We start from the raw sequence: 57,671 nt of genomic DNA, 5'->3' as shown, positions 1-57,671 counted from the left end.
CTTTGGATCTATAAGCGCTATAGCTAGAGGGTCAGTGTATTTTATCTTAGGATACAAGCTTTCAGAACATTATCTTGTTATCTCTTTAAAATCTCCCGGAAACCATATTCTCTCAACTATATATGCCTCTGCATCTAGTGTCCCTATGACGTTACTAGGGGTAGCCTCAAGTCAGAAATTTATGAAATATTTAATCTCACCGGCTCCTCAGAGTTTTCTTGAGATAAAAAAAGATGAATCAAGATTTGAGAAAACTTTAAGAATATCAAAGAATACTTTTCTTGTAGGAGCCTCAGCTTGTTCTGCCTCTATCTTAACTTATATTGCGTATGATAATTTTTATCCATTAATAGGATGGGGGTGGCTAATACCTGGCTTACCTACATTTTATTTAAGGACACTTATAGATTATTATGCAATGGAACAATTGAGGTCAGTAGCTTATGAAGATTTTATTTCGGGTCCTAAAAACAAAAAACTTTATGAATTAGAACCAGAAAGTCGGGGAGCGAATATCCATGAAGTTAGAAATTTACTTAATAAATCAAGAAAATTTGTACGCGCTTTAAATTTTAAACAAGCAAAAATTCTTGCAGATATTATTAATAATGCGGGGGAAGATGTTTCTAAAAAAATAAATGCTTTTACAAATCCTGAACTTTTTATAACAGATGAAGTTCGTATTAAAGAAACAAGCCGATTTAGAGATGTTGTAGGGTATATAGGAGGAGCAGTAGCCGTTTGTGGAATGTATCTTTATTATAATGGCACAAAAGCTGCTTTTAGTTTTACTCAACCTTTATTTAATTTAACGACAGAGCAAACTAATTATACGACAGCTGCTTTTGCTATTTTTTCTCTTGCAACAGCTTCTTCATTAAGTGCAATTGCTGCTCATAGTAGTTTTCAAAAATTTTATGATGTAGCTTCTATTGGTTTGACAAAAGCGTATAAGAAATTTTCCTTGTTTTTCTTTGGATCTGAGGATGAACCTTCATCTGTTTCTCCCCCACCTATGTCAAAGGAAGACAGAGATCTTATGATAAAGCGAACAGGAGTGGCAAGCTTAGCTTTTTTACTCGCTTGTTGTGATGCTGGTACACTTTACGAACTTGCAGTTCAACAATCATTAAGTATGAATGATTTTGGAAATGTACTTGCTTTAGTTTCTTCCTCTGTTTCTCTTTTTACAATGTCCTTTTGGGCCGTTGATGAAGCTTTAATGTATTATGTAAGAGGGGGTGATCCTAAAGCGACTATTTTAAGCTTAATAGATAAAGTGGATAACACGCTTTCTTCAATGAATGATTCTGCCTTAAAAGCATTAAAAGATCTTTTAAGAAAAAATCATGATCTTGCCTTGGAAGAAATTTAAATAAAAAAGAAGAAGGGGCTTAGGAGCTTCTTTAGGATTTTTTAGTCCAGGAAGGAACAATCCTCAATGAGCTAAGTGAAGGTGCTTATCATGAGTTACTGCATTTTGAGAGACAATCAAAATGCTTTAAGAAAGCGCAATATTATAATAAGAGGAGATGGTACATTCTTCTTTTCATATAAACACCGCCTTGAGACTACAATTTCAGTTAATACTTCACAAATAAACATTAATTTATTATAATAAATATCTGAGTAAATCTTATACTAAATTAATTGTGTCTTGAATCTCAGATGAAAGTGGTTTCTCTATTACTTTAATGTCAAATACTTTTGTGCTTCCTTGAGGAACTTGTTGATAAGGCATCTTTAGCTTAGTAATCGGATAATTGCCTAGAAGTTTGATATAAGTCTCAAGGTCTCTTAAATTTTGGGTCTTTGTGGGGATCATAATAGGCTTGGTGCGCATTGTTGATTTAAGGACACCTCATCTCTTCTTGTATAATGCAACCCATGGCATAAATAAATGCCCATTCAGATATTTTTGACAAATAAACATTGAATTTATTGTGCTAATTTTTGTATTATACATTTACACATCTACTGACTAGGACCTATCAAAATGCAACTAAATTTCTCCCTCAAGAAAGTTTCAACTTCTTTTATTATAGTAACTTTAATTACTATAATAAGTAGCTCATTTAATTCTTATGCTTCAGAAGAGAAGCCTACTAGCAAAAAACGCCTTATATCACAAGTAGAAGATACTGACGAGCCTGAAGCAAAGAGATTAAAATTAAATCAAGAACTTAAAAAGGAAGAAGGGTTAAAAGATGCCTTCTATATCTTTAATGTCGGACAAGGCAATTCTCAACTTGCCATTTATGCAGAAGGGTTAGAAGAACCTTTTGGGGTTCTTTACGATTGTGGAACTTCTGCTCAAACGGTCAGTGATAAGATTTTAAAATTTCAGTCAGCTAATAAAAAGAAGAAACCATTCTTAGTTAGAAAAAATTTAGGTAGCCAACCAGAAGAGCTTGTACTTTCTGGTAACACTGCTATTTCAACTGCAGAAGCTAAGGATAAAGAAACCCCGCCTATAGAAGAAAAACATAGCCCCCACTCAGGGGGAAGTTCGCCAAGCTCACAAGGAAGCTTAAGTAATGAGGCAAAAATAGAGAAACGGACAACTTCCATCACAACAGGCATAAGAGCTGAGTTACAAAAAATTAAAAACCTCTTTGTGATTCTATCTCATCCGGATAAAGACCACATTAATTTATTAGAAGAATCTTTGCCAAATACCTTAAACGTCTTATTCATTCTTTGCGGCAACTTCTTTATGGAAAGTGAAAGTGACGATCTTAAAACAGATGTCGGAAATTTATTCTCCTGTATAGAAAAAAGGAAAAGAACAAGTAGTAGAGAGACATACGTTACTCTTCCTTATTTTTGGACGTCAAAATTTATCAATCCTTATTCTAGTCTACGATACCACGCTGTTGAAAGCTATGTGAGTTCTTATTCATCATTACCTCTTCCACAGGATATTGATCGGCATATCCCAGAAGCTTATCAAGGAGATTTCTCAGCATTTTTAACAAGAATGATAGACGTGAAACGTCAAGAAGGTCTAGAGGATAAAACAAAGGAGAGCAATTCTCCCTTTTATACACAATATATAGAAAAACCTCATTTAAAAGATATTTATCTATGGTCGATGAATCATATTTCGGATGATATCAATAATCATTCGGCTGTTATTTCTTTTCGGATGCCAAATTTAGAAAAGACATTTATTTGCACAGGTGATGCCGGACCTGAAGTTTTTCAAAAGATTCAAAAGAAGGTCATCAAGAAAAGTTTACAGCAAGATGACACTTCTATGGAGCTTATAACGCCACAAGAAGGTATGAGGCACTTTATAGATGCCCAGTTGCAAGGGAAAATCAATTCAGCTCCTTATATTATTTTATTGATGTTGCCTCATCACGGGGCCAAAGGAAATTTTTCCCTTCCCATGCTTGATTTATTTATGCCACATATTCTGGGTATTTCTGCAGGGGCAGGATCAATGTATAATCATCCTAATACCATTTTAATTGAAGGGTACCAAAAAGAATATAAAAAAGCCCCCCACCTTTTAGAAAGACAAAAAAAATTCTGGGAACAATATAAGGCCAAAATAATGCATTATTATGTTACTTTTAGGGATAAAAATAAACCTCATCCGGAGGATCCTACAAAAACAATAAAAGTACAAACAGCAAGGTTACAGGAGCTAGAGAAAGAAGAACTTCCAATCCTTGCAACGGGGATCGCAGGCACAATTTACGTTGATAAAGACAGCTATTATGCCCAGTACATAAGTTACTTCCAATATGAAGAAAGATCTTATAAAATCAAATTTAAGAAATCTGCTTTTGAACATGACCGTAGTTTAGGGCAACTTATGGAAGGAGCAGAGATCCAAGGAAGCTCAAAAGTAAATTTGCCAGATAACATCCAAAAAATAAAATATAGCGGTGTAGAGTTTATAAGGAAGAAAAAACACATCTTTGATAAAGGAATATTTTTGTCTCCTGATGCTAAACAGTTATTACTACCTTTGGGAATAAAGTATAGTGACGGGAAAAAGGATAAAATTGTTTGGAAGTTTTATTTAGGCTATCAAATTATCGAAGAAGGAGAAAGTTCAAATGAAAAAATGTAAGTTATTATTTATCTTTCTTACACTGTTCTCTATTGAAGCATGGGGTGGACTGTTAGAAATTTCAGATGGCGAAATGCTTAATAAGAATTTTGGTCGAATACTAGATAATTTAGAGGACTTCTATAGCGTAAATGCTGCTCAAATTAGAATTCTTAATGAAGAGAAATTTTACCAAAATATTATGGCTCCTTCAAGTCGAGCTCAAAAAGCACTTATAGAGATAAGATCAAATGAGAAGGCAAGCATTACAGAGAATTATAGTAAGAAGCCTCGCAAATTAAAGGCTCACCTTCTCGAGCTTAAAACCTATTTTGAGACACTCGAGATTGAGGATAAACCTGAGCTAAAACAGCAAGTTACTCAAATCTTAACCTATACAAAAGGCCTACTCTTAATTCTTAAAGCGATATGGCGATAATAAGCTAGAAAGGACTTCCCAGGCAGCTCTTTAGAATCAATATAAGTCAAAACTTTAACAATAAGGTTATGTTCACAATTGTACTATTTTTAATAAGGCATAGCTTTATGATTTTTAAAGCTCTGGTTTTTGATCTCTCTTATTGGTTAGCCGTATCAAATGATTTTATCTTCTCTGAAGGGAAAGATTGGTAATTCATTTTAAGCTTAGTAATAGGGTAATTACCTGGAAGCCTGATGTAAGCCTCAAGGTCTTTAAGGTTCTGGATCTCTGTGGGAATGACAATGGACTTGGTGTGGGTTTGTTGATTTAAGGATACACCATCTCTGATAGTATTCGCGCCATAGGAGAGATTCTCAACAATTTCTGTTTCATCCTTCTCGCCCAACACTTTTGAAATCCAGCTTGTTGTCTGGGGATCTGTGCTTCTGAAGAAGATAAAGGTGTTAAAGAGATCCAAGATGGCTTGTGAGCCTGCTGTTCCATAAAGATCACTGATCTGAGGCATGCCTTGAATTCCTGCCATAATGCATCCCCCATACTTTCTGAGTTCTGCAAGCGCTAAAGGAAGCGATGGCAAGTGTTGAAGGGCAGGGAGCTCGTCAATCATGAACCAGAGCCTTGTTTGTTGGTCAGGGGGGAGGGACATGACCGCATTAAAGGCGACCTCAAGCCAACAAGAGATTAAGGGCTTTAAGGTCTCTCGTTGGTCTGGTCTTGCTGTAATAAAAAGCCAATTGTTCTGCTCTTCTTCTTGAACCCATTTCCTCAAGGAGAAATTCTTATTCTGGTCACTCAAATATTTTAAGCTTTTAATCTGCACAGCCAGGTTTGAGCGAACAGAAAGCGTCATTTTCTCGCCTTCTTTACTTGTATAAGAGGCCGCTTCTGTTTCTTTAAAGAAGCTCTCAAACTCATTAAGTTCTGCTGTGACTAAAATTCTATGCAATTCATGAATACTATGATCCTTAAGGCTATCCAATTTTTGCATAGCTGTTGAGAAGAGGGAACGAGAAGCATTATCCCAAAAGCGGTCTGAAACATACTTTTGTTGAGGAATCAACCCTGAGGCAAGCATATCGTAATGGCTTACAAGAGTACAATCTGCCCAAGGGTTCCAATTCACTGATCTCATGTCAAAAGGATTTAGAATTAAGTCCCCTTTTTGGTAAAAGCGAGAAATATATTGCCCTGTTAAATCAACAATAATGGCTCTGTTTTCTCTTCTCCTAACCTGCGGCACCAGAATATTAAAACAATTGGATTTTCCTGAGCCTGTTGTTCCTGTGATAAGAATGTGAGAAGTTTCCTTATCATTAATAAGAGGGAGCTTTCCTATTTTAAGATCTGAAGCTTGCCTTTTAAATTTAATCAACCATTTGAGCTTAAAAGGGCTGAGAGCTTTATTTCCTCGATTGTGTTTCTTCTGCCTTTGTCTTGTCCCCATCACAAGCCAAGAAAGCAGTATCAAACTGAAAGAGACCAAGAAAGCCTTAAGACCTTTGGATAGGTTTTTCTCTAAAATAGAGTTTACCTTTGCAACTCTTTTTAAGACTTGAGGCAGGCGATGAGGGGTTGTCTTATCCTCAATCACAAAGAGAAGAAAAGGATTCAGCTCATGAGTATAATACTTAACGTAGCTCTGCCAATAGGTTTTAGGGACTTCGTTATAAGTCTTGTTTGAGTAGAAGACAAAACTAACTAACAATGAGCATAAAAGGCTTACTTTCAGCACCTGTCGCAGCATACTGATAAAGTGAATATTTGTTTGCCCCCCACGGGTTATATTATGCACCAAGCCCATTTACTTCCATTCTCCTTTCTTGTTTACTAGTATAAGTTGAGATAGAGCTAGATCATGAAAACCAAAATTAAGATGGATGTCCTTGAGCAACGTTTCTTTATCTGCTTGTTTGCAGCTATTTTTGCATTTTTCTGGTATGTTGCGTGGGGGAGAGGAATCTATGACTTTTTGACCAGCTATATTGTAATTGCTCTTCTTCTTGATCAACTCTCGCGCTTTATTAAACCTACCCCTATGAGTAAAAAGGAGCTTTTGAAACAGCATAAAGTTACTCAAGCACAGCTTAATAAGTATGTTCAATCGAAGCGAAACTACAGGCTCTTTGCTGTAAGTGTTGCAAGTCTTGTAGGAGGCATCGCCTTTGCCTTTGGTGGTACCTTTAGTTCTATCTTTGCCATAACTTGTGCCTTGATATGGTGTTTGTATCCTCTTTATCGAATTCGTTTGCTCAAAATTCCTGCGCCACAAATAAAGCTGGAAATTCGCAGGCAAGCTCCTACAGCTAATTTTCTTGATAGTTTTTACGATGAACTCAATCCAGGCAACAGTTTGGCTTGGAATTCTGGACAAAGTGATAGGATGCATGAGCTTATGAATTCTGCAAGTTCTACGACTTCTCATTCAAGGAATCTCCATTGACTGATTTTCTGACTTCTTCAAGGGACTTAATTTGCTGGCCTTGTTCCTTGTAAATCTTTCGAGAAAGGTCATTACCAAAGCTTAAAATGTTATCTTCTCCTTGTTGAATGATCTGCTGTTTGTCAGCAAGAGTGCTGACCACTGAACCTAGGTGTGTAATCTCTTTTTCAATCTCGTTTTCTTTCTGCTTATAGTCCTTGAAGCCAGAGTCTTTGATGCCGCTGTGGATTTCGGAATAATGATTGCCAAGATGATCAGGCTTGGGTGTTGAGGCTGAATACTGTTGGTAAGCTTTTGTTACATCTTCAACTGAGTTAATGGCGATATGATCAAAATAGTTATCAAGGGCTGCTTGCCTTTCTTCCAGAAACTTTCTTTGGTAAGCTCTGTTCATGAGAGAATCGTTAAGGGCTATGTGCTTGGCTTGATGGGTTCCCATAGGCCCAGGCGTTCCCATATAACTTTGTTGAGGAAGCCATTCCATGTACTCCTGATTGACAGCATCAGTAATGGCCCACCCGTGTTGCGAAGCTGTTGAGGCTGATTCCGTAAAGGATTTTGAACGAGTCAAGGAAGCACTAGCTTCAACTCTATATTGCTCTGCCCTGTCTAAAGATGAGGAGATATTTTCTGCATACCTCTGCCCCACGTCATCACTGATGCTCCCTCTTAAGTCACGAGCAGCCTGCCGTACAGTATTGAAGTCTTCTCTAAGATTGTTCTGGTGTACAAAGTTCTCTGCTTTTAGATAAAGGGCTGATTTTCCAGTCTTACTTGAGACATCCCCTCTAACCCCTATTGAAGCATTAATATTTGCCTTCTTAAATCCAACAGAGCCAGAGATCCCTGCTGCTGCTTCAGCAAGAAATTGTGATGCTTTGTCATAACTTAGACCAGTTTGATTCACAAAGCTCTGTGTCTTATCATGGATATGAGAGAGACTTTTACCCAAACTTCCTTGCATGGTATTAGAATACCCCGTTGCTAGGTTCTTGTTTGTCGCTTGATGGCGCGCAAGATCAATCATGTCTCGATAGGCTTTCGCTTCTTGCTGGCTTGCAGCCACTATAGAATTATGAGCAGCAGTCTCTGAGCGGGCTGCTTGCCTCTGAAACATCGATTGCATGCTCTCAGAAATATTCATATTGCTCGCAAGGGAAGAAATCTTCTCATCCATAATTTGAGCACCATCTGCTGTTGTAATTTCTTGAATACGCCCATCATTTTGCGTGAAAGCGCCTGAATGCCAGCTTCCTGAAAGCATGTGCTGGTTCATATTTGTATTGTTTGCTTGCACTGTTCCTAAGGAGACGTTCCCTAAAGAATAATTTCCTGAGGTGAGTTCATCACCTGCTCTTGAGGCCACACTTTGAGACACACCTCCTAAGTGAGTGGCAAGGGTGTTAAAGGCGGAAACACCTCCCTTAACTAACGCCCCTGCTAAGAACGGAATGCTGATGGCAGCCCAGCCTGCCATGGCAGAGAGATCCGCATGAAAGTCAATCAATCCTACAGAATTGGCAATAGTGACCCCATGTCCTTCAGGCAGGGCTGATAAGGAGAGACTTTGAGATCTGCCATAAACCGTCATGATCATATTAAGTACCGCATAAAGCGGTGCCCAACATTGAATCCAGACAACAAGCTCAAGCCAGGCTTTAAAGACCTTCCAGCCCCAAGGCATTAAGACTAAGGGAAAGACCACAAGGAAAGCGACATAAATAATCGCCTCAAGCAAGATCTTCATGACAGGCAAAGTGTCTGCCGCAAGTTCTCCTAAGGACGTATTTGTATTTCTTTGTTGAAGATAAGCTTTCCGAAGGGCCACATTGGGCGCATTGCCTAAGGCCACAGATTTATTCTCAATGCCATCTAAGACAGAGTGGATCATAATTTGTTGTTTAATAATCTCTTGCGCATTTTTAGCTGAATTAATCAGGTAGCTAAAAGAAATGGGGAGATACTTATAGATCTCAGCTTTAAAATTGATGGGAGCATTATCTCCCGTTCTAAAGAGCTTTTTGCCAAAGAAAGCAGCTGTTTTATAAGTTTCAATTTCAAAGAGTTTGTCAAGCTTTTCAGCACCAACCTTGCAGGTGACAATCTCACTCTTCTTCCCCACTTCTTGCCAGAGAAAAGCCCTCACTGGAGAGGGTTCTTTGGTGACGAGCCCCCAAATATCCTCTGAATTCTTAAGATCTTGAAACGTATATTTACGCCCCAAGAGCGCGTCATAAACGACACATTGGGTGACAAACCCCCTCATATTCTCAGCAACGTTTTCATCCACGATATGGAAGATTTTTGCGTTTTTAAGGAGGTTGCTGGCAAACACAGCGCCTGTCTTATGGTACTTGAGGTCATCAGGAAGGGAGAAAACTTGCTCAATCTTTTCTGTAATTTCTTGTCCTATTTGGCTGAAGAGACCTGCCACAAACCCAAGGCCAAAGGGGACATTGGCAACCACATACTCTTTTCTGCCGACAAGGTTATCAATAATATGTACCTTGGTTGTAGGCGTTAAGACTACAAAGAGCATCACAATAAAAGGAATAAAGAAGGACCTAATGATCTCCATTTGATCACGCCAGAGGGTTTGCACGATCGCCACCAAAAGACCTGTCATGGCGCCAATCCTCACAAAGGGGTTGAACAAGATTCCTTTATGTCCCTCAGCGCCGCTGATGAGAGAGGCAATGCCATTAAAGATCAAAGAGAAGATCTCACCACCGCCTAGGGTGTAAATTGTTGTTTCCATGACGTGTTATCTCTTTCCTTGGGTGACCATTGAAGCTGTACTGAAGAGCTGAGCTTCAAGAACCGAGGTTTTTTCAATGAGCGAGAGGATTGATTGAAGCTGATGAACAACGCTTGATCTTCGCTGAACTACGCGCTCTCTCACTTTGTGGATGCCATCCAGAAGCCTTTTAATGTGAGAGTCATCGACTTGAACGGTTCTCAAGTCATCTAAATTGATAGTGACAATATCAAGCACTTCAAGGAGATATTGGGACAAAAGATCATAAGCAATGAGGCGAGAATAATCCCGAATATCAATTGGAGATTTCCCTCTTTGATAAGCGGTTGTGACATTCAATATTTTATAAATCGGAAGGGTGGTTGAATTAAGAAAAGCGAGCTCTTCTTTTGTAAGCGGTTCATCCATGTAGACTTTATTGACCATAGAGTCCAATATGCTATGAACCTTTGTCTCTAAAGGCGTTGAGACACTCACTTGCGCAGCATAGGGATTTAAGCATTTCTCCTTATCATCACATTTCCAGATCTTGGCTTGTCCCCCTTGAAGGAGAGCATTAATCAAGTCTCCATGATCAGCCAAAGAAGGAAGGACAGACACTGTAAGAGGAGATTTGTCACCACTTCCTGTTTTTCGAGCAATTAAGCTTCCAGAGAGCGTCATAAAGAACTCTACCATCTCTTGATCTTTGATCAGGAAAGAATTTTTCTGTATGGCTTTCCAGGCTAGGTTATACTCCCCCACAACCATGTTTTTATAGGCAACTAAATCTTCTTTATTACCCGTTGCAGGAGGGTTAGAAAGAAGTGAATCTCTTTGACCCCCAGCCCCACATCCCTGACGGGAAGCTGCCCAATCTGAAAACACCCCAAGGTTACTGCCCATGGAAGAGCACAAATGTTTGCTTGACGCATCCCCCCTTGGCCACAACGCTCCTAAGGTGGTGGCTGTGACCTCGCAGGTGTTGATGTTGGTTTGATTGATCTTCTGCGCCACGGCATTAAGTTCATTGATTGTGTTATAGATTTGAGACGAGACCGTCTGCATTAACAGCATAAAAGCATAACTTGGCATGCTGGCCCCAATCGCTCTTAAAGCACTTAAATATTCTTGAACCTTAATAAAGCTTAAGCCGCCTAAATGGAGATCAATCCCGCCACACCCTGCGCGGTAAGAGGGCAAGTGAAGGGAGAGAGGTTGGATGTTTTTAGAAGAGTTTCGGATAAAAACACCCCCACCTGTATAGTATCCTGCGGCTTGATCTTGATAGACAGAAGCATTTGTTGAATTGGTCGCAGATCCCATGCTCTTAAAGAAGTCTTCAAGATCCGAGTTAATCCCAGCATGCGCTGGAATAAAGCTTATTAGGAGGAAAGAAAGTAAAAAGAGTTTTTTCATGATTTACCTACTAAAGTCATAATGCGGGTTTCCATTTCATCTTCTGACGAGATGCCGTAACTGATGGGAAGGATTTGTTGGGTTTTAGGATTCACAGCAATCAAGGCAGGTACATGGGTGATCGAGAGTCTTTCTGCTATGCCATTATCAAGAAGGGGCTTGGGATACTCTTTGAGCTTACCCCCATCAAGACTCACAGCTTTCACGACCCAGTCATATTTAGCGGCAAAGCGCTTCACGATCGGCGCAAAGGTATGACAATAAGGGCAATCGCCCTTAAAGAAGAAAAAGAAGCCATAAGCATGAGAGAGAGCCTTCAGCTTTTGTCTTTTAATTTTATTTTCTTCATCAATGTACGTATGTCGTCCTATTTGGTTAATAGGATAAGTAGAGGTAAAATCAAGGTGGGAGTTGAGGTAAATGGATTGCATCCAGCGCTCTGCAAAGAGCTGACCTCTCTCCATCAAATCTTTCTGCAATTCCTGATACGCTTTCACATTCTCAAGAGTTGGAAAAAAGATGGCAAGATGAAGACGGCGTTCTAGCTCTTTTTGATAAAGCTTTAATAGTTGTGTGGGAGTTAAGGACTGATGAGACTGATGTTCAACCTTCTTCTTGTCTTCTTCGTTCTTTCTTTCTGAAAGCTTACGGTCTTGATACCAGTGCCAGCCTTCAGCGCGCCTTTTATAAAATGAGTCTTCTGCAAGAAGAGGGCTGATCCATAGTAAGGCGAGACAAATTAATACAGCACTCATAAAAGTTGCGTTAAACTTGTTAAACATGTTATACTTATTAAATAATGAGAGGAGATTTATCATGCTGGGCGTTCGACTCCCTGAAGATTTAGAGAAGCGTCTTGATCAGCTGGCCAAAGAGACACACAGGTCCAAGAGCTATTATATAAAACGAGCGCTTGAAGAATTTCTGCAAGATCAAGCAGATTATTTGCTCGCCCTTGCGCGCTATGAAAAAGTCCGACAAGGTGAGAGGACTTATTCCGTGGAAGAGATCGAAGCTCACCTTGAGAGAGAGAATGACAAGCACTAAATGGGAGCTGCGGTTTCAAAAGGAGGCTCAAAAAGAGTTCCTGAAGCTTGATCCCCCCATCCAACGGCGCATCTTGCAATATTTTAAAGAAAGAATCCTGGTATCTTCTAATCCGAGAACATATGGTAAAGCATTGACAGGGAACCTGCAGGAGTTCTGGCGCTATCGCGTTGGGGACTATCGTGTCATCTGTAAAATTGAAGATGAGGAGATCATTATTACTGTTGTGATGATAGGCCATCGGCGAGAGGTGTATGATGAATAGCATCTTTAAAGTTCCCGCTCTGGCTTTTTGTCTTTAGGAACCGAGAGTTCCTTCTGGATCAACTTAATTTGCGTGTCGATGTTTTGAAGGAGATTAGGTCTTTGGTTGACATAAGAAGAAAGGTCTTTTTCCTGATAGCGGCTCATGAGTTCTTGGTTGATTTCACTGAGATCAAGCTTAGAGAAATCAATTTGGGAAATTTCCTCTTTTGTGAGGCCACGACACGTTGGGTTTTTAGGTGATCCCCAACCGAGGCCAATCTGAGGGCGTCCTTGCTCATGGATAATTCGTGAAAGCTTGGAATGGAAACAACAGTAAGAGAATTGCTTCTTAAGACAAATCCCCGTTAATTTCTCTTTTTCTTTACAAAAAGAACCAATATATACACAAAGGTTCTTGCTTTTGCGCTCCGCTAGTCTTTCATCATTAGCATCACAATCTGCCAGCTTTAAAGAAACACCCCAGCCTTTGCCCCCCTTACAGCAATCCCTGAAGTTGGCAAGATTCTTTTTACAATGGTCATGATCACCCCCAAAGATTTCTGGCTTTTTGGCTCTTAAGTCTTCTTGGATTTTCCTAAATACTTCTAATTTTGAGATGGCATCGAGCATCTCGGTGTTAGGGGCATAACTAGGGGTGAAACAATTTCCCGTGATGCAATAAGGGGCTTTTCCCCCTTTGAGTCGAGTGACCTTAAGTTTCCTTGTTTGAGGACATTTAAAGGTTTGCTCGTACTTAATACAAATCTTGTTAATATATTCTAAACAGTGTGATCCGACCTGCATGCAGCCACGAGTTCTTAAAGCATCACAATTATTTTTGGCCTGTGGAAGGCAGGAATAAGTTTTTCGTCTTTGCCACCAGTCTCGCGTTACAGCCAGACCATTAAAGACCCTTGTCTCAGGCCCTTGGGTGATTTCCATCGTCTCATAAGAACACACTTCCTTATCAGAGTTAGCCTCTAGGAACTGGCACCCATCTTGAATCGTCTCAACAACATCCTTTTCAGTTGCAAGAGGCTGGTAGACAATATCAAAAGTGGCATAATAATAATTAATCCAAAACCAGCCCCCATTGCTGGTTGTAACATTTAGGATATTATTAGAAAAAGAGGTGTACCATTGAGGATTGGTATGCGTCACACTGATAATGGTGCCTAAAGAAGAGGGAAAAGGATTTTCAATCCGTGTCCATGCTGCGTATCCACCCCCATTATTCATTGTAGAGCTGTCATATTTTTGTCCTGTAATGACATTTCGCGAGAGCCCACCTGACCACCCATGAGAATAAACAGTCATCGTAAGAGGGTACGTTTGGGTAGGAGGTGTATTGACGATGACATTCCGATCTTCAAGGCAGCTTTGCTCAAAAGGATCTCTAGCCTCTTCACATTTAACTTCTTCATAAATCTCTTCCTCTGCGTCTTCCACCACTTGATGAGGCTCTTCTGCTAAGATTTTTATGGGATTTTTAAGGAGGGCTTCGGACTCAACAATTAAAGGATCATGGAGAGGATCAATCTTAATGCTGGTATCTTTATGGGTGTGAAGATTGTAAATGTGGCTTGCATGATCATCATGAATGGCATGAGATTCAGCTTGCTTAAGCGCGCTGTCATCAAGCTTTGAAGCCGCAACACCATCTTTATATTCTGGAATATCCTTTTTAAGGTTTATACTTGCAGGATTCAAAGACGTGCTCTGACTCTCAACTTTAAGTTTCTCTGCATGAGAAGTTCCTTCCTTGGCCTTTTCATCCATTTCAGACGCCCATAAGGAAGATACCACCATGATAAGACTCAAGAGGCATTTCATGCTTGGCCCCCTTTGAGCTTCTCAAGCAAAAGAGCAACACTTTTGATCTCGCCTTCTTGAGCGACCTTCTCAAGAACAAATCGTAAACTGACATTGCCCATAAGGCGGTCATAAGGTGGGTGTTCGTCCTTAAGATCGCCTTCAAAGATGATAAAGGTGGGGACAGAAGTAACATTATACTTCTCAAAGAGGGTTGGATCGAGAAGAACCCCTGTCTCCAATTTTTGAAGAGCCATGGCAGTCTCTTTAAAACTATTATTAATAAGGCCTCTGATCACTAAAGCACCACCAACCTTTTTAAGGTCAATTGCCAAATGTTTTATCGTTGCTTGAGGCATAGAAAAGGAAGCAAAGACCAAAACTGTCGGAAGTTTTTCTTCTTGGGGAGCACTTAGCTTTTGAACAGGGCAGGTTTTGGGATGCTCTTGGCTCGTGGGACAGAGAGCCATAAGTTTGTTGGTTAAGGATAAGCTCAGCACGAGATATAATGGTAATCTTAAAGCAAGCAGCAATTTCTCTTTCTCCATATTAAATAGCCAAAATCCTCACCGCGGGTGGGAAACTCTCGTCCTGAACTATAGGTGACTTCCGTGCGTCCTAAAGGGTAACAACCCTTATGGGTTGCTGGGATGGGATATGTCATTTGTGTTTTGTATTGGGACTTTTTAATGATGGGCATGGGGTACTTTCCACAAAGGCCAGAGCTGCCCATGTATCCCCATAAAAGGCCAAAGCGATGAAGGCGAGCTATAAACCGTTGAGTGGCGAGGAGGGAGGCTTGCACACCCCCTACATGATGAGTGATTGTGCCCCCAAAAGGATAAAGGCTTCCTTGACATCCCCCACACCAGAAGAACAAATCATTGGGAAATCCAGCGGATGCTGCAACACAATCGGCAGCGCATGCGGCTTGTGCCATAGGATTTCCAAAAAAGACAGCTTCAGGATTAGTGAGAAAGCCCAATTCATCATCATTCCAGGTGGGATCGACTTCTGTGATCCATAAAAGATCAAAAGAAGCTTTCTCTAAACAGACAAAATCAATCAAAAGCTCCAGCCACCAAATCACAGGGTACACATACCAGTGCACATTATAAAAACTATGCTTAAGACCGCCCAAAACACTTGATTTAGTGGCGTTGCCGCCTCGGTGCGTCATACCTGAACTTCCAATCTGGACTCCCCCCATATTGACCAGGCAATAAGGCGTTCTTGTGACATCCACGAGCCTCACAGGCTCCCAGAAAGAAATTGGAATTCCGACCCTTGGCACAGGGGTTGAGCAATAGCAGACAAAATCTCTGGGGTTAGGGGTGTCTTCCCCACTTCTCATCAGGTTAATGCCGCCCAACGTGATAGGAAAGATACACGACCAGCAAATATCGGTTATAGGATTCACAAACCGTCCATGACAGGCAGCACGCCCCTCAAAGGTAAAAGCAGCCCAGCAGCAAAGGAAGAAGGTGAGCTTACGCATAGGCTACTTGCCTTCCTCTTTTGTTGAGCCTTTACTCCCTTCTTGCTCTTTAAGCTTCTTATTGAGCGCCTCAATGTGTCTTAATTCAAAACTTGATTGCAGGTCTTTGATAAGAAGGTGGGTATGACATATGCCCACTATAAGGAGGAGCAATGCTGCGAAGAACTTGATCACCACCCAATCAAGCTTTGAGAGCTTTAGGAACCTTACGCCTGAAAAACGCGGATACTTAAAGAACTTACTCAAAAATTGATATCTATAGTGTTTCATATTCTATCTTGTCCTTCTGTGGAAGTATTAGATTTCTCAGTATTTTCAGGCGGTGATTTGTAAGGATGTTCAGCCTGCGGGCCAAAAAGCTGTTCTGTTGTTAAAGTTGTGTACACCTCTCCATAGCCATATTTCTGGCCAAGGTGATGGACTCTCTTCAAGGTTTTGGCATCAGTGATAGCTTCAGGTTTTTGCAGCACCTCATAATCATGCAAGATTTTTCGCTCAAGAGAGGCTCGCTTGAAGATTGGGAAGGTAAGCAAGGCAATACATGCAAGAAATATGATACCAATTTTAAGGAATAACTTATTCATGATTAGAACTCCGTGTTATGTGGATGTTTAATTCTTCTATTTTAAGGCGTGTGCCTTCTTGAAAGACGCGGGCAGGAACCTGCTTAATGCTTAAGCGCCCCGTGAGAAACCCTAACTGATCAAAATAAAAGGGGCGATGATGTCTCTCTTCCAGCTTGAGAGGTTGGCCTCTAATAAGGATAATTTTTGAAGGGAAGGTACGAGAAAGCGCCCAATTTAGATGCTCTTCATCTTCCCCATCGATAAAGAGCAATTCCTTGGTAAGAGGGATAATCTCTAAAGGATTAGCTTTATCGCCTTTCTTGGCAAAAACCTGCCCTTCGTGATCCTTCAAGTCTTCAGATAACGTGAGTGTTGGATCATAGTAAAAAGTACGCGAGATTTTCGTATGCTGAATCTTAACAGGCTCGGGGATGAGTGCTTTCTTCTTGGCATGCTCTGCAAGCTGCTTCTGGTAGGTCTCAAGGGCGCCACTTTCTTGCATGTTGAGAAGGCGCCTCTTGATAACTTCAAGGAGGCTTTCTTCCGCAATCGGAAAGAGTTCCCCATGACAACATAAGTCCTTGGCAGGGAGTGAGGAAATCATAAATAGAGAAACGCTAAAATATCTTATAAGCTTTGCCATAGATGTTCTCATTTGTTAAAAGCCCCACTTCTGCATACCGAGAATCAAAGCTCCGCGCATGCTCACCTGCCACAAAGTATGATCCTTGAGGGATAATGCCCTGGAATCCAGGGGTTAAAGTTCTTTGATCACGACTTAAGCTAAAAATAGGACCAATAAGCTCTTCATTTACAAAAGCTTTATGATTGATATGAAGGACAGTGTCTCCTGACACTCCCTTCACTTGCTTAATAACAATCCCTGGCACCCAAGGATGAGTGAAAGCGACATAATCGCCTTCTTTAAGAGTAAGAGGGGCTCCATAGCTCTTAATGACGAAGAAGTACTTGCCCTCTAACGATTTACTTCCGTTGATCGCAAGGGTTGTACGCTCATAAATGCAATTGCCAAGGCCAAGCACAAGGATGAAAACAAGAATACCGTTGGCGACATTCAGATATTTCAACGGGAGAAGGCGAACAAGCTTTGGGTTCATGATAAGCTCTCCAATTTCTTCCGCACAATCTCTGTCCAGTCTTCCCCTTTTGAGAGAAGAGCGTCTTTAGAGACAATGAGCGCCCCTGTTTCTTGAGAGAGTTGGGTTGTGATATTTTGGATTTGGTGATGGAGCTTCTTCATCCTCAACGCAAGCTCAGCATCTGTTTGGGTGGCATTTCCCTTAAGTTGGCTTAGAAGGAGAGATTGGAGATCCACAACCGCAATCTTTTGTTCTTTGGGCTGAGGCATCACCTTATAGAAGAGTCCTAGGGCAATAAGATGAGCCGCAAGGGTTGTCCCTGCCATAATGATGAACTTAAAAGTAGCTGTTCTCATGCTGCAACTCCTGCAACAACCTTTACGGCATTCAGCAAGCTCATGCCTTGCGCTTGATACTGTTTGACAGCTGCATATTCTTCAGCCTTGGTCGAATAAAGGATTCGCGTGAAAGGATCAGTAATAAGCCTTCCCACAGCTGCTCCTTGTGGTCCCACAATCATAATCTCGGCATATTTACCTTGTTGGGTGGTGACTGAATTCAAAAGCTCTTCTGCTCCTGGATCAAGTAAGAGACGCTCACTCTTTTTGAGTTGTGCAATGGACTCTTTCTTTTGAGAAAGTAAACACAGCCAATCAGAGTTTTCAAAGGCAGCTTGTGCTGCAGGAGAGGCGTAAAAGTCATGAACTGATTGGGTGCCAAAGACAAGAGCACAGAAGAATTTACGGGATTGCCGCACCCCTGCTTCAATGTAGTGTGCTTCTTCTTTTTGTTCTCCTTTAAGGACATCCCAAATCTCGTCCATTTTAATGAGCGTGGGGGTTTTACGATCGCCCCCCAGCATTTGATTAAGGATCTGCATAAAGACTGTTTTAAAGACAACACTTTGAAGCTCTTTCCGCTCTTTAAGCTCCCCTAATTCAATGACAACAAGATTATGCTTAAAGTTGACATTACATGTGCCATTAAAGAACCGTCCATAAGCCCCTTGGGATGTGTAAGGAAAGAGCATAGTGCTGAGGTCTTTGGCCCGCTCGTCCGTCTGAAGTTGAAGCCACTCGGCTATATCATCAATGGATGCATTTGCTCCATTCTTCTCCCAGGCTGCAAAGACAGCCTTGTCAATAAAGGCATTTTCAATATCGGTGGTACCGCGTTTAGGCGCTACCATTACCGCCACAATGGGCCTTAACATTGCTAAAGCATCGGAGGTCTCTTCTACACTTTGAGTGGGGATTGTTGAGAAGGGATTAATGCATAAAGGGGTATCTGTGGTAAATTCAATAAACTGGCCCCCTAATAAATGACAGGTCTTCTCAAAGGATCTGCCAACATCAAGAACAAAGACACGCCCCCCAAGCCCCAAAGTGGAGGTTAGCATTTCTTGCATGAAGAAGGATTTACCACTGCCTGACCGCCCCACCACACACACATTATAATTACCACTCGTGTTATCAAAAGGAGACCAATGAAAGATTTGTCCTCGTCTTCCAGAGAGCAAGACGTCAGGAGATCTTGTCCCACACCACTCGCCTTGCAAAGGCACAAGATTGGCAGACTCTGTTGAAAGAGTGGTTTTTGTCCTTCCATGATAGCTCAAGTCTTCATGAATGCCTTCGCCCCAGTTCATCGGCAAGCATCCTAAAAGGGATTGAAGATGAATAATTCTATTGGCTCGGAGCTTCCACTTCTTCGTTTTGTAAACTGTATGCAGCGCTTGATCGGCTCTTTCCATAAGTTGTTGTGGGCAAAAGAGCGTAATTGTAAGATTTGTTCTCACAAGTCTCTCACCTTCAGCAAGTCTTTCTCGCATATACGCAAACTCCATTGCTTCTTCTTGAAGACGGGGAATCAGCTTAATGAGGGAGGGGGTGGCTTGCCGTTCTGAGTACGCTGCTCTTGCTTTAAGACGCGTTGAGGTACTCTCCTGAGGCGGGACATAAACGCCATAGTGGATCATAAAGGGGCAAGGGAGTCGCAAGTATTCCCTAAATTGATCGCCAATCAACTCTCCCATAGCATGGAGTGACCATTCATCAGGCTCTGTTTCAACAGCATACGTGCGGGTATAAGAGTCTTCAAAGTTTACAACAATATGTTTTGGTTCAATCAAGAAGTGCTGGCCAGGAATGAGGATTTGCTTTGAAAGTGAGTCAAATTGATTCCACTTGCGGGTGTCTTGGGCTGTCTCTTGAGCTGAAGTAAACCACCCTGAGAGCGTTTGTATGAGATCATTCGCATCCCATAGTTTAAGGGGAAGACCTAAGTTTTGAAGAGCGGCTGAAAGTTGGTCTCTTAAAGAGAGGATTTCTTGTTTTAAAAGAGGATTTAATAAGCTCCCCCGTTTTGAGTAAGCCATGATGAATCTATAATGACGAAAGCAGGTCGAGCCTGTACCTTCAAAGATAAGATTCCTTAAGTGATTTATTCTTTGCTCGGCAAGGTATTCTGTGATCTCTCCCTTGCCCTTTCGGGATTGTTGCCAGTTCTCTAAAAAGCCATCAATGTGAGAGTCCGCATACAAGATACACTGAAGGCAGGACTCTTCAGGCAAGAGATCACGGAAGATACCACTCACCATCGTTTGCATTTGCTCAGAACATCCCACCAAAGGGGGTGTTTCGAGGACAAAACCAATAGATTGATGATTGCTAAAAAGACTCACACCTGGATCATAGCTTTCATACGGCATAAATTCTGAAAGACTGTAGGTCTTTAGGACCTCATTGAGCGCATCCAAGGAAGGAGAGGTGGGGTTTACCCCATAATTGGTGCGCTCTCCAAAGAAGGTGGCAATCTTATGACCTAGGAGTTGAGGCAGATTTTGTAACATCACATCTCCCCTTTCTCATTTGTTGTAAGGGGCACAAATAGACTCTGGGAGCCATGCCAAATCCCTTCATCATCTGAATAAGGGGCGATCCAGACATGTACACCTCTAGTCTTATTTAATGACTCTTGTTGCTTCCCGACCGTGACTTCTCCTGGTGTGGTTTTAGAATTAGAAAAAGGATCTTGCTCTTCTTCGGCTCCAATCTTGCTTTCATCAATCATACGATCAACTTGCGTGATAGATTTACACCCCACCCCAGGCACGGCTTCACAATCGAATCCTTCCTTGTAAGAAGTGCATGCCGTAAGTGTGAGTAAAGTTATTATGGGAATTATTTGTTTCATTGATTCTCTCCGATTTTAGGAAGCCAGCGGTGAATGCTTTCACTATTCTGGCTGTTGGTTTCTTTAAGGGCTTCAACTTGGATTTTGTCTCTTGATTGGGAAAGAGCTTGGTCTCTGGCTTCAGCAATCACTTGTTTGACGGTGGTGTCGCCAAACTTGGTGCCTTCCGTGAAGACCATATTGACCTTGCGGCCAGCTTGAACTGTGAGAACAGGTTGTAATTGCTCAGCACGCTTAATGTAGTAATCAGCATACTTCTCTAAAGCATTGCCAATGCCACTATAAGCTCCAGATTTAAGAAGCTGATCATCTGTTAAAGCATTCTTCTGGCCAAAGGGTGTGGTTGGGAAAACGCTACTTTGATTACTGGCTTGTAAGAAATTACTGATACCGCTTGCAAAGCCTCCTAAGAGGCTATTCCGCATGAGATCTGTTGTTTTATCAACCACAACTCCTCTCACGCCTGCTCTGCCATCTTCTCCTGAAATGTAGCCTGCAACTTGGGTTTCAGAGATCTCACCTGTGAGGGGTTCAGTGCAGGTGAGCTTTTCAAGGCGCATGTAAACACGTTCTGAGGAAAGATCCCCATGAGCAGAGGCCAACACATGGCAGTTCTTGAGATCACTTTTGAACTTCCGTGGTAAGGTTCCTGGATCAATGACCCTCAAGAGCACGGGCCGTGGATCATTAGCAGCACTGACAGACGTAGAAGCATCAACGCCCCCTAAAAGTATGGCTGAGGCATAAGCGCCTGCGGGGATGGTGTCCTCAACTTTCTTTCTGTTTTGGTGTGCCTCATAGCGAGCATTCTTTCGTAAGTTGAGGACAATCTTTCTGGATGTCTGGCCATCAAAGGTTGAGACTCTGGCAGAGGATGTGTCTTGCTCTGGCTCTTGATTCTTCTGCTCCAGTTGCGTGCGAAGCTCACTGATTTGCTCTTGCATCTGCTGAAGGGAATTTTCGTCTTGCGATGACGTGCGCTTTGCATTTTCTGCCATCGTTTGATTAAGAAGTCCTTCAAGTGATGAAAGCTTATCATTGAGCTTTTTGGACTCTTCTTCCATTCGCTGTGCCCAAATCTCACGAGGATCAAGATGGGAAGTAGAGCCTGCAATCTTAGACTCTTGTGTCTTTGACTGTACTGGAGGCTCTTTAGAGCCTGAGACTACATCGAAGAGAAAAAGCAGCGCTAAGACGAGAATAGATCCCACCCCTGCTAAAATGAAGAACTGCTTCTTTTTAAGGGCTTGAGGGGTTTGATTCTCACTCATGATCCACTCCTTGCTAAAATAAGAAGCACTTCAGTTTGTAATAAAGGTTTAAGCACTCTTGTTGAGAAAACGATGGCCAAAGGCTTAAATTTGGCAAAATGATGAGGGCTTAAAAGAAGCGTTGCGCCCCCTTCATTTTTGACCTGGCAAACCTTTCCAATGAACTGAGGAGAGTAGATCTCTTTTATAGGTTGAAGAGCCAGCTTAGGTTCAATCTTCTCTGAAAGATTGTTTTGAAGTGCAACAACCTTATAAGGCTCTTTTAAGACACCAGTTGCGTAAGACTTTATCAACTCAAGCATTAACCCTTGATAGCTGTGTAGCGGAGAAGTTTTCTCTTGTAACCCTTGCGTCTTTGGCCTCAATAAAATGGCTTCAGCTGATCTTCTTGAGGGTTTAACCCTGAGATCATGGGTTAAACCCTTTTCTGTCGTGAGAGTGATAAGGAGCGATTGACCTTCAGTACCTGGGGTGGGGGTGATAAACACTTGGCCGTTCATCTCGTCGAGCTCAAAAGAAAGCCGCCCATCTATACCAAAGAGCTGAGCAATGCGATCATTCTCAACCGATATTCGCGTGTGTTCAGTACTTGAGATCATGACTTCGCTGGAGCCATGATTTTTAATGGAAAGAATTTGAACAGCACTGGCGGCAGGAGCAAGTAAAGATACTGCTAGAAGTGGAAACTTACGCATGGTCTTGCTCCTTTCCTGTCAGAGGTTTAAAGGAGGTGATGAGCAATCGCCCATGAGCAAAAGAAAAGGTGAGGCGGTAGGTCTCTTCACGCTGGAAAATGCACTTTTGACTGACATAACCGACCATCTCGCCAGAGAGATCCACTTGTAAGTTCTTCTCCCGAACAACAACCTTTTTGGGATAAAATGAGGTGCTAAGCCCACTTTTTTGATATCTCTCTTCTTCTTCTCGAAGTTGGTGCTTGAGCATACCAATGCCACTTGTTTCTGCATAACGAAGCAAGAGTTCATGGAGATAGGAAGCACTTTGAGGAGTTTTGTTTAAGAGAATGCTTCCAAAGAACAAAGCCATCTCTTCCAGATACTGAGGCGAGACTTTACTTCGCTCAACCCACGTAGCCCCTGTGAGATGCGGTGGCACAAGCACAACCCGCTCACTCTGGGTACACAAAGCAAAGGTCATGAGCAGGTTTGAGCCAAGAAGACCTGACGCTATAAAGGTTAGGTAATTTCTGTGCCTTAAAAGATCTTGAAGCCTTAAATGCTGAAGCTTTTCTTTCATGACACCCACTCCCTGATATGTGAAGGCGGCGTTAAAGGAAGTTTGGCTTTGTTATGAGGCAGGTACCAGTACATCAAATGCTTGAGGGCGCCTTGGCCTGCCATCTTGCGGAGTTTGCGTAGTGCCCAGCAAAAGGTGAGACCCACCAAGAGTCCTGAGCCTTGATGGGATGTGCCAAGTCCCACAAGAAGAGGGATCAAAAGAGCGGCAGCTTCATCCTTGGTAAAAATCAACCACCTGGCAGGAGAATCCAGATGATGAAGGAGCAAGTGTTTTCCACGTTCACGCATAGCACGCTCCCTAAATCAAAAAAGTGTAACTGGCTTTAACCCAGTCCACGAAGGCATGAGCTGTGACAGCAAGACCTAAGAAAAGACCTGCAACAGGCCAGTTTCCTTTAACGCCTGAAATGACAATGCCGCCAAGGCCGCCTGCGATAGTTGCAAGCCTAAAACCACCCCCTGTGAGGGTTTTTTCAATCTTCGCAAAGACATCCTTCAAGACCATGTCATTTTCAGCAGCTTGAAGGCTGTGATGATAAAGAGCAGCACCAAGAAGGGTGAAATACCTCTTGAGTGGTCTTGTGATATTTAAAAGGCCCCCTTTTTCTTTAAAGTAGGGTATAAGTGGGTTGTACATTAATTCACTCCATTGTGTTGTTGGTGTACCGGAGACCCGCGCGTGAGAGGTCGAATTCTTTGCGCGGTCTCTGTCCTAATCTATGGTTCCTTCTTTCTCTAATCGCTTAAGCTGTGCTTTTATAAAGCGAATCATTTTCTTCAAGTTCCTCATTTGAAATTGTTTTTGTGCCTCAGTGAGTACGGTATCTCGCTCAAGGCTGGTAAAGGGTGCTTTTTTTACAAGTGTTAATTTCATTTTTATTCCTTTCACTAATTGTATTCATTGCTTAATTCTTGCGTATTGGGCGGCTTTAGGGGTGGATCAGAACTTCCAAAAAAGGGGTTTCTGAGAGGGGGAAATAAGCCCTTGTTGATATCCAAGGGTGGGGCAGTTAAATTTTGTATTTGAGGCTGAGTTAAAGGTGAAACAGCAGCGTTTTGCTCACTAAGAGCAGGTACTTGGCTTGAGTCTTCCGAGATAGAGATGGGTTGAGCTTCCCCTTGAGGTGCCTCAGGCTTGCTTTCCAGATTAGAGCCAGTATTCACAAGCACAAATCTAAGCTCATACCCTAACACTGATTCTAAAGCTTGTTGGATGGGGAGATTCATCAGATTTTTGCTCACATAATCTCGAATAAATTTAGAAGGTGCACAAAGGGTTACGTGATCATTTTGGGTCTCAAGAATGTCAAGGGCAGAAATCCAGCCCTTGAAGGTGCAAAATCCAACCTTCTTCGAGAGAATGAGACCTGTTTGAATCCAAAGAGGATGTTTGTTGGAAGTTGTAAACTCAAGAATAAAAGCTTCTTGAGCTTCTTCTGAAGAGGTTGGTGAGGTATTAGAGATTACCCGGTCGCCAATGCCGTAAGCATTGCCTTCAAAAATCTTGATGGCATGATCTTTTGTGATCACCCAATCCAGCGTTGCTTTAAAATCTGAGGATTGAGCTTCTCCCATCAAAAACTTGGATTTTGTAATGTTTTGGCAAACTCTCTCCCAGTTCTCAAAGTTCCCCTTGAGTTGAGTGTTTAAGACATGCTTAAGTTGGCTCATTCTCACAGGATGAAGGAGAAGTTCTTGGCCTTGAAGAACATACTTTGAGAACATCTCCATCATTTTTAATCCAATCTCTTCTCTCTCTTCCTCTTGTGTTTGATGAGGGATGCTGCTTGGGGAATTAAGGGGAGAGATGAGAGAGAGGGTTTTATGAGTAATCTCTGTATGTAGTCTCTGTTCCTTATAATGATCAGGTCGTTTTGTTATGTTGGATCGTGTCATTTTGCTACGATCGATTGTTACAAATTCTTGATGTTGGATCGTGTCATTTTGACCCAATCGATTGTTACATAGTTTAACCCCCTCTAATGCTTGGTAATTGATGGTGTACCATTTGCGATGATCAAGTCTTTGTTCACGCAGCTTACAACTTAAGATGAGCTTCTGTTTTTCAAGGGAATAAATAGTTCTCTTGATGGTCTCTTTTGACCAAAACGGGAACTGTTGGTGCCACCCTTCATAAGAATTATAGACCCAATGGCGATTGTTAATAAAATTCTTATTATGACTAGATGTAAGCCAATAATGCATTTGCTGCAGGACAATAGCTTCATTTAAGCCTACCTTTGTCGCCAAGGTTGGCAGCAACTGAAGAGGCATTTCATCCATAAGAAGTCGGCCTTTTGGTAAAGAAGATGGTTCTAAGGAAGGTTCTGGATTAAGATTCATAAAAGTATTCCTTATAGCCATCAGCTGTAGAGCATCTGTTATCTTCGATTGTGTCAAAATGTTCTGAGCATATTGTTATAATCGATCGTGTCATTTTGTTATGATCGGATGTGAGGAGTGTCTCTTCGATCGTATCAATTTGACCTGTTCGATTGTTACATGCTGTGATGCTCTCTAATGCCTGATAGTTGATTGTGTACCCCTGGCATTGCCTGGAATTTTTTTGGCTTAACTTGGCGTCGGTGATGAGATTCTGCCTCTTTAAAGAGATAATAGTATGCTTTATGGTATCTCTTGACCAAAATGGGAACTGCTTTTGCCACTGTTCAGAGGCATTGTAAACCCTATGCTGATTATCTCTATGAAAATGAAGCCAATAATGCATCTGTTGAAGTACAATGGCCTCATTTAAGCCAATTTTCCTTGCTAAAGTTGGGAATATTTGTAAAGGCGTCTCATTAATAAGAAGTTTTGTCATTCATGATGCCTGCATTATGTGTATAAAAAATTGCTAGTCTCATTAGATTCATCAACAAAAGTCTGAGACGTGTGCTGCCGAAGGCTGCGTTTTTCAAATTCTTCAACATCACACAAGCGATATAAGACTCTGCGACCAATCTTAAGATACTTAGGTCCTCGACCATTCCATCGCCATTGCCCAAGTGTATTAGGCTCCAGGTTCCATCTTTGGGCTAAAGCTGCGGGGGTTAAGAATCTATTGTCCATGGGTTTTTCTCCTCTTTTTTATGTGATTCCTAAGCAAGATAGACCCAGTAGGTAATTATGTCAATATATTAACAATGTTAATATAAAATATAACAATATATCATTTATAATAAATTATCAGTTGATTGATAGATAAAGATGTGTCTATATAGATGTTAAATAAACGACATAGAACAATAGAGTAGATGGAAAGATAGATTTATGAATGTGAGACAGCCAAATAAAGAGGCAGCAGCAAGACTAAAGCAGGCAAGAAGCCTTACAGAACTCCCGCGTACGATCTTTGCAAAAAAACATAAACTAAGTGCTAATTCCTTAGCAGCTTGGGAGAACGGAACATCCGCTTTTTCAGAAGAAGTCGCTGAGAATCTAGCAAGCATTTTGAGTAAAGAAGGTATTAAAGTAAGCGCTGAGTGGATCATGACAGGAAAAGGGGCTGCACCCATAGACTTAGGGGTATCATCCATTCAGAATTCTAATTTCCTACCTCTATCTATCAGCGATGAGGAAGAGTTCATATGGCGAGCAACAGCCGCATTTAAGGAGTTTTATAAAGATTCTTTGATGCTTGTGATTTATGATGATAGTGCGCTCCCTTTTTATAAGCCAGGGGATCACGTTGCAGGTAAAATTATTCCGCATGAGCAATTAGCCTTTATTACAGATGAGCCTCTGATCGTAGAATTAGAAAATGGTGGTCTGATGCTACGTTACATAGAGCTAACTTCAGAGCCAGATGTCTATAATTTAAAAGCAATCAACCCATCGAGTGTATTAGGTTCTACCATCTATGATGTCAAGATTAAGCGTGCAGCTAGAATTAATTGGATGTTTAGGCGCTAGAGTAAGGTTTCCTCAACTAATCTTAACGCTTAATAGCGATATTATCATTTGTACAAAGTAAAAATTTCACTTTTAAAACATCAGTAAGTCAAACATTCTTATCTTATTATTTACCTCTTGACCTTATACTTAGGTACAGGGTTTAGACTGAACTTATAGAGAAAGTTAAGAGAAATAATATGAAGGCACTCGATAAAGCACTTACTATTAAGAAAATAGCCCAAAAGGCTGGCGTTGGAATTGAAACTATCCGCTTTTACGAGCGTAAGTCTCTTTTAAATAAACCTCATCGTACAGTTTCAGGATATAGGATATTTTCTGAACAAGATATAAAACGTGTTCGATTTATTAAAAAAGCTCAAGAATTAGGTTTCTCCTTAGCTGAGATCAAAGAGCTTCTATCACTCAAAAATAATGCTTTTACTGCAAGAAATGATGTTTATCAGAAATCGCTTCATAAGATTCAGCAGATTAAAGAAAAAATAGAAAACCTACAAAAAATCAAAAATAGCCTTGAGCATCTTGTTGGATGCTGCAAAGGAGAAGGTAGGATAGAAGAGTGTCCTATTATAGAAGCTTTTGAGGGTGATAGTACGCCCAAGGGAGAAGAATCATGACCCAAAACCACTATTCTCCTCAGTGTTGCTCAAATTACCAAAAGAGAAGCGAAAAGACAATTAAGCCGACTTCAACAAAAGCTGTTGAATACACTTGTCCCATGCACCCAGAGGTCATAAGTCAAGGTCCTGGAATTTGCCTTAAGTGTGGGATGGCACTAGAGCCTAAAGCAATTTCACTCGACGAGGGGCATAATCCCGAACTTGAAGATATGCAAAAGCGCTTTTGGGGCGCTGCCATCCTTTCAGCCTTTGTTCTTTTGCTTTCAATGGGGACTATGGTGAAAGAGGATATCTTCAATAATCTATCTTCTTTCTTCTTAAGGTGGAGTGAGTTTGTTTTATCCACTCCAGTCGTTATCTGGGCTGGAGGGCCATTTTTTCAAAGAGCCGTTACATCGTTGCAGAATAAGAACCTCAATATGTTTACACTGCTCGCCTTAGGGATTGGAACTGCATATATCTATAGCTGCGTGGCACTTTTTTGGCCGCATTTATTCCCCTCAACGACAATAGTACATGGTCATGAAGTTGCCCTTTATTTTGAATCAGCATCTCTTATCACAGCACTTGCTCTTTTAGGGCAAGTGTTAGAGTTAAAGGCGAGACAACAGACCACTCAAGCTCTTAAATCTCTTTTAAAGCTTATGCCTGATACAGCAAGATTTGTGAAAGAGAATGGTCATGAACACGATACTCAAATTAGCAATATAAGGATTGGTGATATCTTAAGAGTTCGTCCTGGTGAGAAAATTCCTCTTGATGGCGTTGTACTGGAAGGAACAAGCCTGGTGGATGAATCCATGGTCACAGGGGAGCCTATCCCAGTTGATAAAAGCATTGGCTCAAAGGTTATAGCAGGAACTCTCAATGGAGCAGGGTCATTCCTCATGAGGGTTGAAAAAGAGCAAGGTGAGACTTTTCTTGCCAAAATAGTTCAGCTTGTGAGTGATGCGCAAAGAACGAAAGCGCCTATCCAAAGAATGGCAGACCTCACTTCTTCTTATTTTGTCCCTTTTGTGATTGTGGCGGCCATCATTACATTTGTTGCTTGGTTTAATTATGGGCCTGAGCCTCGTCTTAACTTTGCTCTCATTAATGCAGTTGCGGTTCTTATTATTGCGTGCCCCTGTGCGTTAGGCCTTGCAACACCGATGTCGATTATGATGGGGACGTCCTTAGGCGCGCAAAAGGGAATCCTTATTAAAAATGCAGAAGCAATAGAGACATTAGAGAAAGTGGATACGCTGATCGTTGATAAAACAGGGACCTTAACGCTTGGCAAGCCTCAGGTTGTTTCAATTTTTACAGATAACAGCATAAAGAATGAAGAGCTCTTGCGCTATGCTGCAAGCCTTGAGATTGCGAGCGAGCATCCTTTAGCACAAGCAATTGTCAGAAGAGCACAAAAACTGAACTTACCTCTTTTAAAGCTCGAAGGGTTTCAAACAATCATTGGTAAAGGCGCCAGAGGGCTTATAGAAGGCAAAGAGATTATGGTAGGGAATAAAAGCTTTCTTGAAGAAAATGATGTCAATACATCCTCGTTTATGAGCCAAGCTGATAATTTAAGAAGAGACGCTCAAACAATAATATTTGTTGCACTCAATAAAGAATTAAAAGGCATCATTGGTATTGCTGATCCTCTCAAGGACTCCTCAAAAGAAGCAATTAATCATCTAAGAGATTTAGGCATTAAGATGTATATGGTCACAGGAGATCATGAGGCAACAGCTAAAGCTGTTGCTGGTCAGCTCGGCATTAAGGATGTAAAAGCAGGTGCTACACCTGTCGATAAACTCGAAATTATTAAATCTCTTCAAGCATCAGGGGCAAAGGTTGCCATGGCAGGGGATGGCATTAATGATGCTCCAGCCCTTGCTCAAGCGGATGTTGGTATTGCAATGGGGACAGGCACAGATGCTGCTATTCATAGTGCAGGGATTACCCTTGTTAAGGGGGATCTAAGAGGTATTATACAAGCAAGACGCTTAAGCTCTGAAGTGATAAAGAATATTAAGCAAAATCTCTTTCTAGCCTTTATCTACAATATTCTAGGTGTGCCCATTGCAGCAGGTGTTTTATATCCCTTTCTTGGTCACTTACTCAGTCCAATTGTTGCAGCTGCAGCGATGAGCTTAAGCTCAGTGTCTGTAATCTGGAATGCTTTGAACTTGAAAAAGGTAAAACTTTAATAAAATTTAATTAAGAATATTTTAAGAGTTTTAGTCTAAAAATGGATATTCTAGGGGGAGCAGACGATGCACAGAACTTTAATCTTATCAATCATCTTAACAACTCTTTTTAACACGACTCCAACCTTTTCTCATGGGGGCGAAGACCATGGAGAAAGTAAGCCTTCTCCACAAGAAAGTATCTCGACTTTAGATTCTGTTCCCAGTGATTTAAGTTTGCTTCAAAGAGTCTTTTTGCCTCAAAAAAAGCAACGTGTGGCTAATCTTAAGGCTTTCCAAGCACAAAATATGGACCGTCCTCAATATGTGCTTCTCCCGGCTAAAGTCGTTGCAAGCCCTAATGGCTATGCCCAAGTGCATGTTCCTCAAGCTTCAAGAGTGGTTGCAGATCCAACTTATCCCATGCCCACGACAGGGGATAAGGTTGAGGCCAATCAAGTAATTGCTATTGTTGAGCCTCTTGTGAGTTCTGTTGATTTAACAGATAAGAAAACAGAGCTTTATAAAATTGAAGGTGAGATTGCACAACTTGAAAGAGATGTTGAGCGACTAACCACTTTAGGAAAATTCTCTGCCCGTAAAAAGCTTGAAGATACCAAAACAGATTTAGAAAGCGCTAAAAAGCGTAGGCAACAAATCTTAACAACTGGCCTTGGACGCGAGCTTATCCGTGCACCTATTGCAGGCATCCTTAATGATTCTCACCTCTTGCCTGGGCAAATTGTTCAACCTGGCCAGCCTATTGCAGAAATTGTCGATCCTGCTTCTTTTCAAATTGAGGCTTACACTTATGATTACGCTCTCACCAATCAAATTAAAGAAGCCTCTTTACGATCTTCTTTAGAGGCTGAAAAGGTTTATCCTTTAACGCTTAAAGGCTTAAGTCCAAAGGTTGGGGAGAACGATCAAGCCCGTCATATTTTATTTAGCATAAAAGAAACAGCTCCTGCCCTCATGATAGGAGAGTTTGTTGATGTGATGATCTCGCTTCCTTCAACCTTTAAAAAGGTTGTCATTCCGCAAACAGCCCTTTTTAAAAATGGTAAAAATTACAGCGTATTTATCCTTGCAGAACCTGCGCTTATTGTTACGCGCCCTGTCCAAGTTGGGCTCTTTTTTGACGATAAAGCTGAAATCCTTGAAGGGTTAAAACCTGGTGAACGTGTTATTGAAAATGTTGAAACTTTAGCAACAGCCCTTAGGAAATAAGCATATTATGTTTACCAAAATTGTTGAATTCTCCTTAAAAAATAGATGGCTTATCCTCTTCTTATATATGGCTGCTGTCATCTATGGCTCTTTAATTGTGCCTAAAATGCCAATTGATGTCTTCCCAGATCTCAACAGGCCCACTGTAACTCTTTTAACTGAAGCGCCAGGGTTTGCCCCTGAAGAAGTGGAAAAGCAGGTTACATTCCCTATAGAAACAGCCATGAATGGGCTTCCAGGCGTCATGCGTGTTCGGTCAACCTCTGGCATTGGGCTTTCAATTGTTTATGTTGAGTTTGATTGGGGAACAGACATTTATCGCAACCGCCAGCTTGTGAGTGAAAGGCTTAATACAACACTCTCACAACTTCCTGCCAATGTTATCCCTGCTTTAGGGCCTGTGACTTCCATTATGGGTGAGATTCTTTTAATTGGTGTGAGTTCTCTGCGTGGTGAGACTTCTCCTATGGATTTAAGAACGATTGCAGATTGGACAATGAGGCCACGACTTTTAAGTATTCCAGGGGTTGCTCAAGTGATTCCAATAGGGGGTGAAGTCAAGGAATATCAAGTTCAACCTTTAAGCCATCGGATGCTTGGATACAATGTGAGCTTAGATGACCTTTTAAAAAGCCTTGAGGGGTTTGCTCAAAATACAACAGGGGGATATTTTGAGAGCTTTAAAACAGAGTCACTGATTCGATTTTTAGGACTTACAAACAAGCTTGAGGATCTTAAAAAGACGCCTCTTAGATATCAAGGCGCTCACGCGTTAACGCTTGATCAGGTAAGTCATGTTGTCTTTGCGCCTACTGTTAAAAGAGGAGATGCCAGCATTAATGGTAAGCCTTCTGTTATCCTCTCAATTCAGAAGCAACCAGGCGCTGATACAGTTTCTTTAACACGTGACATTGAAAAAAGTCTTAAAGAGCTTCAAAAGACAATGCCTGCAGATGTTAAAGTGGATCAAATTCTCTTTAAGCAAGCCACTTTCATAGAAAACTCAATCCAAAATGTAGAAGAAGCTTTAAGAGACGGAGCTATTTTAGTCCTTATCATCCTTTTTGCGTTCCTCATGAACTTCAGCACAACCTTTATCAGTATTACCGCAATTCCCATTTCAATTCTAATTACGGCCATTATCTTTCATCAATTTGGCTTATCCATTAACACCATGACCTTAGGGGGGCTTGCCATTGCCATTGGAGAGCTTGTGGATGACGCTGTTGTTGATGTTGAGAATATTCTAAGGCGTCTTAAATTAAATGCTAAGCTCACCACTCCTTTACCTATTGTTCAAGTGATTAAAGATGCTTCAGTGGAGGTTAGAAGTTCGATCATTTATGCAACACTGACTGTGGTGCTTGTTTTTCTGCCTCTTTTTGCCTTAAGCGGTATTGAAGGTAGGCTCTTTAGCCCTTTAGGGGTTGCTTATATCGTCTCAATTCTAGCCTCACTTCTTGTGTCAATCACCTTAACGCCGGTCTTATCCTATTACTTGCTGCCGCGTATCAAGGCAATAAAGCATGGTGATAGCTGGCTTGTTAGGCACCTTAAAGAGTGGGATACCAAAGTCCTTCAGTGGTCATTTGCACGTCCTAAGATTCCTATTCTTACAACAATCTTACTTACTCTCTTAGCCTCTGCATCGGTTCCTTTCTTAGGAAAGGCCTTTCTTCCTTCTTTTAATGAAGGAACAGTGACCATTAACTTAAGGCTTCCCCCAGGGACATCCCTTGAGGAGACCAATCGGGTAGGTACCATTGCAGAAAAGCTTGTTTTAGAAGTGCCTGAAGTAATCTCTGTTGGGCGCCGAAGTGGGCGTGCTGAGCTTGATGAGCATGCTGAAGGTGTTTACTCTTCTGAAATCGATATTGATCTCAAACCATCAAAGCGCTCTCGAGAAGAAGTCTTAAGTGCTCTCCGTAAGCGCCTTGCAACCCTTCAAAATGCAGTCATCAATATTGGGCAGCCAATTTCTCACCGCTTAGATCATTTACTCTCAGGGGTAAGAGCTGAGCTTGCCATTAAAATTTTTGGAGAGGAGCTTAATCAACTTAGAGAAAGTGCCGATAAAGTGAAATCTTTAATGAGTGATATAAAAGGCATAACGGATTTGCAAGTTGAACAAATAACCTTAATCCCTCAAGTCCAAATTATTCCTAAAAGAGAAGAAGCACTTAAGTATGGTATGAATGTTAATACCTTAGGCGAGACAATTGAGACACTGCTGTCAGGAAAAATTGTAACTCAAATTTTAGAAGGGGCTAGAAGATACAATCTTGTTGTTCGTTTGCCCGTAGCAGAAAGAGCAGATCTTGATAAAATCCGCAACACACTTATTGACTCCCCTGCAGGCAAAATCCCTTTATGGTTTGTGGCTGATATTCAAGAAACCCAAGGGCCTAATCAAATAAGCAGGGACAATACCCAAAGGCGTATCGTTGTCTTTGCTAATACCAAAGATCGTGCTTTAGGTGATGTTGCAGAAGATGTTCAAAAAAAGCTTGCCTCTCTCAAACTCCCTGAAGGGTATTTTATAAAATTTGAGGGGCAGTTTGAAAGTCAAAAGTCAGCAACTGAGCTTATTTTCTTACTTTCTCTTCTCTCGCTCATGGGTATTTTTATCCTTCTCAATAGCCACTTTAAATCAACTCCCTTGACGCTTATTATTATGGCGAATGTGCCTATGGCGTTTATTGGAAGTGTTGTTGCAATCTGGGTGACCAATCAAACACTCTCAGTTGCAAGTCTGGTGGGCTTTATCACGTTGACTGGCATTGCCACTCGCAATGGCATCTTAAAGATCTCTCACTATCTTCATTTAATGAAATATGAAGGAGAGACGTTCACAAAAGAAATGATTATTCGAGGATCACTGGAGCGGTTGTCTCCCGTTCTTATGACGGCACTTGTTGCAGCTTTTGCTCTTGTTCCCCTTTTAATAGGTGGAGATCAACCTGGAAAAGAAATTCTGCATCCTGTTGCAGCCGTAATATTTGGTGGCTTGATCTCCTCAACCTTACTCGATACGATCTTAACACCTGTTGTGTTCTGGCTTGTGGGTCAACGTTTGATAGAAACACAAAAACTTATTATTGAATAGGAGAAAAATTAAATGAAAAAGTTACACACGTATTTAAATTCTTTGGGAGTAACCCTTGGGATATTAAGCTTAACGCCCGCTGCTTTGTCTCATGAGGGAGAGTCTCACAAAATGGCATCTGATATGAAAATGAATCATTGTTCACATGAAGACCAGCAGGAGCCTACAATTAAAGTTGATGTTTTGCTCTCAAGCCAAGCGCAAAAGGACAAAATTATACCAACAAGAATCAAGCTGACATCAATCAAGGATCATAAGGAAGTCCTTCTCACTGATCTTAAGGAAGTCCATACTGAGAAAATACACATCCTTATTTTTGATCAAACACTAACTGATTATCAACATGTGCACCCTACTCCTACAAAAGAGCCAGGTGTTTATGAGTTTAGGTGGACACCTAAGAATGAAGGAACTTATAAGATATGGGTTGATATTGTGCCCTTAAACACAGGAAAAGAAGAATATATCAGCACGAATCTTGCAACAGTTGGAAATTACAGTCCAGCAGCTGAGAAGAAATTAAGCCTTGATGAGAAGATTGGTAATAACCTTTACTCATTAGCCTTCGAGACTAAAGAGCTCAAAAAAGGGCAAGCCGCAATGGGCAAGATAAAAGTTCTCAATAAGGAAGGAAAAGATGTGAAAGATCTTGAGCCAATAATGGGGGCTTTTGCGCATATTGTTGCTATTAATGAAGATTTTAAAACAATTGCTCACGTTCATCCTATGGGGAAAGAGCCTACAGATGAGAAGGAAAGAGGAGGGCCTGAACTAATGTTCCATTTTATGCCAGAGAAGTCAGGTTTTTATAAAATATGGTTACAGATCAAACTGGCGGGTGAAGAAATCTTTGTCCCTTTTGGTGTAAACGTGAATTAAGCCATCAACAAAAAATGTTATAATAGTGAAAATATTAAGCTTATTTATGGTTGTTATGATTGGGATCGTGTCAACGATCCCAGCTGAGGCAACCCGTCGCCATCGCGTTGCAGCGTTTAGAAAAAAACAAGCTGAAGAAGCAAAAAAACTAGATGAAAAGCAAAAACAAGAAGAACAATCGCAAATAGAGAAAAAAGCTAAACAACAAGAAGAAACGTCAATTTTAACACCAAAAAAACAAGAACGGCTTAAAATTATAGCCTCTTAATCATAAATATTGGTTAATAGTTTTTATTTATTGCTAGAGATATTCACTTATTCTTACTAGAAGCCTAAGCTAGCAGAGTAAATTAAATTTATTTTGATATTTTTAGACTTTGCGCTACTCTTATTAAGAAATGCAACAAAGTGAGGTCTCAATGAAAGCGCGTCTATCACAGTCTTTCCTTTTCTTGGCTTTTATAATTCTAATAGCTCCTTTACAAGCAACAGATACATTTAAAGAAGAGCAAACAATGTTTGGTCGCGCTGTTAGAGCGTCTCAAAATTTTTGTTATCAAGTAATGGCTAAAACATTTTGGGATCCTCTTATGCGTGGATTTAAGCCTGGAAGAGTTATTGCAATCACTGAATTAGATATCCAGCCTGATGATAAAGTCCTTTTTGTTGGGGAAGGAACTGGCCTCGATTTTGAAGTGCTTCCAGAAGATTTGAATAAGACTAATTTACAAGCCTTCGATTTTTCACCTGAGATGGTGAAACAAGCTAAATTGAAGGCTCACCAGTTTAATATTCCAGAAGAAAATATCTTTATTGGGGATGCTCAGCATTTGCCCTTTAAAGATGAGAGGTTTGATAAAATATACTTTCCTCTCTCCTTGGCCTCAATCCCAAATCCTACTTTAGCATTACAAGAAGCTGAGCGAGTCCTTGAGAAAAAAGGAAGAGTTGTAATTATGGAAAAGCTTATTGATGATGGCCATCAACCTTCATATTTACGACAACTCTTGAACTTTTTTACAAAGTTTATCTTTGCAGATATTAATCGAAATCTTACTCAAATGTTAGGGGAAGGTTCTTCCTTTAAGAATTAATTACCAATCTTTAGAAGGTAAGTTGTCAGGATTCTTTGCTAGAAGAATAGGAGCTTCTTATCGCATCGCAACTCTTGTACGTATCAACGACTTTCCAGAGCTTGAAGCTCAGGGGGCGAAATTAAGCCAAAAGACTAAAACAGATTAACCTCTCAAAGTATATTTCCTTTATAAGACATGTTACTCATTAAAGAATAATGAGTAAAATGGTTAAAGGTGATGGATATAAAGAGTTTTTAGATAGGCTTTGTCACTAAACTATTGGTTGGCGCAGTCCCTACAATTAGCATAGTTATAGGTAGGAGGGGGATTTTAAGCAAAGTTTTAGTTGAATCGCTGATTAGCGAAAATAACTTATTTATAGTTTCCAATTATATAAGCAGTTTCTGCTTCCAAGCATTGGATAAACCCAACAACATGCTTCCTGATTTCTTCCTGACGCTCAGGGGTTAGATAAGATTCAGCCTCAAAAAAGCACTTTGAAAGATGAGATTTTTGGCTCAGGAATTCTAATTTCTTTTGCTTTCTAAAAGGCTCTAACGCTTCCTTTCGTAATAAATTTAGTGCTTCAATCTGTTCCCATTCTGCTTGAATAAAAGAAGAGACATTGTGGGAAGCATCAGTTGATACTTCTGGATATTCTAGTATTCCAAGGCAAGCGGCATAAGATAACAAATCTGCTTTTGCAAGCCACCTTAAGTAGTTAATGACGCCTAACGTGGCAGGGCAAGGGGTTATCCATTTGAGTTGCTCTTTGCTATAACCTAGTTCCATAAGTCCTTTTAAGAGCATATTGCTATACCAATAACTCTCAGAGAGTGTGCTACATAATTGTTCTTTTAAATTAGCATTGGCTGTTTGTGATATAGCGGCGCTTAAATGATCGGGAAATGAATCTGCGAAGTGATAGAGAGTAAAAAGATGCCGTTTCAATATTTCCTTAAGACTTTCTTTGTTATTCTCATTGATAGAGCTTATTTTCTCAACTCTTCTCGCGCATTCAGTACTCATAAGATGAGCATAAAAAGATGATGCAGGGACAAGACTTTTACTGCACAGAACTAAAAAACCTATCTCATAAAGAGGTTGTAAGGCCTGTATAACTTCAGTTTCAGAAGACGAATGAAGGCTTGCAATTTCTCTAATGGTATAATCCCCATACAGGTAAGGTAGCAGATCTTGAAGTACTAAACTGACCGAAGGATCAAATTTTATTGTAGAGCTTATATTTTTAAATCCCTGTACTAGAGTGTCTGAATGTTCGAGCGTATTTTGCTCATAAACAAGTGTGATATAAGGGTTAATTTTTAGTCGAATATCTTCTTGCAGAGAGCCTATCAACTTAGAAGAGACAATAATTCTAGTCCCATTGATATAACTTTCTGTACTGCCTGGGTGAGAAAAAGCAATTAATGATTTAAATAATTCAAGAGAAATTGTTTCATGAATACAAGTTGCTTGATTGCTCTTAAACCAACTTGTTAAAGGTAATAGTTGTTGATGCGGCCTTTCTTTTTTTTTCATTTTTATACCCTGTAATTTTTAGGAATTTATTTTTATGTCTGTAATCTTTAAGTAAGTCCTACATAGTCGTTAGATAATATGCCTCGTTCAAAAGCTTATATTCATGTAATGCGGCTTCCAAAAAAACTTGCCTTATTGCTGGATTATCTTTTTGAGAAATAGATTGGCACTGAGCATCAAGAATATTGATAATCCTTGTTAAGTATTCTTCTGCATTCAGAGAAATACAATTTTCAATGAACTTATTATAGGGATGTTCAAGTGGTTTGAGTGTTATATAGCGCTGACACGACATAGCCATCATCCCAAACCGAGGTATGATCGCGACAAGGAGCAATAATATTTGCTCTCCATCAATTAATGAGCGAAAAAATCCTATATATTCTTTGCACACTGGCGAAGCTTTATAGGTCTCTATCTTAAAGTCATTCACCTGATCATTGAAATTATCAGCTAGAATGAGAGAAATATTCGCGACTCTTAAGAGAGCAGAAGTAATGCAGGTTGTTGGAAACGACCTTGATAGGGATAATAAGTTCCTTGAAAGCTCATGCCATATCCAGGTTTGTTGTCTAACAAATAAGTCGTATTGCTCCGCTGTTAAACTTCCATCTATTAGGTGTCCATAGAACGGGTGTTTGAGAGCAGCTTCTTGGAGTAAGTGAGCTACACTCTCTACCGAATCTACAATAGGAGGTATTAAGTTAACTTGATTCATAAAACTATTCTACTAATGCAGGAAACAGAGGTTATTCTGGCAATTGAAAAGTGAACATTTTGTTCTCCCCAGCCGAACTTAAAAAGAGGCTCAGCCACTGAGTAGCGACTGAGCCAAGTTGAGGGGGAGATTTTACGTTGAGGAATACTCTGTTCCTCACGATTTGGCATTTGAGGGGTGCCAAATTGCTTAAGAAGCTTTAACCTTTTGGTGTTTATTAGTTGTATATTCTTATGATACACTTAAGTACCTGTTGCTTATATATGTGTTATACTGTAAGTTATATCTTACGCATTATAAGTTATATATGTCAATACTTATTTGAGATTTTTTATGGCGGCAATTCGGAAAGATTTAATTCGTGAAGAAATAAAAAGAAAGCAGTTAACTATTGCTGCATTCGAGCGCCTTGCAGGCTTGCATCGCAATGCTGTTCAACAAATTCTAAAGGGCCAAAATAAAAACCCTTCTTTAGAGGTGATGCAGAAAGTAGCAGATGCATTAGGATGCTCAGTCAGACAATTGATAGAAAGAAGCAGCATTGATGATGAAGAATTAAAAGTTAAAGAGGATATTACGCAAGAAATAACGGAAAAGCTCAATAGTGCTTTATTTGAAAAAACCGTTGCACTTGTTTTAAAACTTTATAATCAATTACAGGTTTCACATAATTTTGAACAAACACTGACTATTGTCAAACAAGTTTACTTATACTCTCAGAAGAATAACCTTGAAAATCCAGACGAGCGTTTCGCAGGGTGGGTTATTGGCACTATAGAATAAAAAAGATACAAGATTTACTTAAATTGCTGAAAGTGGCACTTTATGAACATCAAAGTTTTTTATAATTTCCAGCGTGCGATGATGGGTAGCCCCAAATTCTTGGGTGTGTTTTTGTAAGTATTTTTGTGCTAAAAACTTATCTTTAATACTTAAGCCTAATAGAGAGAGTTTCATATAGAGATCGCTAACATCATCTAACCCTTTTACAAGGCAGACATTATCGTAAATCTTTTCTGTCCGTAAGTATTCATCATAAGCTTTTTCGAGCTCTCCCTTTTTAAAATAGATATCCCCTAATACTTTGTGTGCAAATGCTTGATTGGTATGCTTACTTTCACCTTTATAAGCTTTATTATAAGTTTCAATACATTGCTTAAGGATAAGAATGGCTTCATCTAGTTGCCCTTTAAGACTTTTAAGAGCAGCCAACATGACTCTGGAACGCGCAGGCATAGCATGGTCATCTGTTTGAAAAAACTCTTGGCATTGATGATAAGCCTTTTCAGCAACTTTCAGGCCATCTGTGACCTTTCTTTGCTTTAATAAAATTTCTGACTGTTGGATGTATAAAGCGAACTTTAAGACGGGATATTCTTCAATGGTTTTTATTAGCTGTTCTGCTGTGATGCTTTCTTCATAAGCTTGTTGTAAATCGCCCTCGTCAGTTAATATTAAGGACTTAGCAAACCGAAACAAAGATTTATAAATTTTACTATTAGCGGCCTCGTAAAATTTTTCTCCTTGTTGTGCATATTCTTTAGCAGTCTTAACATTACCAAATACTGTATAAAATTGAGCTAAGTTTGTAATTGTCCTCAGTTTTTCATTATTCTGCCCATCTAATTTTAAAAGAATAGATAAAGCTTCTCCCATATTTTTTATTGAGAGGTGAATATCACTAATTTTCCAAGCATAATAATTCCCCAGATTAATAAGGTACAGGGCGTGCATAAATTCGGAAGAAAAATTCACATCCTTATTTAGTGCTGAGATCTCTTTAACTGACTTTTCAGCTAGATCAAGGTCTCTTAGTCCACTTAAATAACATTCAAGAAGTAAAACTCGAAGCGTTAATAATGATGGTGTCTTTATGCCGATAGCATTGGCATGCGTCGCAATCTTTTCTAGGTGATAAAGAGTTTCACGGTTTTCTAAAAGGCTCTGAACCATAACATCTGTTTCTTGATTCAAAAGATCCAGGAAAGCCTCAATACCATGGTTAATGATTTGTTTAGCTTGGTCTTGTGTAGCTTCTCTTTGAATTTCATTCTGGACAATCTCATGAATATTATAGCTTGTGTTATCACCCTTTATTGTTTTTTCTGGTTTATGTATTTCAATCAGCGAGTGCTTTAAAAGCGTAGCAATTAAAAAGTTATAGTCAGAGACTATTTTGGCATAATGAATCCATTTTTTAATGATATTTGCTGAAATATTCTTGCTATCGAGATAGGACATAAAAATTAAGAGAGCGTGGGCTTCTGGATTATTCTTCTTAATCTCATTAAAGGATATTTTTAATGTCCTGGAAGCGGTCTCGCTATAATTGTCCATAAAATTACCCTCATATATTGTTTTATCTCTGGCTTCTTGTACTATACCTTCATTTATGATTTTCTTATAGTTTTCTATATTACTTGAAGGATGCGTTTTAAGGTAAGCTACAGCTTGGGCAAGAGCCAAAGGATAATCCTTTAGTGTTTCAGCTAGGTCTTCTGCATTTTTTATATCTTGGTCATCTAGTATTCTTTTTATGTACTCTAGGGATTCGGCCCGTGTAAAATTCTTTAATAAAAGTTGATTATTCCATGTTGCAGAATTTTTAGAAGTGATAAGAATATGATTGAGTTTTTGAGAATGCTTTTCAGGAATATACTTCTCAATAACTTTTATATCTGAAGCATTATCAAAAATTAACAGCCAAGATTGATCAATTGTTCTAAGTTTATTCTTTGCAACCTCTATAAGAGTATTGAGACTTATTTGTTTAATTTGAATCCTCTCAGAAACTGGACTTACATTATTCCATTGCTCGCAAAACTTTACAATTTGGCTGGAAATATCCTTGGAAGCATCAAACCACCACACAATGTCATAGTTATTGTAATTCTTATGAGCATACTCTTTGGCCAGTTGAGTTTTACCAATGCCTGCAATCCCTGTAATGACAAAATACCTACCCATAGAGCTATTCATAAGCTGTTGCTGAATTTTCTCTAACTCTTGAGTTCTTCCTATAAAGTTCTCATTTTTTAGGGGAACATTCCATATTTTAGGGGGTTGTGAGTGAGCTGTTAGATGAATACTCACCAGAATTAAGAATCTTGAAAGCAAAGTTTTATTTAACATGATCTCCTCGAAGACTTACAACATTGCTGGAAGAGGATTTTTTCTTACTATCTTCCAAGCGGACTGGAATTTTCAACTCAAGCCTATTTATCTTGGTGTCGCTTGAATTTTTCGTTAATTGGCCCCCAGCATTTTTGATGAGTACTTCTATATCATCCCATGAAAGATTAAGAGGGTTAGAGTAGAGTTTAAATTTTGATTGGTGCTCTTTTGCTTTGAAAGCTTCAAAGTCCTTATCATTCCAAATATAGCCATCATCTTCGATGCTTAGGCTTAAGGCGAGGCTATGGAAGAGTCTACTTTCAGACATCTTTAATTTTATTGTGCCACGTTGTGGTAACCTATCTATAATTTTATAAATGATATTATAGAAAATCTGTAAAATAAGAGTTTCATCTGCATAAGCCTCTTTGAAACAATGAGTAAGATCGAGAGCGACATGTATATTTTTCTTAGAAATAAGATGAGAGCACATCGCTAGCGATTTTGTAATAATGCTCTCTAAAGAGCATTTAACAATATTGCTTACATTAATCATTCCAGACATAATATGATTTGCATTATCATAAATCTTGGCTGAAAGCTTAAGGTGTTCTTCAGGGCTTAGCCTTGAAATCATTTTTCCTGATAAGTCGCTCACAAACATTTGACTGATTTTCTGGATTTCTGCGCTTAATTGCTGAAATCTCCCCAAAAACTCGCATAAGGACTGGAACATGTATTGCCATTGATTTGTAGAAGCCTTTAAATCTTCATTTTGTTCTTTATAAGAGTTGCATTGTACCTGGTGGTTTTTAAGATCATTTTGGAGAGAATGAATTCTCGTCTCATAACGCTGACTAATTCTGGTTTCAATTCTTCGGTAAGCAACCAATAAATACAGTACAAATAACATCCCTAAAGACAAGATAAAGATAATAGGCCAGATTGTTTGCTGGAAATAGCTTTTTAATGTGTAGGGTTGAGGGCCACTTAGAAGAATTACTGTGCCTAGTTGGGAGAAATAAATATAAGATTTAAAGCTTTTACCCTGGTAAACAAGCGGAGATCTTAGAGTCTCTCTAGCTTTTAGAGATCTTTTATAGATGTGTTTCATATCTTGAATATTAATAATTGCAGAATTATGGCTCTCTTCCTTTCCCAAGAGAGATGCTTTCAAAGACTTGATAAAAACATAATCATTTGGTCTTAGACAAAGTCCTAAAAATAATTCGTCTTGTGTATAGATAAGGAAATATCTGCTATTAAAGAAGCTTGCAGTTTTTAAATTTACTCCCTTTAAAACTATCTCAGGATGAGTGATTTTACCATGAGAGGCAATAAGTTGATCCGTATTACCCATAGAAAGAAAGTATTTTTCATTGATTATGGAAGAAACATCCAATGAATCTTGATCAATAAACTTATAGTCCTCTTTAAGAAGAGAAGGAATTTTCTCCTCATACTGCAGACGAGGGGTTAATGAAATTCTTGTCTCAATAGTTTTTAGTATAGATAGTTGGATCTCAAGCTTCTTTTCAATGCTATTTCTAAGTTTATGGATATAAGTTGAATAGTCCTGTTCTCTGTAAAAGGATTTAATAGTATAAGAGGCGAGAATAAAGACAGCTAAGGCTACTAATGTAATACTCCCAACCCAAAGTAAGTCATAAAATAGAGGAGGTTTTAAGGCGTGCTTATTATCTCTCATTTTGCCACTTATGCCTGTGTGCTAACCTTATATTTATACTAATAAATAAAAGATAATAAAATAAAAATTGCTTAGTTGTCTAAGGGGGATGCTATAAGTGCGAAGTAATATTAGATTTCAGCATTCAAGATCCTGCTTAGAATGGTTAACCTGATGATGTTAGACTATCTGACGATTTTAACGACTATAATTTTAAGTAATTTTTGAGAACAAAACTTTTGCTTACTTTATGTTTAAATTTGCTCCCCATGTGCTCCCCCAAAGGGAAATCAATTTTGGGAAACAATGAATAAGTGTTTGATTTTACTGGTGCCGGATGTCGGATTCGAACCAACGACCTACTGATTACAAATCAGTTGCTCTACCAGCTGAGCTAATCCGGCGTATAAAGACAAAAGAAGGCTTAACATAAGAAAAGCACTCATTCAAGTAAAACTGAAAATTTATTCTAAACAATTTATTCTTTTTAATCTCTAGAGAGTTTTTGTAGAAGACGCTATAAAGAACGCAAGACAGAAAAAGAGATGAATTTTCAATGATACAGCCATTAGCAGATAAAATCGAACAGCACCTTCAAGAAGCTTTTCAAAATCTTGGATTAGAGCCCTCTTTAGGACGTGTTGTTCCTTCAGGACAAACGGACTCTCATTATCAATGTAATGGAGCTTTTAAGGGAGCCAAAATAAAAGGATGTTCTCCTGTAGCTTTAGCGAACGACCTCCAAGAGCAGATCTCTGCATTGCAAGCTTTTGCAACTCTTTCTGTGAGCGGCCCGGGTTTCCTCAATATTATTGTTCATGATGCTTGTTTGGCTGAGTATGGAAACCGCATTTTTGAAGATAAGCGGCTAGGCATCCCCTTGAAGGACATCAAGCAGAAAGTCGTTATCGATTTTGGCGGCATTAATATTGCAAAAGCAATGCATGTGGGACATTTAAGATCTTCAATTATTGGTGAATCCTTACAACGCATCGCCCATTCTTTAGGCGATGAAGTCATCAGTGATATTCATTTAGGAGATTGGGGGCTTCCAATAGGAATGCTCATTGAAGAATTTAGGATTTTGCATCCTGAATGGCCTTATTTTAAGGAAGATTTTAACGAAAATGAAATGGCCGCACCGCCCATTACAATTGAGCAACTTGAGGTTTTATATCCTCAGGCGGCAGAGCGTTGTAAAGAAGAAGGGGCTCGTGAGAGCGCGCGGAAGGCAACCGCTGATTTACAACAGGGGCATCGAGGATATCGAGCCTTATGGCAGCATTTTAGGCAACTTTCTGTCGAGGATATTAAAAGACAGTTTGAACCTTTAGATATTCGTTTTGATTTATGGTTGGGTGAGAGTAGTGTGAACGATCTCATCCCAGCTTTACTTCACCAGTTGACAGAAAATCAGATGGCTCAAGAGAGCGACGGTGCCACGATTGTCGAAGTGGCTACTGATGGCGATAAAAAGCCTATGCCACCCCTGATTTTGAAGACTTCAGATGGCAGTATAACGTATGGCATGACGGATATTGCGACGATTTCACAACGAGAGGAGATGTTTAAGCCTCAGTATGTTTTATATGTGGTGGATAATCGTCAAAGTCTTCATTTTGAGCAAGTTTTTCGAGCCGCTAAGAAAGCAAAAATTGCTGAAAATATGAGTTTAGAGCATATTGCTTTTGGAACTCTTAATGGTACAGATGGCAAACCTTTCAAAACGCGCTCTGGCGGTGTCATGAAATTGCAAGACTTATTAGAGTCAGCTATCACAAAAGCTCAACTTCGCATTGAAGAAGCGAATTTGGGAGAAAATATTTCTCCTCAAGAGCGAGATGACATTGCAAAAGCGGTGGCTATTTCAGCTATTAAATTTTCCGATCTTATGATTCCACGGACGTCAGATTATATTTTCGACTTGGATAAATTTGTTAGTTTTCAAGGAAAGACTGGTCCTTATTTATTATATACGGCGGTAAGAATCAAATCTCTATTGGCAAAAGCAAAAGAGCAAGGTTTAGCACCAGGGACAATAACAATTGAAACAGATAAGCAGCGCGACATTATTTTGAACGTTGTTCAATTAGCACGCATCTTAAAAACAAGTTATGAAGAAAGAGCCCCCCATCATTTATGTGAACATGCTTATGCTCTTGCTCAAAAGTTCAGTACTTTTTACCAAACGTGCCCTATCTTAAGTAACAAAGATTTAAACCAAGCAACATCTTGGCTTACACTTGCGAATCTTACCCTCCTTTGCCTTGAGAAAATCTTATTTCTGTTGGGAATTAAGATTCCTGAAAAGATGTAAAAAATTAAAGATTTGAGCGCGGGAAATAAAGATAGAATTATAGATATGTCTTACCATACGGATCTTTTTCTACATTAAATTTCTTAGAGTAGAGTTTATTATAAAGTCCCTTTTCTTTTATTAAGGCTTGATGAGTTCCTTCTTGAACAAGCTTACCTTTGTCCATGACAAGAATTCTATCACAATTCTGAATGGTTGTAAGATGATGAGCGATCACAAAGGTTGTACGATCCTTCATAAGATGCGCAAGCGCTTGTTGAATAAGGGATTCGCTTTGCGGGTCGAGTGCATTCGTTGCTTCATCTAAAAGCAGAACAGGCGCATTTTTCAAAAGTCCTCGCGCAATTGCGATGCGTTGACGTTGCCCTCCTGAAAGGTGTCTTCCCTGATCTCCCAAAATCGTATTAAAGCCGTCAGGTAAAACGTGAGAAAATTCATTAATATAAGCAGCTTCAGCTGCTTGCATAACTTCTTGATAAGTAGCTTCAGGGCGAGCAAAAGCAATATTTTGGTATAAGGTATCATGAAAAATGATTGTTTCTTGAGAGACTAAAGAAAAAGTTTGTCGTAACGTTTGAAGATTGAAGGCAGTTGCTTCGTGACCGTCGATAAGAATAGAGCCTTCTTGGGGATCATAAAATCGTAATAAAAGCTTAAAAAGAGTGCTTTTTCCCGCGCCAGAAGGACCAACGAGGGCAATTTTTTCTCCTTGCTGGATTTCAAAAGAAAAATTTTCAAGAGCCCAGATATGAGGGCGAGATGGATAAGCAAAGCAAATATTTTTCAGGCGAAGATGACCTCGGATATATTTCTGAGGCGTCAAAGGAAAGAGCGCCTGATGAAGCTTAGAAGGTATTTTTAAAATTTCAAGAAGGCGACTCATGGCACCAGCAGCTTTTTGAAAATCTCCGAGAACTTCGGCAATTTCATTTAAAGAACCCGCAGCAATAAGAGCATAAAATAAAAATGAGAGGAATGTTCCGGGGCTTAGATTCTTTAAAATGACGGCATGTCCGCCTAAACTTAGAAAGCTACTAAGCGCCACAAAGACACATCCAATTACCACAGAAATTAAGAGGGCTCTTATTCGAAGACTTTCTCGACTTATGTTAAGGTTGGTCATATTTAAGGTGGAAAATTTCTTTATCGTAGCTTCTTCTTGGGTAAAAGCTTGGATTGTTGTGACACCCGAAAGTCGTTCTTCTGAGAACGCGATGAGATCACCCTGGGCATTTTGTCCTTCTAGAGTTTTTCGTTTTAAACGGCCTCCCAGCAATCCGATGGGTAAGAAAGCAATTGGGATAATTAAAAGGGAAAAAAACGTTAATTTCAGACTTGTGAAGCACATCAGAATGAAGGCTCCTATAAATTGAATGCTTCCTCTAATGACGATCGCCCCAGACGAACTTAAGAGTGTTTTAAGAAGAGTGCAGTCTTCACTCAGGCGTGCAACAATATCACCTAAACGAGCCTGATCAAAAAAATGCGCATCAAGTTTCACAAGATGAGCAAAAAAATCTTTTCTTAAGTCAGCAATAATTTTTTCTGCAAGCCAGGATGTACTAAATAGCCGAATATAAGCAGAAAAAGCTAAGACTAAACTTAATCCAATAAGGATAAAAACAGCTTGATTAAGAAATTCTAGATTACCAGTTTGAAAACCGCTGTCGATTAAAAAACGAAGACTTGGTCCAATCGCAAGAATGGAAAAAGCAGCACCACAAAGAGCAATAAAGGTTTTTAAAAGAGAACCAAAATGAGGTTTTATATAGGGAATAAGTGCTTTTAAGGGAGAATAAAAACTTAAAAAATAACTTTGAGGTTCTTTTTCGGTCATCTTAAGTCAACTGAAAATCCGCAAAGTTGAGAGAGATCTTTTTCAAGGCAAATAAAGAGATCTTCATGTGGAAGGCGGGTTGATAACCATTTTCTTTGGTGATCATCCCACGAAAAATGAAGAGCTCCACTTAAAGGGGATGAAAACCAAATTTGGCTGCTGGGTGTGTGGAAATTTAATAAGATTGTAGTCTTGTTGGGGAACAATATTTCCATCATATCTCCCGTTTCTTCAATCTCTCCTTTATCTTCTAAAATGTTTTCAAGAATTGATGAAAGAGATTCAAAAGTTTTCTCTGCAATGCGTTTTAAATTTAAGTTATTTTGCATGCGCGACAGAACCATTAAGAATCTTTTCTAACTCTGAGAATTTAAGATCGTTCGCATAAACCTTTCCATTAATAATAAATGTGGGGGTACCTTCAATCGGTAAAGCTTTCTCATAAATCACCCTCTTTTTTATAATGGCATCTAACACTTTGGGGTTTTTTATAATTTGTTCACAAAACTTTTCGTCCAGGCCATAAAGTCGGCTAAGTTCTTTAAAATCTTTTGTTTCAATCCATTGTGCTTGGGTTTCAAAGGTTTGCTGAAGGGCTTGATGTTGTCGGGGGAGAGGAACATGAATTAAAATGGCGGTTGCTCTTAGGGCTGTTGCATCTGTTGGAAAATGTCGAAAGATAAATTTTACTTTACCTGTATCAATGTATTTCTTTTTTAGATGAGGCCAAGTTTGAACATGAAATTCCGCACAATGCCCGCATGTTAGGGAAGAATATTCAATAATCGTAATAGGTGCGGATTCTTTACCCACGACAATTTCAGGGATATCTTCTGCTTTAACAAGAATGTGCTTTTGTTTTTTTTCAACATCCGCCGCAATAGACATATGGCTAAAAAAACAAAGGCCTAAAAATAAAAAAAATTTATGGATCATCTCTCAGTTGCTCAAGTTCTTAAAATGATGAAATTATAGCTCAGCTAATAAGGAAAACCAATACCATGGCTCATTTTAATATGGAAGATCATGGTGGTTTTTCCGAAAGTTTTATTATAATACATTAAAAATAATATTTAGTTGTTAAGAATTTAGTGATAATTTCACATTATTTTAAAATTAAGAGAAACCAACCTTAGATAACCTCATGTCTCATAAACTTAATCTTTTTATCGCAAAATATACTTTTTTTGCCCTCTTATTGGGGATAAATCTTCTTTTTTCTTCATATAGCCATGGATCTGGATCATATTTGAGTGATGCAGATATTCTTGAAAGCATTGATGAAACAGTCATGATGAATGATCCTTTGGAGGATCTTAATCGGAGTGTTTTTAATTTTAATCAATATTTTGATAAATATATCTTTAGTCCGGTAGCTGAAGTTTATGATGAAGGATTGCCTGACGAAATTAAGGATAGAGTTCATAGCGTTTTAATAAATCTTACGACACCTCTTGTTTTTATTCATGATGTTTTTCAAGCTGAAGGAGAGCAAGCTGTTGATTCGTGTGCTCGTTTTTTAATTAATTCGACATTAGGATTAGGGGGGCTTTTTGATCCTGCGGCTGAAGTTTTTGATATTCAATCACATACAAGTGATTTTGGGCAGACTTTAGGAAAATATGGAGTTGATGAGGGCGCTTACTTAATGATTCCTATTTTGGGCCCTTCAACGGTTCGAGATTTTACAGGAAGAGTTTTAGATTTCATTATCGATCCTGTGAATTATCTGGCTCGCAGGAAACATGCTTCTGCTGTTATTTATACCCGTACAGGACTCACAGCTATTGATGCTCGAGTGAATGCAAATGCTCTCTGGAAACGCGTAAATAATGGCCATGATCCTTATATCACGCTGCAGAGTATCTATGGGCAAAATAGAAAATTTATGATACAAGGTGACACGGCGATAGGATTGGATTCGCCGAGACCTTCCGCTGAATAAATACAGGAATTTGAAATGGTGTGGTTATATCGAAAGCTAAGTTTTCTTCTTTTATTCGTATCACTTACGAATCAATCTTTTTCTCAACCGACAAGCCAAGAGAGTGAACCTTATAAAAGTTTTATTACAAGCCTTGGAAATAACATTATAAATATTCTCGTAAATAAAAATGCCCCTTTAATTCAACGTAAAGAAAAATTCCGACAGGTTTTACGAGATTATTTCGATGTACCAGAGATTGGAAAATTTGTACTTGCAAGATATTGGAAAAGAACAACAGACCAACAAAAAAAGGAATATTTAGCTTTATTTGAAGACGCTATCGTCGATAATTATGCGGCTCAGTTTGATAATTATCAAAATGAAATATTGGAAGTACAAAGTGTTCGTGAAGATTCTGATCACGGTGTCATGGTTATGAGTGTCATTAAGAGACAAACTGGAGCGCCACCTCTTAAAATCGATTGGAAAATTTTCAAAACAAAAAAAGGCCTTCGCGTTTATGATATTATTATAAATGGGGTTAGCATGAGTATTACTCAACGTTCTGAATATGGGGGCGTTATTAGCAAAAACGGAGGTCGCGTAGAGGGCCTTTTAGAGCTCATGCGTAAAGGAAAAAGTCCTACTTTCACAACAGCAGAGAAATAAGAAAGCATTTAAGTTTAATTGAGTAATTTTTGAGAATATATAACCAAGAATCCAATAATAAGTGCCGGGCCAAAAGGGAATCTTTTTTCTTTCTTGAATTTGTTCCATACAATACCTGTCAAAATCCCTAAACTTTTCCAGAGAGTATAAACCACAAAGGAAGTTGATCTACGTCTAATCCTAAAGATAGAGCGCTCATGAGCTTGATATCTCCATCTCCTAAGGCATGAACATTCTTTATTCTGGAAAACGCTATTTTTAGCCCTAATGCAATAACTACCGTCGCGAGAAGTGAAGAAAAGTTCAAAGGAACATTTTTAAAATTAATAACGTGTAAGCATAAAATTGTTAGGGCAATTAAAATATTCATTGAATCTAGAATGAGTTTTTCTCTCAAATCAATCACAATGACAAGGATAAAAAGATAACTTAACAAAGATAGAAGGAAAGCCGTTAAGAGACTCGATGAGATTTTAAAACAAACTACAAAACTTATAGCCGTGATCCCTTCTAAGAGGGGATAGAGCAAAGATATTGGATGATTACAGTGTTTACATCGGCCTTTCTGTAGGCACCATGAGATCAAGGGAATGAGTTCTAAATAACGAAGATGATGGGTGCAATTAAAACAATGAGAGTGGGCCCATAAATTAAGATCATTCCGTGGAAGTCTTCTAATGAGAACGTTGGCAAAGCTTCCAAATGCGAGTCCAATAATAAAAACTAAAACCATGGGCTAGAATTCACCTAGAGTTTATTAATATGTTTTCGTACATTTTAAATAATTTACACTATACTAGGATTTTTAGTAGTGCGTCACTATTTCGCGACCCTTGTTGTCTTTTTAGGGCTTCCAGCTTGTAAAATGTCTGAATATTATTCACCCTATGACAAGGTAACAAAGTTACATCCTTCTGAATATGAGAGTAAACTTATAGAAGAAAGTTCTGTTCAAAAAAGCACTTATATTCCAATTGTATCTAAAAAAACGAATGAAAATATACCTCCTGCTTTAAAGAAAAAAGTAACGCTTTCGATAACAGAAACAATAAAATTAAAAGATATTTTTATGCAAATTGCGCATCAAGCAAAAGTAGATATAGCGCTTGATCCTCTTATTAAAGGAGGGATTAATTTCCAAGTCTATAATAAAGAAGTAATTGAAGTGATACGTGAAATATGTGCAATTGCACATCTCCGTTATAAAATCTGCAACAATATTTTGAGGATAGAATTAGATTATCCTTATTTGAAAAATTATAATGTCCAATTTTTATCATTATCACGTGCAAATCAGAATCGTATTTCAATAGCGACAGATGTTTTTACGGCCGTTGATAGTCGGAAAGCAGAGCTTGATAATGGCTCTAACACGCTTCTTGAGACAGAAACTAAAACAGATTTTTGGGAGGAAGTAGAAAATACATTAGCAACAATATTAATGCCTGAAAATAAGCAAGAGGACCAGGTCGAACCCTCTTATGCTATTCATAAACAAGCTGGCCTTATTTCAATTTTTACAACTGAAGCTCAGCATCTTCAAGTCGAGAAATATTTGCAACTCTTAAGTGAAAATACCGTTTCTCAAGTCCTTATTGAAGCTAAAGTTGTTGAAGTGCTTTTAAAAGATGAATTTAGAAGTGGCATTAATTGGAATATCCTTAAGGAAAAATTTGTTCTGCAAGCCCCTCTAGGAAGATTGGGGACACCTGGTATTTTTAAGCCAGAAACCTCGATACAGAAAGAGGTTTGGACAGTTGGCGCAAGAGGACCAGAGCTAACAAGCCTTTTACATTTTATGAAAAAATTTGGAACTGTCAGGACTCTTTCAAGTCCACGTTTAACAGTAATGAACAATCAATCGGCAATTCTCAAAGTTGCGACAAATCATGTTTTTTTTCGAATAGATTATAATCGTGATTATGGATATGACTCTCGTCGTGAACATGAATATGTTTCAAGCGAGGTTCAAACAATACCTATCGGCCTTGTGATGGTTGTTCATCCTGCTATCAATCTTGAAAATAACTCAATCACGATGGCTTTGAGGCCCACAATTTCGCGGATTGTTAATGAAAAGCAAGATCCAGCAGTAGCAATTGTTTCACAACAACAACAGCAATCACTTGTTCCTGAAGTTCAAGTGCGAGAACTTGATTCTGTTGTTCATATGAAGTCGGGTGAAATTGCTGTGATGGGGGGATTAATGGAAGAACGTTCAGATAATGAGCAAACAAGCCTTCCTGGCATCACAGAAACAGTTGAAGATTTGAAGATACCTTTTTTTGATTTTTTATTTAAAAGCAAAAATGATCAAAGAGTTGTTTCGGAGTTGATAATTTTCTTGCGAGCAACAATCATTCATAATGGAAAAGAGGAAGAAATTTTAACATCGACGGTTATGCCAGCAGATCAAACCGTATATGAAACTTTTGCAAAAGATCCTCGAGCTTTTTCATTCAAAAAATCCTAAAATGATTTGAATATCAAGTCTCATCTATCTCTTTTTTTAGATGAGGAGCTGCAAGATAAGTATAAGCGATTGGAACGATAAAAAGCGTGAAAAACGTGCCTATTGTGAGTCCTCCGACAATAACCCAACCAATCGCATTTCGACTTTCACCGCCAGCACCAGACGCAAATGCTAATGGAACAGCTCCGAGCACCATCGCTCCTGTCGTCATCAAAATAGGTCTTAAGCGTAGACTTGCAGCTTCGCAAACAGCCTCAATTCTATTTTTTCCTTGTAATCGAATGTGGTTAGCATACTCAACAATAAGAATACCATGTTTAGTGACAAGACCCACCAGCGTTACAAGACCAACTTGAGAATAAATATTAAGGGTGATCCCATTTAATTTCATAGCTAAAAGGGCTCCAAAGGTTGAAAGAGGAACCGAAAAAATAATAATAAAGGGATCTCGGAAACTTTCATATTGCGCAGCTAATACAAGATAAATGAAGATAAGAGCAAGGAAGAAGATAAAATATATTTCTTTACTTGATTCTTTAAATTCTCTGGATTCGCCGGCATAATCAATTTGAATTTCTTTATCTCCTAAACTTAAAGTAGCTTCTTCAAGAATTTTAAGGGCTTGTTCCAGAGAATAACCTTCACCAACTGTGGCAGAAATTGTTGCAGAACGAAGTTGATTAAAGCGATTTAAATCTTTAGGGGCGACAGTTTCCTTTATTTTTACAAGATTTGATAAATGAGTCATGGTACCATTTTTGTTTCTCACAAAAATATTATTAATTTGTTGTGGCGTTAAGCGATCGTTATCTGAAATTTGGACAATCACGTCATATTGCTTTCCATCTTGTTTAAAGCGAGTGGCTTTTTTCCCACCTAAAAGAGTTTCTAGTGTCCTGCCAATAGCGCCAACTTCTGCTCCCATGTTATTAATTTTCTCACGATCAAGAAGTATACTTAATTGGGGCTGATTCAGTTTCAAATCGCAATCCATATTCACAAGTGCAGGAGAGGTTCGTGCCTTTTTAAGGACTTGCGTAACAACTTTGTCGAGATGTTCATACGACGTGAGAGATTTTATAACAAATTGTACGGGGCGCTCTATGGCGCTCTGGCCTAAAGAGGCAGGATTAATAGGAAACGCAAGAATATCTGGAATAGAAAAAAATTGAGGAAAGAGAGCTTGAACAATACTTTGTTGTTTCCGTGAGCGCTCTTCCCAAGGTTTTAAGCGAGAAAAACTAATAATTTGTGAAACAACAGGGTATCCTGCGACAACGAAATAACGTTCTATCTCAGGGATGTCTTGATAAATTTTTTCGATTATTTTAGCGGACGTTGACGTATAACCAATTGTTGATCCTTCAGGGGCAACGCCTATCCCAATAATTGTGCCTCGGTCTTCAAGGGGCGCGAGTTCTGAAGGAGTCATATGGAATAATACACCACATCCAATAAAAATGGCGCCAGCAATCCCTAATACATATGCTCGATGATTGACAGAAATTAAAAGCCATTTTTCATAGGAATTTCTTAATTTTTGGAGATGATTCTCAATCCAGAGTGAAAATTTACCTTCATCTTTTATTTGATGAAGTAAACGTGAGCACATCATCGGGGAAAGTGTTAGCGCCACAAAGCCAGAGACAAGAACGGCACCTGCGAGGGTTAAAGCAAATTCAATAAATAACTTTCCTGTGCGTCCTTGAGAAAAGGCCATCGGTGTATAAACAGCGGCAAGAGTGATCGTCATCGCAATAATAGAATAAGTAATTTCACGACTTCCAATAAGAGCCGCTTTAAGAGGCGAGATCCCTTTTTCAATATGATGATAAATATTTTCAAGCATAACAATTGCATCATCTACGACAAGGCCTATAGCGAGAACAATTGCCAGGAGCGTCAACGTATTAATTGTAAAGCCAAACATATACATCAATGTAAGAGCCCCAATAAGAGAGATGGGAATTGTCACGAGAGGAATTAAGATGGATCTAAAATTTCTCAAGAAAAGGAAAATGACAAGCACAACAAGAATAACAGCTTCTAAAATTGTTTTATAAACTTCCTTAATCGAGCGATCAATGAAGACTGAAGTATCATAGGCCACATCGACATGCATGCCTTCAGGAAGAAGAGTTCTTAAGGTATGAAGAGCATTTTGAACCTCTTGAGAAATTGTAAGAGGATTGGCGGTTGCTTGTTTTACGATGCCAATTGCAATCGCTTGATTCCCCATGAAGCGCGCGATAATACGTTCATCTTCGGGCCCTAATTGTGCATAACCAACATCTTTTAAGGTGACAGCAAAGCCATTGATATTTTTGAGGACTAATTTATTAAATTGATCTGGTGTCGCAAGGTCACTATTTACAAGGACGGTGAATTCTCTTTTTGTATTCTCAATGCGTCCAGCAGGTACCTCAAGGTTTTGGGAGCTTAAAGACGCAATAACATCATCAGGCGTTAATTTTAGAGCGGCTAATTTTAGGGGATCTAACCAAATACGCATAGCATATTTACGTTCGCCTATTAAGCGCGCTTCAGAAATGCCATCAATATTTTGAAGGCGTGGTTTTACATAACGATCTGCATAATCAGAGATTTGCAAAGGGCTAAAGCGGTCGCTTGAAAAAGCGAGATAAATGATTGGTTGTGCATCTGCTTCTACTTTTGCGATGGTGGGTTCTTCGATGCCATCTGGAAGTTTATTGCGACTGCGACTTACTCTGTCACGGACATCATTTGCGGCCGCTTCAGGAGGTTTTGTGATCCGGAAACGTAAGGTAATTTGGCTTATTTCTGGACGACTGATTGAGGTCAAAATATTTAAACCATCGATTCCTGCTAAGGTTTCCTCAAGAGGTTGTGTAATTTGGCTTTCAATAATTTCAGCACTGGCACCTTGATAAATTGTTTCAACAGTCACAACAGGTTCATCTATATTTGGGTATTCTCGAACGGCAAGTCGAGTATATGAAATACTTCCGACTAATAAGATCAAGAAGTTTAAAACGAGTGTTAAGACAGGGCGGCGAATACAAAGCTCTGGAAGTTTCATGAAGAAGCTCCTGGGGCTTTTTCTAGAGATACATGCATGCCTGGAGCAAGTTTATTATGACCAGCAGTAATAATGAGATCATCTGCTTTGATTCCTTCAAGGACTTCAATCATTCCTTTTTGACGAAGGCCGGTCTTAATTTTTATCAATTGGGCTTTTTGATCAATGATTTTGAAGATAGAAACACTGTCATGACTAGGAATGAGGGCTTCTTCAGGAATGATTAAGCTATTTTTTCTCGTTCCTAAGATAATTTTCACTTTCACAAACATACCAGGTTTTAAGGTTAAGTTAGAATTTTCAAGGTGTGCTCTGATGCAAAGGTTCCGACCGTCTTCATCGATGTGGGGGTTAATAGCGTAAACTTGTCCTTTAAATTTCTGATCAAGCAAAGCTGGTGCTTCTAATTCAATTTCTTGCCCTGATTTTAACTGAGTAGCATAAATTTCAGGGAGCGTAAAATCTACTTTAATCGGATCAATTTTTTCAATGTTCACAAGATCTTGCCCTATTTGAATATAATCGCCTAGGCTGAATTTTCTAAGCCCAATGATGCCATCAAAAGGGGCGATAAGAGCTGTTTTATCTAAGCGGGCTTTTTCAAAAGTGACTTGGGCTTCGTTAATTTTAAGTTTTGTATTGGCTTCATCATGATCACTTCTTTTTCCAAAATTTTTCTTTAATAAGGAGGCGGCTCGCCATGTATTGATTTTACTTAAAGCAAGATTGGCCTCGGCTTGAGCAAGTTGCGCTTTGAACATCTCACTATCCAGGGTGATAAGGACTGTTCCTGCTTTAACAAGTTCACCTTCTTGGAAGTTAAAAGAAACAATTTTTCCTGCGATTTCCGGGCGAATAATAACAGATTCATCTGCTCGCACCGTTCCTACAGCTTCAGCAATATCCATGACATCTTGAATGATAGGTTTTTGAGCGGAGACCAGAGTGGCCATCATCCCTGAATGTGTGTGATTATTTTTATTAAAAAAAGAAGGTAAAATAAATTTGTAAAGGGAAGTCGCGATGATGATAAACAACATACCCATAGAAATAATTGAATACTTTAAATTCTTGATGTCGAATTTCATGAAAAAGCCAACCCCTTATTTTAAAAATATGCTATCTTAACGAATAATATCGAGAAAAGTAAGCGGTTTTAGAGAAGAGAATATTTTGATAGTTATTGAAAAAAGAAAAAGAGGATAAATTGATTGAATTTTTCACGACACATGGTCCTTGGCTTGCGTATGTAATTTTATTTTTAGGATCTTTAGTCGAGGGTGAGTCCATTGTTTTGACAGCAAGCTTTTTAGCGTACACTGGATTCTTATCTCTTCCTATGGTTATGGCAATTGCTTTTGTTGCAACTCTTTTTGCGGATCAAACTTTGTTTTATGTCGGAAGATTTTATGGACCTGGGTTGTTGGAGAGACATCCCAAGTTGAAAGAAAAATCGAAGCGTATTTTCGCCCTTCTCCATAAATACAATACCCCATTTATTTTAGGGTTTCGGTTTGTGTATGGTATTCGAACGGCAAGCCCTCTCATCATAGGGGCGTCAGGGGTAGATATTAAACGTTTTACGCTGTTGAACTTTTTGGCCGCCGTGATTTGGACCGTTATAAGTTGTTTAGGAGGATATTTACTCGGTTATCTTTTTGCTGACGTGATCGAAGAAGTTATCCATAAAGTTGGGCATTATCAAAAGATTGCATTTTTGAGTGTAGGAAGTCTTTTAGTTATAGTTTTGGGGATTTTTTATGGGCGAAAAAAATGGCGCGAAAAAAATTAAAAAATCATTGAAAAGAAATTGGTTACTTAGGTTTTTGGGGTGAAAGAAAAACTACTAATTTAGGATCATCATAAAATATTTATTTTGAAATCTAGTTAAGCATTGACCCATAGAACGTTAATCGCTACATTTCTTTCAGTTTAATGCCTGTGGCCGGGTGGCAGAGTGGTTATGCAGAGGACTGCAAATCCTTGTACGTCGGTTCGATTCCGGTCCCGGCCTCCACTTTTCTAAGATTAATTATTTTAGGACTAGTTTAAGGCTTTAGACTTTGTTATATAGACTTACATTAAATGTTCCCCGGTAGCTCAGTCGGTAGAGCAAGTGACTGTTAATCACTGGGTCGGCGGTTCGAGCCCGTCCCGGGGAGCCATTAAAATCAACGGTTTTAAGTCTATTACTTTTTTCTAGAGAAATAATTGTCACCAAATTGTCACCACTA

General features: G+C 39.3%; 53 protein-coding genes and 3 tRNA genes (1 of these 56 running past the window's edge). 22 read left to right on the top strand and 34 right to left on the bottom strand.

Features of this window, described 5'->3' with window-relative positions; all coding sequences use genetic code 11:
- Window positions 1-1,375: the 3' portion of a hypothetical protein gene (locus J0H12_04140; protein ID MBN9413094.1), read on the top strand. 434 nt of this gene lie to the left of the window's left edge; 1,375 of the gene's 1,809 nt are visible here — the last part of the coding sequence; its start codon lies off the left edge, out of view; it ends in the stop codon at window positions 1,373-1,375.
- Between the two features lie 261 nt (window positions 1,376-1,636).
- Here J0H12_04140 and J0H12_04135 read toward each other — a convergent pair whose 3' ends face one another.
- On the bottom strand, window positions 1,637-1,843 hold the full coding sequence (locus J0H12_04135) for a hypothetical protein (protein MBN9413093.1): 207 nt from the start codon (window positions 1,841-1,843) through the stop codon (window positions 1,637-1,639).
- Window positions 1,844-1,996: 153 nt separating this feature from the next.
- On the opposite strand from J0H12_04135, the gene J0H12_04130 reads away from it, so the two are divergent.
- Together J0H12_04130 and J0H12_04125 are read left to right on the top strand one after the other, a co-directional pair.
- On the top strand, window positions 1,997-4,087 hold the full coding sequence (locus J0H12_04130) for a hypothetical protein (GenBank protein MBN9413092.1): 2,091 nt from the start codon (window positions 1,997-1,999) through the stop codon (window positions 4,085-4,087).
- On the top strand, window positions 4,074-4,505 hold the full coding sequence (locus J0H12_04125; GenBank protein ID MBN9413091.1) for a hypothetical protein: 432 nt from the start codon (window positions 4,074-4,076) through the stop codon (window positions 4,503-4,505). The genes J0H12_04130 and J0H12_04125 overlap by 14 nt, the downstream gene beginning before the upstream one ends.
- Window positions 4,506-4,644: 139 nt before the next feature.
- On the opposite strand, the gene J0H12_04120 is transcribed toward J0H12_04125, so the two are convergent.
- A complete protein-coding gene (locus tag J0H12_04120) occupies window positions 4,645-6,309 on the bottom strand; it encodes a type IV secretion system DNA-binding domain-containing protein (GenBank protein ID MBN9413090.1) in 1,665 nt (554 codons plus the stop codon).
- Window positions 6,310-6,363: 54 nt separating this feature from the next.
- On the opposite strand from J0H12_04120, the gene J0H12_04115 reads away from it, so the two are divergent.
- Window positions 6,364-6,948 carry a hypothetical protein gene (locus tag J0H12_04115; GenBank protein MBN9413089.1) on the top strand — a complete coding sequence of 195 codons (585 nt, stop codon included), beginning with the start codon at window positions 6,364-6,366 and terminating at the stop codon, window positions 6,946-6,948.
- Here the strand turns inward: J0H12_04115 and J0H12_04110 are convergent.
- The 3 genes from J0H12_04110 to J0H12_04100 are packed head-to-tail and all read right to left on the bottom strand — an operon-like array spanning window position 6,917 to window position 11,886.
- Complete coding sequence (locus J0H12_04110) at window positions 6,917-9,706, bottom strand: conjugal transfer protein TraG N-terminal domain-containing protein (protein ID MBN9413088.1); 2,790 nt, start codon at window positions 9,704-9,706, stop codon at window positions 6,917-6,919. The genes J0H12_04115 and J0H12_04110 overlap by 32 nt on opposite strands.
- 6 nt (window positions 9,707-9,712) lie before the next feature.
- The gene (locus J0H12_04105) at window positions 9,713-11,104 is read right to left on the bottom strand and encodes a conjugal transfer protein TraH (protein MBN9413087.1); all 1,392 of its coding nucleotides are present in this window, start codon (window positions 11,102-11,104) and stop codon (window positions 9,713-9,715) included.
- The gene (locus J0H12_04100) at window positions 11,101-11,886 is read right to left on the bottom strand and encodes a conjugal transfer protein TraF (protein ID MBN9413086.1); all 786 of its coding nucleotides are present in this window, start codon (window positions 11,884-11,886) and stop codon (window positions 11,101-11,103) included. Before J0H12_04100 ends, J0H12_04105 begins: the two co-directional genes overlap by 4 nt.
- A gap of 34 nt (window positions 11,887-11,920) precedes the next feature.
- Here J0H12_04100 and J0H12_04095 point away from each other — a divergent pair, with 34 nt between their 5' ends.
- Window positions 11,921-12,151: a ribbon-helix-helix protein, CopG family gene (locus tag J0H12_04095; protein MBN9413085.1), complete on the top strand. Its 231-nt coding sequence runs from the start codon at window positions 11,921-11,923 to the stop codon at window positions 12,149-12,151.
- Window positions 12,138-12,416, top strand: coding sequence for a type II toxin-antitoxin system RelE/ParE family toxin (locus J0H12_04090; GenBank protein MBN9413084.1), 279 nt, complete (start codon window positions 12,138-12,140; stop codon window positions 12,414-12,416). Before J0H12_04095 ends, J0H12_04090 begins: the two co-directional genes overlap by 14 nt.
- A gap of 5 nt (window positions 12,417-12,421) precedes the next feature.
- Here the strand turns inward: J0H12_04090 and J0H12_04085 are convergent, their stop codons facing one another.
- From J0H12_04085 to J0H12_04000, 18 genes are all read right to left on the bottom strand, one after another.
- Window positions 12,422-14,230: a conjugal transfer protein TraN gene (locus J0H12_04085; protein MBN9413083.1), complete on the bottom strand. Its 1,809-nt coding sequence runs from the start codon at window positions 14,228-14,230 to the stop codon at window positions 12,422-12,424.
- Window positions 14,227-14,742: a type-F conjugative transfer system pilin assembly protein TrbC gene (gene trbC / locus J0H12_04080; protein ID MBN9413082.1), complete on the bottom strand. Its 516-nt coding sequence runs from the start codon at window positions 14,740-14,742 to the stop codon at window positions 14,227-14,229. Before trbC ends, J0H12_04085 begins: the two co-directional genes overlap by 4 nt.
- Window positions 14,727-15,707 (bottom strand): TraU family protein, encoded by a 981-nt coding sequence (locus J0H12_04075; GenBank protein ID MBN9413081.1) that lies wholly within the window; start codon window positions 15,705-15,707, stop codon window positions 14,727-14,729. Before J0H12_04075 ends, trbC begins: the two co-directional genes overlap by 16 nt.
- 266 nt (window positions 15,708-15,973) lie before the next feature.
- Window positions 15,974-16,291: a hypothetical protein gene (locus J0H12_04070; protein ID MBN9413080.1), complete on the bottom strand. Its 318-nt coding sequence runs from the start codon at window positions 16,289-16,291 to the stop codon at window positions 15,974-15,976.
- Window positions 16,284-16,916, bottom strand: coding sequence for a type-F conjugative transfer system protein TraW (gene traW / locus J0H12_04065; protein ID MBN9413079.1), 633 nt, complete (start codon window positions 16,914-16,916; stop codon window positions 16,284-16,286). Before traW ends, J0H12_04070 begins: the two co-directional genes overlap by 8 nt.
- Complete coding sequence (locus tag J0H12_04060; protein ID MBN9413078.1) at window positions 16,891-17,391, bottom strand: S26 family signal peptidase; 501 nt, start codon at window positions 17,389-17,391, stop codon at window positions 16,891-16,893. The genes traW and J0H12_04060 overlap by 26 nt, the downstream gene beginning before the upstream one ends.
- Complete coding sequence (locus tag J0H12_04055; GenBank protein MBN9413077.1) at window positions 17,388-17,729, bottom strand: hypothetical protein; 342 nt, start codon at window positions 17,727-17,729, stop codon at window positions 17,388-17,390. The genes J0H12_04060 and J0H12_04055 overlap by 4 nt, the downstream gene beginning before the upstream one ends.
- On the bottom strand, window positions 17,726-20,224 hold the full coding sequence (gene traC / locus J0H12_04050; GenBank protein MBN9413076.1) for a type IV secretion system protein TraC: 2,499 nt from the start codon (window positions 20,222-20,224) through the stop codon (window positions 17,726-17,728). Before traC ends, J0H12_04055 begins: the two co-directional genes overlap by 4 nt.
- Window positions 20,224-20,568, bottom strand: a complete 345-nt coding sequence (locus tag J0H12_04045; protein ID MBN9413075.1) for a hypothetical protein — start codon at window positions 20,566-20,568, stop codon at window positions 20,224-20,226. The genes traC and J0H12_04045 overlap by 1 nt, the downstream gene beginning before the upstream one ends.
- Complete coding sequence (locus tag J0H12_04040; protein ID MBN9413074.1) at window positions 20,565-21,839, bottom strand: hypothetical protein; 1,275 nt, start codon at window positions 21,837-21,839, stop codon at window positions 20,565-20,567. The genes J0H12_04045 and J0H12_04040 overlap by 4 nt, the downstream gene beginning before the upstream one ends.
- Window positions 21,836-22,534: a type-F conjugative transfer system secretin TraK gene (locus J0H12_04035; protein ID MBN9413073.1), complete on the bottom strand. Its 699-nt coding sequence runs from the start codon at window positions 22,532-22,534 to the stop codon at window positions 21,836-21,838. Before J0H12_04035 ends, J0H12_04040 begins: the two co-directional genes overlap by 4 nt.
- Window positions 22,527-23,096 (bottom strand): type IV conjugative transfer system protein TraE, encoded by a 570-nt coding sequence (gene traE, locus J0H12_04030; protein MBN9413072.1) that lies wholly within the window; start codon window positions 23,094-23,096, stop codon window positions 22,527-22,529. Before traE ends, J0H12_04035 begins: the two co-directional genes overlap by 8 nt.
- Window positions 23,093-23,386, bottom strand: coding sequence for a type IV conjugative transfer system protein TraL (traL, locus tag J0H12_04025; protein ID MBN9413071.1), 294 nt, complete (start codon window positions 23,384-23,386; stop codon window positions 23,093-23,095). The genes traE and traL overlap by 4 nt, the downstream gene beginning before the upstream one ends.
- Window positions 23,387-23,396: 10 nt before the next feature.
- Complete coding sequence (locus tag J0H12_04020; protein ID MBN9413070.1) at window positions 23,397-23,735, bottom strand: hypothetical protein; 339 nt, start codon at window positions 23,733-23,735, stop codon at window positions 23,397-23,399.
- Between the two features lie 75 nt (window positions 23,736-23,810).
- On the bottom strand, window positions 23,811-23,972 hold the full coding sequence (locus tag J0H12_04015; GenBank protein MBN9413069.1) for a hypothetical protein: 162 nt from the start codon (window positions 23,970-23,972) through the stop codon (window positions 23,811-23,813).
- A 14-nt stretch (window positions 23,973-23,986) separates the two neighbouring features.
- A complete protein-coding gene (locus tag J0H12_04010) occupies window positions 23,987-25,441 on the bottom strand; it encodes a hypothetical protein (protein ID MBN9413068.1) in 1,455 nt (484 codons plus the stop codon).
- A complete protein-coding gene (locus J0H12_04005; GenBank protein MBN9413067.1) occupies window positions 25,431-25,919 on the bottom strand; it encodes a hypothetical protein in 489 nt (162 codons plus the stop codon). Before J0H12_04005 ends, J0H12_04010 begins: the two co-directional genes overlap by 11 nt.
- A 14-nt stretch (window positions 25,920-25,933) precedes the next feature.
- Window positions 25,934-26,167, bottom strand: coding sequence for a helix-turn-helix domain-containing protein (locus tag J0H12_04000; GenBank protein MBN9413066.1), 234 nt, complete (start codon window positions 26,165-26,167; stop codon window positions 25,934-25,936).
- A 201-nt stretch (window positions 26,168-26,368) separates the two neighbouring features.
- Between J0H12_04000 and J0H12_03995 the strand changes: the two genes are divergently transcribed.
- The 8 genes from J0H12_03995 to J0H12_03960 all read left to right on the top strand — a co-directional run bounded on the left by J0H12_03995 (window position 26,369) and on the right by J0H12_03960 (window position 36,110).
- The gene (locus tag J0H12_03995) at window positions 26,369-27,010 is read left to right on the top strand and encodes a hypothetical protein (protein MBN9413065.1); all 642 of its coding nucleotides are present in this window, start codon (window positions 26,369-26,371) and stop codon (window positions 27,008-27,010) included.
- 179 nt (window positions 27,011-27,189) lie between these two features.
- On the top strand, window positions 27,190-27,627 hold the full coding sequence (locus tag J0H12_03990) for a MerR family transcriptional regulator (GenBank protein MBN9413064.1): 438 nt from the start codon (window positions 27,190-27,192) through the stop codon (window positions 27,625-27,627).
- A gap of 152 nt (window positions 27,628-27,779) precedes the next feature.
- Window positions 27,780-29,822 carry a copper-translocating P-type ATPase gene (locus tag J0H12_03985; protein ID MBN9413063.1) on the top strand — a complete coding sequence of 681 codons (2,043 nt, stop codon included), beginning with the start codon at window positions 27,780-27,782 and terminating at the stop codon, window positions 29,820-29,822.
- A 66-nt stretch (window positions 29,823-29,888) separates the two neighbouring features.
- Window positions 29,889-31,031 carry an efflux RND transporter periplasmic adaptor subunit gene (locus tag J0H12_03980; GenBank protein MBN9413062.1) on the top strand — a complete coding sequence of 381 codons (1,143 nt, stop codon included), beginning with the start codon at window positions 29,889-29,891 and terminating at the stop codon, window positions 31,029-31,031.
- 7 nt (window positions 31,032-31,038) lie between these two features.
- A complete protein-coding gene (locus J0H12_03975) occupies window positions 31,039-34,137 on the top strand; it encodes an efflux RND transporter permease subunit (protein ID MBN9413061.1) in 3,099 nt (1,032 codons plus the stop codon).
- A 12-nt stretch (window positions 34,138-34,149) separates the two neighbouring features.
- Window positions 34,150-35,016, top strand: a complete 867-nt coding sequence (locus tag J0H12_03970) for a hypothetical protein (GenBank protein ID MBN9413060.1) — start codon at window positions 34,150-34,152, stop codon at window positions 35,014-35,016.
- Window positions 35,017-35,041: 25 nt separating this feature from the next.
- On the top strand, window positions 35,042-35,284 hold the full coding sequence (locus J0H12_03965) for a hypothetical protein (GenBank protein MBN9413059.1): 243 nt from the start codon (window positions 35,042-35,044) through the stop codon (window positions 35,282-35,284).
- Window positions 35,285-35,435: 151 nt separating this feature from the next.
- Window positions 35,436-36,110: a methyltransferase domain-containing protein gene (locus J0H12_03960; protein MBN9413058.1), complete on the top strand. Its 675-nt coding sequence runs from the start codon at window positions 35,436-35,438 to the stop codon at window positions 36,108-36,110.
- A gap of 354 nt (window positions 36,111-36,464) precedes the next feature.
- Here J0H12_03960 and J0H12_03955 read toward each other — a convergent pair whose 3' ends face one another.
- Both J0H12_03955 and J0H12_03950 read right to left on the bottom strand, forming a co-directional pair.
- A complete protein-coding gene (locus tag J0H12_03955; GenBank protein ID MBN9413057.1) occupies window positions 36,465-37,634 on the bottom strand; it encodes a hypothetical protein in 1,170 nt (389 codons plus the stop codon).
- Between the two features lie 58 nt (window positions 37,635-37,692).
- The gene (locus J0H12_03950; protein ID MBN9413056.1) at window positions 37,693-38,352 is read right to left on the bottom strand and encodes a hypothetical protein; all 660 of its coding nucleotides are present in this window, start codon (window positions 38,350-38,352) and stop codon (window positions 37,693-37,695) included.
- A gap of 333 nt (window positions 38,353-38,685) precedes the next feature.
- Between J0H12_03950 and J0H12_03945 the strand changes: the two genes are divergently transcribed.
- Window positions 38,686-39,135 (top strand): helix-turn-helix transcriptional regulator, encoded by a 450-nt coding sequence (locus J0H12_03945; protein MBN9413055.1) that lies wholly within the window; start codon window positions 38,686-38,688, stop codon window positions 39,133-39,135.
- Between the two features lie 18 nt (window positions 39,136-39,153).
- Here J0H12_03945 and J0H12_03940 read toward each other — a convergent pair whose 3' ends face one another.
- From J0H12_03940 to J0H12_03930, 3 genes are all read right to left on the bottom strand, one after another.
- Window positions 39,154-41,484 (bottom strand): hypothetical protein, encoded by a 2,331-nt coding sequence (locus J0H12_03940; protein MBN9413054.1) that lies wholly within the window; start codon window positions 41,482-41,484, stop codon window positions 39,154-39,156.
- Window positions 41,474-43,174: a hypothetical protein gene (locus J0H12_03935; GenBank protein ID MBN9413053.1), complete on the bottom strand. Its 1,701-nt coding sequence runs from the start codon at window positions 43,172-43,174 to the stop codon at window positions 41,474-41,476. Before J0H12_03935 ends, J0H12_03940 begins: the two co-directional genes overlap by 11 nt.
- A 307-nt stretch (window positions 43,175-43,481) precedes the next feature.
- A tRNA-Thr gene (locus tag J0H12_03930) sits at window positions 43,482-43,557 on the bottom strand.
- Window positions 43,558-43,709: 152 nt separating this feature from the next.
- On the opposite strand from J0H12_03930, the gene argS reads away from it, so the two are divergent.
- Window positions 43,710-45,470, top strand: coding sequence for an arginine--tRNA ligase (argS, locus tag J0H12_03925; GenBank protein MBN9413052.1), 1,761 nt, complete (start codon window positions 43,710-43,712; stop codon window positions 45,468-45,470).
- 37 nt (window positions 45,471-45,507) lie between these two features.
- On the opposite strand, the gene J0H12_03920 is transcribed toward argS, so the two are convergent.
- Genes J0H12_03920 through J0H12_03910 form a run of 3 tightly spaced genes read right to left on the bottom strand, consistent with a single transcriptional unit; the run spans window position 45,508 to window position 48,243 of the window.
- A complete protein-coding gene (locus tag J0H12_03920; GenBank protein MBN9413051.1) occupies window positions 45,508-47,307 on the bottom strand; it encodes an ATP-binding cassette domain-containing protein in 1,800 nt (599 codons plus the stop codon).
- Window positions 47,304-47,651 carry an iron donor protein CyaY gene (cyaY, locus tag J0H12_03915; GenBank protein MBN9413050.1) on the bottom strand — a complete coding sequence of 116 codons (348 nt, stop codon included), beginning with the start codon at window positions 47,649-47,651 and terminating at the stop codon, window positions 47,304-47,306. The genes J0H12_03920 and cyaY overlap by 4 nt, the downstream gene beginning before the upstream one ends.
- Entirely contained in the window at window positions 47,626-48,243 is a 618-nt protein-coding gene (locus J0H12_03910; GenBank protein ID MBN9413049.1) for a DsbA family protein, read from the bottom strand. The genes cyaY and J0H12_03910 overlap by 26 nt, the downstream gene beginning before the upstream one ends.
- A 208-nt stretch (window positions 48,244-48,451) precedes the next feature.
- On the opposite strand from J0H12_03910, the gene J0H12_03905 reads away from it, so the two are divergent.
- On the top strand, window positions 48,452-49,252 hold the full coding sequence (locus J0H12_03905) for a VacJ family lipoprotein (protein MBN9413048.1): 801 nt from the start codon (window positions 48,452-48,454) through the stop codon (window positions 49,250-49,252).
- A 15-nt stretch (window positions 49,253-49,267) separates the two neighbouring features.
- Complete coding sequence (locus tag J0H12_03900; GenBank protein ID MBN9413047.1) at window positions 49,268-49,903, top strand: ABC transporter substrate-binding protein; 636 nt, start codon at window positions 49,268-49,270, stop codon at window positions 49,901-49,903.
- Window positions 49,904-50,030: 127 nt separating this feature from the next.
- Here J0H12_03900 and J0H12_03895 read toward each other — a convergent pair whose 3' ends face one another.
- On the bottom strand, window positions 50,031-50,636 hold the full coding sequence (locus J0H12_03895) for a prepilin peptidase (GenBank protein MBN9413046.1): 606 nt from the start codon (window positions 50,634-50,636) through the stop codon (window positions 50,031-50,033).
- A gap of 78 nt (window positions 50,637-50,714) precedes the next feature.
- Here J0H12_03895 and J0H12_03890 point away from each other — a divergent pair, with 78 nt between their 5' ends.
- Window positions 50,715-52,376 carry a secretin N-terminal domain-containing protein gene (locus J0H12_03890; protein ID MBN9413045.1) on the top strand — a complete coding sequence of 554 codons (1,662 nt, stop codon included), beginning with the start codon at window positions 50,715-50,717 and terminating at the stop codon, window positions 52,374-52,376.
- 13 nt (window positions 52,377-52,389) lie between these two features.
- Here the strand turns inward: J0H12_03890 and J0H12_03885 are convergent, their stop codons facing one another.
- Together J0H12_03885 and J0H12_03880 are read right to left on the bottom strand one after the other, a co-directional pair.
- On the bottom strand, window positions 52,390-55,437 hold the full coding sequence (locus J0H12_03885; GenBank protein MBN9413044.1) for an efflux RND transporter permease subunit: 3,048 nt from the start codon (window positions 55,435-55,437) through the stop codon (window positions 52,390-52,392).
- Window positions 55,434-56,525 carry an efflux RND transporter periplasmic adaptor subunit gene (locus tag J0H12_03880; GenBank protein MBN9413043.1) on the bottom strand — a complete coding sequence of 364 codons (1,092 nt, stop codon included), beginning with the start codon at window positions 56,523-56,525 and terminating at the stop codon, window positions 55,434-55,436. The genes J0H12_03885 and J0H12_03880 overlap by 4 nt, the downstream gene beginning before the upstream one ends.
- Before the next feature lie 119 nt (window positions 56,526-56,644).
- On the opposite strand from J0H12_03880, the gene J0H12_03875 reads away from it, so the two are divergent.
- The 3 genes from J0H12_03875 (at window position 56,645) to J0H12_03865 (ending at window position 57,602) form a co-directional block, all read left to right on the top strand.
- Complete coding sequence (locus tag J0H12_03875; GenBank protein MBN9413042.1) at window positions 56,645-57,229, top strand: DedA family protein; 585 nt, start codon at window positions 56,645-56,647, stop codon at window positions 57,227-57,229.
- A 151-nt stretch (window positions 57,230-57,380) separates the two neighbouring features.
- Window positions 57,381-57,454 (top strand) — tRNA-Cys (locus J0H12_03870).
- A 72-nt stretch (window positions 57,455-57,526) separates the two neighbouring features.
- Window positions 57,527-57,602: transfer RNA gene (locus tag J0H12_03865), tRNA-Asn, on the top strand.
- Window positions 57,603-57,671 lie beyond the last annotated feature (69 nt).

This window comes from Candidatus Paracaedimonas acanthamoebae (genome assembly GCA_017307065.1).
GTDB classification, from domain to species: Bacteria; Pseudomonadota; Alphaproteobacteria; order Caedimonadales; family Caedimonadaceae; genus Paracaedimonas; species Paracaedimonas acanthamoebae_A.
This window is presented reverse-complemented; position numbering and strand designations above follow the sequence as displayed.

Excerpts from the sequence above, each read along its gene's own strand:
- cyaY (MBN9413050.1), bottom strand. The coding sequence starts at position 47,651 with ATGGTTCTGTCGCGCATGCAAAATAACTTAAATTTAAAACGCATTGCA.
- argS (MBN9413052.1), top strand. The coding sequence starts at position 43,710 with ATGATACAGCCATTAGCAGATAAAATCGAACAGCACCTTCAAGAAGCT.
- J0H12_03910 (MBN9413049.1), bottom strand. The coding sequence starts at position 48,243 with ATGATCCATAAATTTTTTTTATTTTTAGGCCTTTGTTTTTTTAGCCAT.
- traL (MBN9413071.1), bottom strand. The coding sequence starts at position 23,386 with ATGCGTGAACGTGGAAAACACTTGCTCCTTCATCATCTGGATTCTCCT.
- J0H12_03950 (MBN9413056.1), bottom strand. The coding sequence starts at position 38,352 with ATGAATCAAGTTAACTTAATACCTCCTATTGTAGATTCGGTAGAGAGT.
- J0H12_04035 (MBN9413073.1), bottom strand. The coding sequence starts at position 22,534 with ATGCGTAAGTTTCCACTTCTAGCAGTATCTTTACTTGCTCCTGCCGCC.
- J0H12_04040 (MBN9413074.1), bottom strand. The coding sequence starts at position 21,839 with ATGAGTGAGAATCAAACCCCTCAAGCCCTTAAAAAGAAGCAGTTCTTC.
- traE (MBN9413072.1), bottom strand. The coding sequence starts at position 23,096 with ATGAAAGAAAAGCTTCAGCATTTAAGGCTTCAAGATCTTTTAAGGCAC.
- J0H12_04000 (MBN9413066.1), bottom strand. The coding sequence starts at position 26,167 with ATGGACAATAGATTCTTAACCCCCGCAGCTTTAGCCCAAAGATGGAAC.
- J0H12_04135 (MBN9413093.1), bottom strand. The coding sequence starts at position 1,843 with ATGCGCACCAAGCCTATTATGATCCCCACAAAGACCCAAAATTTAAGA.
- J0H12_03955 (MBN9413057.1), bottom strand. The coding sequence starts at position 37,634 with ATGAAAAAAAAAGAAAGGCCGCATCAACAACTATTACCTTTAACAAGT.
- J0H12_04045 (MBN9413075.1), bottom strand. The coding sequence starts at position 20,568 with ATGAAACAAATAATTCCCATAATAACTTTACTCACACTTACGGCATGC.
- J0H12_04005 (MBN9413067.1), bottom strand. The coding sequence starts at position 25,919 with ATGACAAAACTTCTTATTAATGAGACGCCTTTACAAATATTCCCAACT.
- J0H12_03990 (MBN9413064.1), top strand. The coding sequence starts at position 27,190 with ATGAAGGCACTCGATAAAGCACTTACTATTAAGAAAATAGCCCAAAAG.
- J0H12_03985 (MBN9413063.1), top strand. The coding sequence starts at position 27,780 with ATGGCACTAGAGCCTAAAGCAATTTCACTCGACGAGGGGCATAATCCC.
- J0H12_03905 (MBN9413048.1), top strand. The coding sequence starts at position 48,452 with ATGTCTCATAAACTTAATCTTTTTATCGCAAAATATACTTTTTTTGCC.
- J0H12_03970 (MBN9413060.1), top strand. The coding sequence starts at position 34,150 with ATGAAAAAGTTACACACGTATTTAAATTCTTTGGGAGTAACCCTTGGG.
- J0H12_04085 (MBN9413083.1), bottom strand. The coding sequence starts at position 14,230 with ATGAAATGCCTCTTGAGTCTTATCATGGTGGTATCTTCCTTATGGGCG.
- J0H12_04020 (MBN9413070.1), bottom strand. The coding sequence starts at position 23,735 with ATGTACAACCCACTTATACCCTACTTTAAAGAAAAAGGGGGCCTTTTA.
- J0H12_04115 (MBN9413089.1), top strand. The coding sequence starts at position 6,364 with ATGAAAACCAAAATTAAGATGGATGTCCTTGAGCAACGTTTCTTTATC.
- J0H12_03880 (MBN9413043.1), bottom strand. The coding sequence starts at position 56,525 with ATGAAATTCGACATCAAGAATTTAAAGTATTCAATTATTTCTATGGGT.
- J0H12_04125 (MBN9413091.1), top strand. The coding sequence starts at position 4,074 with ATGAAAAAATGTAAGTTATTATTTATCTTTCTTACACTGTTCTCTATT.
- traC (MBN9413076.1), bottom strand. The coding sequence starts at position 20,224 with ATGTTACAAAATCTGCCTCAACTCCTAGGTCATAAGATTGCCACCTTC.
- J0H12_03940 (MBN9413054.1), bottom strand. The coding sequence starts at position 41,484 with ATGTTAAATAAAACTTTGCTTTCAAGATTCTTAATTCTGGTGAGTATT.
- J0H12_04060 (MBN9413078.1), bottom strand. The coding sequence starts at position 17,391 with ATGAACCCAAAGCTTGTTCGCCTTCTCCCGTTGAAATATCTGAATGTC.
- J0H12_04090 (MBN9413084.1), top strand. The coding sequence starts at position 12,138 with ATGACAAGCACTAAATGGGAGCTGCGGTTTCAAAAGGAGGCTCAAAAA.
- J0H12_04070 (MBN9413080.1), bottom strand. The coding sequence starts at position 16,291 with ATGAATAAGTTATTCCTTAAAATTGGTATCATATTTCTTGCATGTATT.
- J0H12_03935 (MBN9413053.1), bottom strand. The coding sequence starts at position 43,174 with ATGAGAGATAATAAGCACGCCTTAAAACCTCCTCTATTTTATGACTTA.
- J0H12_03900 (MBN9413047.1), top strand. The coding sequence starts at position 49,268 with ATGGTGTGGTTATATCGAAAGCTAAGTTTTCTTCTTTTATTCGTATCA.
- J0H12_03920 (MBN9413051.1), bottom strand. The coding sequence starts at position 47,307 with ATGACCGAAAAAGAACCTCAAAGTTATTTTTTAAGTTTTTATTCTCCC.
- J0H12_04015 (MBN9413069.1), bottom strand. The coding sequence starts at position 23,972 with ATGAAATTAACACTTGTAAAAAAAGCACCCTTTACCAGCCTTGAGCGA.
- J0H12_04095 (MBN9413085.1), top strand. The coding sequence starts at position 11,921 with ATGCTGGGCGTTCGACTCCCTGAAGATTTAGAGAAGCGTCTTGATCAG.
- J0H12_04010 (MBN9413068.1), bottom strand. The coding sequence starts at position 25,441 with ATGAATCTTAATCCAGAACCTTCCTTAGAACCATCTTCTTTACCAAAA.
- J0H12_03995 (MBN9413065.1), top strand. The coding sequence starts at position 26,369 with ATGAATGTGAGACAGCCAAATAAAGAGGCAGCAGCAAGACTAAAGCAG.
- J0H12_04105 (MBN9413087.1), bottom strand. The coding sequence starts at position 11,104 with ATGAAAAAACTCTTTTTACTTTCTTTCCTCCTAATAAGCTTTATTCCA.
- J0H12_04100 (MBN9413086.1), bottom strand. The coding sequence starts at position 11,886 with ATGTTTAACAAGTTTAACGCAACTTTTATGAGTGCTGTATTAATTTGT.
- J0H12_04110 (MBN9413088.1), bottom strand. The coding sequence starts at position 9,706 with ATGGAAACAACAATTTACACCCTAGGCGGTGGTGAGATCTTCTCTTTG.
- J0H12_03980 (MBN9413062.1), top strand. The coding sequence starts at position 29,889 with ATGCACAGAACTTTAATCTTATCAATCATCTTAACAACTCTTTTTAAC.
- traW (MBN9413079.1), bottom strand. The coding sequence starts at position 16,916 with ATGGCAAAGCTTATAAGATATTTTAGCGTTTCTCTATTTATGATTTCC.
- J0H12_03945 (MBN9413055.1), top strand. The coding sequence starts at position 38,686 with ATGGCGGCAATTCGGAAAGATTTAATTCGTGAAGAAATAAAAAGAAAG.
- J0H12_03885 (MBN9413044.1), bottom strand. The coding sequence starts at position 55,437 with ATGAAACTTCCAGAGCTTTGTATTCGCCGCCCTGTCTTAACACTCGTT.
- J0H12_04075 (MBN9413081.1), bottom strand. The coding sequence starts at position 15,707 with ATGCGTAAGCTCACCTTCTTCCTTTGCTGCTGGGCTGCTTTTACCTTT.
- J0H12_04055 (MBN9413077.1), bottom strand. The coding sequence starts at position 17,729 with ATGAGAACAGCTACTTTTAAGTTCATCATTATGGCAGGGACAACCCTT.
- J0H12_04130 (MBN9413092.1), top strand. The coding sequence starts at position 1,997 with ATGCAACTAAATTTCTCCCTCAAGAAAGTTTCAACTTCTTTTATTATA.
- J0H12_03895 (MBN9413046.1), bottom strand. The coding sequence starts at position 50,636 with ATGGTTTTAGTTTTTATTATTGGACTCGCATTTGGAAGCTTTGCCAAC.
- J0H12_03975 (MBN9413061.1), top strand. The coding sequence starts at position 31,039 with ATGTTTACCAAAATTGTTGAATTCTCCTTAAAAAATAGATGGCTTATC.
- J0H12_03960 (MBN9413058.1), top strand. The coding sequence starts at position 35,436 with ATGAAAGCGCGTCTATCACAGTCTTTCCTTTTCTTGGCTTTTATAATT.
- J0H12_04120 (MBN9413090.1), bottom strand. The coding sequence starts at position 6,309 with ATGGGCTTGGTGCATAATATAACCCGTGGGGGGCAAACAAATATTCAC.